We start from the raw sequence: 57,671 nt of genomic DNA on the forward strand, positions 1-57,671 counted from the left end.
AACTCCGGTATCTTTCAATCTATCGAGAGCCGAGAGATCGACAGCATTGCCCGCGACTTTCTTCACATCAGCAAGCTGACTCGAGAAGTTCTGCCCGCTATCGAGCGCACGCCGCAAATTCTGCAGTTCGAGTGCGAGCACGACGCGTTCGGCACTCTGCTTCCGCTCCGCATCTCCCTGGACGACACCCTGAACACTCTTTTCAAGAGCAGCCGTTCGGTCTGACAAAGGCTGAACCGCGGCCGCAATATCCGCCGGTTTGGCAGCAGCAGTTCTCAGGCCCTCGAAGGCGGTCTTGAGGCTCTGCGTCTCATCCTGAGCGACCTTCAGATCCGCCGCGACATGATCAGTCGCAGTTTTCACCGCCCCGATTTCCGTCTCGATGCGAACGTTGTCCGTCTTGAGCCCCGCGACGTCCTTGTCGATGCGTTGCGTCCCAGCGCGCGCCGCTTCGCTCGCTTCCGTCGCCGCCTGCACGCGACCCTCGACGTCCTTGGCGACGCTGACGCGCAAAGCGGTGAGTTGCGTCGAAAGGCTGGTTTCAAGATCGGAGATTTTGCCGGTCAACGCCGCGAGTTGCTCGATGCGATTGGCATTGGGATCATTGACGCCCGCGTCGGCAAGCGCCTTGAGCTTATCTTCGACTTTGGCGATCCGCTCGATGAGCTGCGTCGATCCAGCGTCCGAGGCCGCCGACGCGAGCGCCGCCTTCGTTTCCGCAACGAGGCGACTCTGGCTTTCCGTGATCGCGGGAATTTTCTTCGTCGTCGACTCGAGATCGGAGAGGCGGAATTCGATGTTGCTCAAGTCCGGCTGAGGCACGGGAGTGCTCTGCTTCTTCTCGACGTCGGCCAAGCGCTGCGAGAAAGCCGCAACCTCATCTTCCGAACGTATGATCCCGAGCTGCGGAAGCGCCCATTGATAGGCGAACAGCGCAAGAGCGCCACCGACGATGCCCGCCGCGAGATGACTGAAGAAACCGCCTCTCTTTCGGACGACGATATCATCATCGTCATCATCGTCGGGCGCGCTGCTAGCACCCGACGTGGAAGCAGAGGCGGCAGCCGACGATGCCGATGACGACTTCGCGTTATCGTTTTTCAGAAATCTCGGCGTCGAAGTGTCGGCCTTCGCTTGGGCGTCAGCAGGCTTCTCCGCATAGGATCGCGCCGCTGCGGGAAGAGGCACGTCGGCGCCGGGGGCCTTTGCACCCGCCTTCGATGAGTCACTTTTCGCCGTGGTTTCAACCTCGGTCGCCTTGAGGTCGAGCGTCGCGTACGGCCGTTTACCGGCGTTTGATCCTGCACTCGATTTGTCGTCTGCCATCGAAGCTTTAGCCTCCACACGGAACTCGCGTATGCCACCTGATCCCGGCCAATAGCCGGGCATTCAGCCAAAATTTTTATCTGTTGAGAGAGCTCTGAAGCCGGGCATCTAACCGGCCGATACGCGCCTTATTACTCCGCTTTCGAATTTGCCGCGAGACGTTTTACAAGAGCAATCATTTCTTCAAGATTAGGATATGAAGCCACTAGAACGTTACAGGCTTTTTCCGGTTGCCCCAAGGCCTCAGCCACCCGCTCGGAAAGACAGAGATGGGTTACGCCGGAAAGTTGTACCGGCGGCGATAGATTGGCGACGAGGCGTGCCCAGGTCTGAGCCGTGCGCGGCGACATCAGCGTGACGGCGTCGATATTGCCGTTTTGAAGCGCTTTGATGACCGCCGGATTTAAATGTTCAGCGGCGACAGACCGGTAGGCATTCGCTGCCCTGACGTGGATGCCCGCTTCCGCCAGCGCCCCTTCGATATCGAAGGCAACGACGTCGCCTCGAAGATAAACCGGACGTGCGCCGAGTTCCGCCCGCCGCGAAGCGAGAATGGGCACGAGCTCCGACCCCGTTCCCGGACCTTCGATGACTTTCGTGAAACCTATTTCCCGGGCCGCCGCAGCCGTTCCGGGCCCGACAACGAAAAGCGGCAGATCGGTTGCGGACTTCAGGGCCTCCGACAACGCGTTGCGGCTTGTCGCGATCAGCGCGGTCGCACCACGAAGAATGTCCTCTGGAATAGCCTCCGGCACGATCTCGATCAGCGGCGCGAGCGTTACACGCCAGCCCAGCGCTTCAATGCGCGACTTGAGCGGCTCGGCATCGCCAGCTGGCCGCGTGACGACGACATGCATCAGGCGTTCGTTCGAACAAGAATGGCAGGATCAGCCTCTGTAAGAATTTCATCCGCTGCGGCAAGGCCGAGATCGAAGGCATCCTCCGGCGAGCCGCTTCGCGTAACGTCGTAACTTCTGCTGCCGTCCACCGACAGAATTTGCCCGCGAAAGACCAGCTCGCCAGCGTTGATCACGGCGTGCCCGGCGATGGGTGTGCGGCACGAGCCCTCCATGCGGGCAAGGAACGTACGCTCGGCGGTAGCCGCGACAGCCGTTTCCGGGTCGTTCAACGGCGCGATCAGCCCCGCCGTCGCCTCATCCCCGTCGCGAATTTCGAGCGCGATCACACCCTGCGCCACCGCGGGCAGCATGTGCTCGATTGAAACCGGCGCCGTAATGCGATCCTGCATCCCGAGCCGCTTCAAACCCGCAACAGCGAGAAATGTCGCCTCGGCGACGCCTTCCTCGAGCTTGCGAAGCCGCGTCTGCACGTTGCCGCGAAATTCGACGACCCGAAGATCCGGCCGGGCATTCAGGACTTGCGCCTTCCGTCGCAGCGATGACGTGCCGACAACCGCATTCAACGGCAGCGAATTGAAATCCGCGTGCCGCAACGAAATGAAGGCATCGCGCGGGTCTTCGCGCGGCAGCACGGCGCCGACGACGAGCCCGTCGGGAAGAACCGTCTGCATGTCCTTCATCGAATGGACGCCGACATCGACCTCATTCGACAGCAGGGCATCTTCGATTTCTTTGGTAAAAAGCCCTTTGCCGCCAACATCGGCCAGCGGCCGATCGAGCACACGATCCCCCGTCGTCTTGATGACGTTGATGGTAATGGCGCTCTCCGGCAGTCCATGCGCGGCCATCAGGCGCGCCCTCACTTCGTGCGCCTGGGCAAGCGCCAAAGGCGAACCACGAGTTCCGATACGAATGCGCGTCGCTTGCAAAAAGGTCTCTCCGGATGCTAGGCGGGCGCTCATGTCCGTGTTTCCGGTAGGAGTGCCGTTATTCGGGCGATACTAATGCTCCAAAGGCGCGCGAATTCCAACCTCGCGCCGGCAAGTTCCTGAACATATGGCTGAGCTTACCGATTTTGCGCCCGCTCCCGTGCTCGTTCTGGGCATAGAGACGAGCTGCGACGAAACTGCCGCCGCCGTCGTGGCACGCGACGCCGCGGGCACCGGGCGCATCTTATCTAATGTGGTGCTTTCCCAATTCGAAAGTCACGCCCTCTATGGCGGTGTCGTCCCGGAAATCGCTGCCCGCGCCCACACCGAATGCCTCGACATTCTCATTCGGAAGGCTCTGGAAGAAGCAGGCGTTGCCTTAAGTGACCTCTCGGCCGTCGCGGCGTCGACCGGACCGGGCCTCATTGGCGGCCTGATCGTGGGCGCGACCAGCGGCAAGGCCCTGGCGCTCGCGACCGGCATTCCCTTCCTCGCCATCAACCATCTCGAAGCCCACGCCCTGACTGCCGGCCTGACCGAAGGCATGCGCCCTCCCTACCTCATGCTTCTGGTATCGGGCGGACATACCCAGTTGCTCTGGGTCGAAGGCGTCGGCCGTTACCGCCGGCTCGCGACGACGATCGACGATGCGATCGGCGAAGCCTTCGACAAAACGGCAAAGTTGCTGGGGCTGCCCATGCCCGGTGGCCCAGCGGTCGAACGCGCCGCCCTGCAAGGCAATCCGCGCCGGTTCAACCTGCCCCGGCCGATGATGGGACGCGAAGACCCCCATTTTTCGTTTGCTGGCCTGAAGACGGCGGTGCGCCACGCCGCCGCAAAGATCTCACCGCTTTCGGAGCAGGATATCGCCGACCTTTGCGCGTCGTTTCAGGCGGCCGTTTGTGACAGCGTCGCCGACCGGGTGCGATTGGCGATCCGCAGCATCCTTCCACTGTTGCCCGACGACGCACCCCGAAACTTCGTCGCCGCAGGCGGCGTCGCCGCCAATAAAGCCTTGCGAACGACGCTCGTCGGAATAGCAGCGGAGTTCGGCTTCGCTTTCCGTGCGCCACCGCTCGAACTCTGCACCGACAACGGCGCCATGATAGCCTGGGCTGGAGCAGAACGTTTGGCAGCAAGCCTCGTCGATGGCCTCGACGCACCCGTAAAACCGCGCTGGCCGCTTGATCCCGACGCGGCGAAGGCAGCTGGCGCGGGCGTCAAAGCCTAAGAGCAGCGCCAGTCAAAATGCCGTGCTAAACTAAAAAAATTGGATCCGGGGGCACGTGTGCAAATCAAGTCGGTGAGCATTGTGGGCGGCGGCGCGTGGGGCACGGCGCTCGCGCAGACGTTGGCGCATAGCCAGATGAAGGTCACGCTGTGGGCGCGCGAGACCGAGGTCGTCGAGGACATCAACGTGCGGCACGTAAACCGGACGTTCCTCCCCGGCGTCAGCCTCAATCCCGAGATCCGCGCCACACCCGACCTTCTCGCCGCGGCAGCTTCGGACGCCATCCTGGCCGTCGTCCCCGCACAGCATTTGCGCAGCGTCATCGGCAAGCTCGGAAAGCAACTGGCCCAAAACACGCCCGTCATCATCTGCGCGAAGGGCATCGAGGAAGCGTCGGGCCGCTTCATGGGCGATGTCCTGGAAGAAACGGCACCCCAAGTGCTGCGCGCAGTTCTCTCGGGGCCGAGTTTCGCAGCCGATGTCGCGCGCGGGCTGCCCTCGGCACTGACACTCGCCTGTCGCAACGAAACCGTCGGCCGCGCGCTGACCGCCGCACTCTCCTCTCGCCAGATGCGTCTCTATTGGTCGAACGATGTGCTCGGCGCGGAACTCGGGGGCGCCGTGAAGAATGTGCTCGCCATCGCAGCCGGCATCGTCGAAGGCCGCGGCCTCGGAGCGAGCGCCCATGCCGCAATCGTCACCCGCGGATTTGCCGAACTTCGCCGCTTCGGCGAGGCAATGGGCGCACGGCCCGAAACCCTGCTCGGCCTCTCCGGCCTCGGGGATCTCATCCTGACGTGCGGAAGCGCCCAGTCGCGCAACATGTCGCTCGGACGTGCCCTCGGAGAAGGCCGGAGCCTCAGCGAGTTCCTAGGTGCGCGCGTGACTGTTGCCGAAGGCGTTTATACCTGCGCCGCACTCGTTCGCCTCGCGCGCGAGAAAGGCGTCGAAATGCCGATCGCCGAAGCCGTGCATGGGATCATCCAAGGCCGGCTTCAAGTCGATGAAGCGATTACAGCGCTGATGCAACGGCCGCTGAAGGCCGAAGACTAAGCGCCTCGCAACGGCATCTTTAGCTGCGACCATTCAGCCTGAATGTCGGCGATAACCCAGCATCTGTCGATGAATCGGGCGCGAGCAATTCACTTTTTCCGATTTCGAGCGACGGCGAGCTTAACGCCTTTACCGAATATCAAGGCCTTGCTGAGATAACGGAGAAACAGGTCGCGGCCTCAAGGTTCGTTGACCACCAAAGTTTCGTGTCGCGTCTAAAACCCCATGCTTTTGCGAGCATGGGGTTTTTGTTTTTGTTGGCGCTGCTTGAGCAACCTGGTGTTTCGCGCTAGCACGAGCCTCTTACATAAAGGCTGAGCATGACCGCCTTCTGGCTCCTGAAATCCGAACCCGACGTCTTCTCCTGGAACGATCTCGTTTCCCGCGGCAAAAAGGGCGAAGCGTGGGACGGCGTCCGTAACTATCAGGCTCGCAACAACATGCGGGCGATGAAAGTCGGCGACCTCGGATTTTTCTATCACTCGAACGAAGGCAAAGAGATCGTCGGAATTCTCCGCATCATTGCGCTTGCTCATCCCGAGGCGAAAGACGAGACCGGCAAGTGGGAATGCGTCGACGTCGCAGCGGTCACACCCGTCCCGAAGCCCGTTGGCCTCGACGCCGTTAAGGCCAACCCCAAGCTTTCAAACATGGTACTCGCCAACAATTCACGTCTATCGGTCCAGCCCGTGTCCGCCGACGAATGGAAGGAAATCTGCAAAATGGGCGGTGTCGATCTGAAGACGCTCAAGGATCAATGATCACCCGGCTCGATCCCGCTGATCCTCAAAGCGCAAAACGGTTCATACTCGAAAACACGAAGCCCATCGTCCCGCCCCTGGTCCCCGAAATCACGTTGCGCCTCGCAGAAGAGTCGCTGCCGATTTGGCAAAAGACCGAGGACGAGCTTGGTGAGCTGAACGTGCCGCCGCCCTATTGGGCTTTTGCCTGGGCCGGAGGGCAGGCCGTCAGCCGCTACCTGCTCGATCATTCCGAGATTTGTCGCGGCCGGGCCGTTCTGGATATCGGTGCGGGCTCTGGAATTTCCGCCATTGCAGCCGCCATGTCAGGCGCCACATCCGTCCTCGCCGCAGATATCGACGGATTGGCGATCGCGGCCTCCGCCATTAACGCCGAGGCGAACGGGGTCGCCATCGAAACGACCGATGCCGATCTCCTGGGCGGCGAGCCCCCGCCCGAAAGCGTCATTATAGTGGGCGACCTCTTTTACGAGCGCCAGCTCGCAACCCGCGTCATTGAGTACATAGACCGGGCGAAGGAACGCGGATGCCTAATTTACATCGGTGATCCGCGCCGAAGCTATTTTCCCGAAAACCGATTTACACCGCTAGCAGAATATCAGGTGCCGGTAACGCGCGAACTCGAGGATTACGACATCAAGCGGACGACCGTCTGGGGTGCATAGCGGAACTTGCGGCAGTGCGATATTGAACCACAAACTTTTTGGGCGGGACGACAATAGGTCAACCATCGATCATGTTGTGAACCGGCGCTCGCCACAGCATAATAGGGAAAATGGCCGCGTCTCAGACGGCCAATCGGAGGAGCGCTTCTAATGTCGGACAAAGTCTACGCCGTGCCCCCCCAGTGGGCGGAGCGGGCTTATATTAACGCAGATTCCTATAGCACGATGTATGATCGGTCCGTAGCCGACCCTGAGGGATTCTGGTCGGACGCCGGCAAACGCATCGATTGGATCAAGCCCTATACGCGGGCGAAGAATACGAGCTTTGCGCCCGGCAACGTCGACATCCGATGGTACGAAGACGGTACGCTTAACGTATCGGCCAACTGCATCGACCGCCATTTGGAAAAGCGCGGCGACAAAGTTGCGATCATCTGGGAAGGCGACAATCCGAACGAGAGCGAACAAATCACGTATCGCCAGCTCCACGACCGCGTGCAGCGTTTCGCCAACGTGCTGAAGAAGCACGGCGTCCAAAAGGGCGACCGCGTCACGATCTATCTGCCGATGATTCCCGAAGCAGCCTACGCCATGCTCGCCTGCACGCGGATCGGCGCCATTCATTCGATCGTCTTCGGCGGGTTTTCACCTGACAGCCTTCAAAACCGCATCGAAGACGCGAACTCGAAGCTCATCATCACAGCCGATGAAGCTCTTCGCGCCGGTAAAACAGTTCCCTTGAAGAAGAACGCCGATGCGGCGCTCGCGAAATGCAGCGGCGACGAAAAGATGCTCGTCGTCCGCCGTACGGGCAATCCCGTTCCGTGGACAGAGGGCCGCGATTTCTGGCTGCATGAAGAGCTTGCGACCGTCCCCGCGGAATGCAAGCCGGTGGAAGTGCGTGCCGAAGACCCGCTGTTCATTCTCTACACGTCGGGTTCGACAGGAAAGCCGAAGGGCGTCGTGCATACGACGGGCGGATATCTCGTCTATGCCTCGATGACTCACCAATACGTTTTCGACTATCAGGAAGACGATATCTATTGGTGCACCGCGGACGTCGGCTGGGTAACCGGGCACAGCTACATCGTCTATGGGCCGCTTGCGAACGGCGCGACGACGCTGATGTTCGAAGGCGTGCCGACTTATCCAAATGCATCGCGGTTCTGGAACGTCGTCGACAAGTGGAAAGTCACGATTTTCTACACGGCGCCGACAGCAATTCGCTCGTTGATGGGTGCAGGCGACGCGCTCGTCAAATCGACGGACAGGTCCTCCTTGCGCCTTCTGGGTTCAGTGGGCGAACCGATCAATCCCGAAGCCTGGGAGTGGTATTATCACGTCGTCGGCGACAGCAGATGCCCGATCGTCGACACGTGGTGGCAAACCGAAACCGGCGGCATACTCATCACGCCGCTTCCCGGCGCCACGGATTTGAAACCCGGCTCCGCAACGAAGCCCTTCTTCGGCATTCGTCCCGCCCTCGTTGACGAAAAGGGTCATTTCCTCGGCGGCGAGGCGCAAGGCAATCTCGTTCTGCTCGACAGCTGGCCAGGTCAATCGCGCACGATCTACGGCGATCATGACCGCTTCGTGCAAACGTACTTCTCCGCCTATCCGGGAATGTACTTCACTGGCGACGGCTGCCGCCGCGACAATGACGGTTATTACTGGATCACCGGACGCGTGGACGACGTCATCAACGTCTCCGGCCACCGCATGGGCACGGCCGAAGTCGAAAGCGCGCTCGTCTCCCATCCGAAGGTCGCAGAAGCCGCCGTCGTCGGCTACCCGCACGACCTCAAGGGCCAGGGCATCTATTGCTACGTGACGCTCAACATGGGCGAAGATGGTGATGACGCCCTGAGACGAGATCTCGTTGCCCATGTCCGCAGGGAAATCGGTCCGATTGCCTCGCCTGATCTCATCCAGTTTTCACCGGGTCTGCCGAAGACGCGGTCAGGCAAGATCATGCGCCGCATCTTGAGAAAGATTGCGGAGGATGATTTCGGCAGCTTGGGAGATACCTCTACGCTGGCCGATCCGGCCGTCGTCGACGATCTGATCTCCAATCGCCAAAACCGGCGCGTCATCTAGCGCCAACGTCACCGGCGGCGGCATCAAAAATCAGATGTGATGCCGCCCTTCTCCCAGTCGCCAAAACGCGTGGGCTCAGGACCTTCTCTGCCGCCCAGCTCACGCGGCGCCTTGGGTTCGGCAGCGATTTTCTGACGCCGCTCTTCCGCCTCTGCGAGCGCACGGCGAGCTTCGGGCGTCAGCACGCGCGGAGTGGTCGAATGCGATTGAGCTTCGGCTGACCCTTTATCGCCAGACCCGTCGTCGCCTGTCCGATCTTCGGCTGTCATGTCGAGAAAACGTCCTTTTGGATCGGTTTCGCTGCCTTTTTCGGCGCTCGCCTTTATGGAATTCTTCAGACACCATATATACGCGACTGTAAGGTTGTAGACTAGCTTCAGGACCACGTGTCGCGAGTATGCTCAAATGCCTATGAACTATGCCAGAACCGCGCTGCTGCTGGCAGCAATGACGGCGATTTTCGTCGCGCTCGGCGCAGCCATCGGCGGCCATGCCGGCCTCGTCATCGCGTTCTTTTTCGCGCTCGTAATGAACGCGTTTAGCCTATGGAAATCGGATTCCATCGTCCTGCGCATGTTCAACGCCCAGGAAGTCAGCGAAGCGACGGCTCCGGAGTTCTATCGCATCGTGCGCGATTTGGCGCGCAACGCCGATCTTCCGATGCCGCGCGTCTACATCATGAACAATCCGCAGCCCAACGCCTTCGCGACAGGTCGCAGCCCGTCGCACGCGGCCGTCTGCGCTTCGACTGGCCTTCTTGAAACGCTTGACCGCAACGAACTCGCGGGCGTGATTGCGCACGAACTCGCGCACGTCAAAAATCGCGATACGTTGACGATGACCGTCGCCGCGACGATCGGCGGCGCGGTTTCCATGGTCGCGCAATACATGCAGTTCGGCATGTTGTTCGGCGGCGGCCGCGATAACGATCGTAGCGGGCTTGGCACGATCGGTACGCTCGCCGCCATCATCCTCGCGCCGATGGCTGCAGGCCTCGTGCAGATGGCGATCAGCCGTTCCCGCGAATATCAAGCCGATCGTCTCGGCGCGATGATCTGCGGTAAGCCGCTTTGGCTCGCCTCCGCACTCCGAAAAATCGATGGCGCGGCGCGCCGGATTCCTAACGAGCAAGCAGAAGCGATCCCGGCAGCAGCGCATATGTTCATCATCAATCCGCTGAACGGCCACGGCGTCGACAATCTCTTCTCAACACACCCGAATGTCGAAAATCGTATCGCCGCGCTCGAAGCGCTATCGCGCGAGATGGGCGGCGCCTCCGGCATAGAGACCGGCAGTCGCACCAGCAGTTCCGGCGAAGTCTGGATCGGCGGACAGAACTACACGAAACCGCCGAACCCTTGGGGCTGATGTGCCAAACAATATAAAACGAAACGGTCCGCGCTCCGCACCAGCTGGAGCGCGCCTCAAACGCGATCATAAACCGAAGGCCGCAGTCGCTAAACCTGCATCACCCGCGGGCGACGGACTGAAGACGCGCGACGTCGCGGTCTCGGCGCTCTTCTCCGTGTTGATCGAACATCGTCCGTTCGACGACGTGTTCGCGACCGTTTCCGCGGGACGCGATCTAGCGCCCCGCGACCGCGCCTTTGCCCGTCTCATCGCCACGACGGCTCTCCGCAATCGCGGCGCCCTGCAGGCAGTCCTCAGCACCTACATCGCCAAGCCGCTCCCCGAACACATCGGCCGTTTGGACGAAATCCTTCTCGCGGCCGCGGCCCAGCTTCTGCTGCTTCAAACGCCGCCGCACGCCGCGATCTCTCTTGCCGTCGATCAATGCCACGCCGACACCAACGGCAAACGCTTTGCAAATCTCGTCAACGCCGTTTTGCGGCGCTTGAGCGAGACCGGCCAGGGCCGTCTTGAATCTCTCGACAACGTCGCGCTAACGTTTCCCGACTGGCTGCTCTCGCGTTGGAGCAAAACATATGGCGCGGCAGAGGCTCGGCAAATCGCGCGTGCGTCGCTGGTCGAACCTGCTCTCGATTTGACCGTCAAATCCGATCCCGAATTGTGGGCCGAGCGCATTGGCGCCATCGTGCTGCCGACCGGTTCGCTCCGGTGCGCCCAGGCGGGACGCGTCGAGGAACTTCCTGGCTACAGCGTGGGCGCGTGGTGGGTGCAGGATGCCGCCGCAGCACTCCCTGTAAAGCTGTTGGGCGATGTCGCAGGCCTCTCGGTGCTCGACCTTTGCGCCGCTCCCGGAGGCAAGACCGCGCAGCTCGCGGCCGCCGGTGCAGAAGTGACGGCCGTCGACAAATCAGCCGGACGATTGTCGCGTCTCAGAGACAATCTCACGCGTCTCGGACTTTCCGCGAACACCGTCGTCTCCGACGCACTGACGTTCACGTCTGAGACGCAGTTCGACGCGATCCTTCTCGACAGCCCGTGTACATCGACCGGCACGATCCGCCGCCATCCCGATATTCTGTATCTGAAACGCCCGGAAGACGTCGCCGCCCTCGCAGCCCTGCAGTCCAAACTGCTCGACCGCGCCGCCGATCTTTTGAAGCCCGGTGGCACCCTGGTCTATTGCACGTGTTCACTGGAACCCGAGGAAGGCGAAGCCCAAGTCGATGCCTTCCTCGCCCGCCACACCAATTTCGCGCGCCGCCCCATCATGCTCGATGAAGCGACGATCCCGATGCCGTGGCGAACCCGGGACGGCGATCTCAGGACAGTGCCATCGCACTTCGCGGACTTGCCGGAAGGCTTGCGCGGCCTCGACGGCTTTTACGCGGCATCCCTGGTGAAGTCGTCCTGAGCTAACAGCCTATGCACCCGCGTGCCTTGTTTTGGCGCCGGTCCGGGGATACTCCAATCTTCGGATCGGGCCAGTTTGCGCGACGCAGGAGCAATTCCCCTTGAGCCTCAATGTTACGGAACGGCTGAAGATCCGCTCCCTTTCGGTTGAGCGCCTCCGCCGCCGGGCCGTGACGTTCACGCTCTCATCGCCGCTGATGCGATGGCGTTACGCAGGCAACGGCACCGATCAGATCCTGATCGTGCCGCAAGAACTCCGCGCCGCCGACCCGAGCTTCTGGACGGAAATCACACACGGCCACTTTGGCCTCGCGTCCGAGATCGCAGACCTGAAGGGCGCCTCGGCATTTCGCGTAACAGCGCCGAGCACAGCCTGGGAGCGCGAGCTCCACGGTTTCGGCTGGTTACGGCATTTGGCGGCGACGGAAGAAGAAGAGGCCGCCACCGCGGCGCGAGAGTTGGTCCTCGAATGGATCGCATTGAAGCGCATCTCGCAGGGCATCGCTTACGAGCCCGAGGTCATCGCGCGCCGGCTGATCTCGTGGATATCGCAAGCCAACATGTTGCTCGAAAATCTCGACGCCCGCTCCTACACGCAGATCATGTCGAGCATGGGCCAGCAGATCGTTGCGCTCAAAACCACATGGCGCAACGCCCCTGACGGCGTGCCACGCATGGTCTGCCTGATTGCACTCGTCCTGGCGGGGCTTTCCGTTTCAGGACACGATCGGCAATTGAAGGAAGCGGAAGCGGCGCTCATCGTCGAGTTGACGCGCCAGATTCTCGACGACGGCGGACACGTCAGCCGCAGTGCCAGCGTTCTGTCCGATCTCGTCCTCGACCTATTGCCGCTCGGCCAGTGTTTCAACTCGCGCGCATTACCGCCGCCTGACGAGATCAACGCGGCGATTAAAAAGTCGCTGAAGTTTCTGCGTTTCATGCGCCTTGGCGACGGCATGCTCGCGCGCTTCAATGGCGTCAGCACAGGTTCGCCCGCGGCGCTCGCAACGGTTCTTGGCTATTCCAGCGGCGAACTCGATCTCATGCCGGTCGCGCGTTCGTCAGGCTATGCCCGCCTTGAACGCGGCAAAACGATCGTCCTCACCGATGTCGGCTCTCCTCCGCCGCTCGAACTTTCGACGCAAGCAGAGGCGGGCGCGCTCTCCTTTGAAATGACGACACGACATCATCTGATTTTCGCGAACGGCGGATTTCCGGGCCCCGCCGATCACGACTGGGATTCCGTTGCGCGGGCCACAGCAAGCCACAACACGCTCTGCCTCGCCGAAACATCGTCCTCGCGTCTCATCCGGCATGAACAGCTCGAAACGATGGTCGACGGTCTGCCGATCCGCGGGCCGGACCAGGTCAACTTCGAATTCAACAACGGCCCGGCGGATGCCCAGCTCACGGCGAACCATGACGGTTATCTCAAACGCTTCGGCCTGATCCACGCGCGCCGCCTTACTCTTTCCGCCGACGGCGACCGATTGGAAGGCGTCGACATTCTCGAGCCGCCGAAAGGAACGCTCCGCCTCAAGCAGGACCTTCCTTACGCCATTCACTTTCATCTTCACCCGGATTGCCTCTGTCGGCCGGCCGGGCATGGCGCTTGCCGGATTACACTCCGCGATGGCGAAACTTGGCTATTCGCAACCGCCAGCGAGGCCGCTCAATTGTCGATCGAAGAAAGCCTGTTTTTTGTGGACAGCGCCGGCCCGCGCCCAAGCCTGCAAATCGTGCTCCGCGGCACGACCTTCGGCGAGACGGAGGTCCGTTGGTCGGTTCACGCGGAACGGCCAAACGGCCGCCAGATCTGATCGGCCAGAGGCTGGTTGCGACGCTTTGCGCGTCAGATCTACGCGCGGGATAGCCTTGCCAAACGCGTCGTGCTAACCGCCATTGCGAACACACTGGGATGCACATGGCCGATCAACAAATACGCCGGGCTCTTCTTTCAGTCTCCGACAAGACTGGGCTCATTTCTTTCGCCACAGCTTTGAAAAACCGCGGCATTGAGCTTGTCTCTACCGGCGGCACGGCAACCGCGCTCAAATCGGCGGGCCTGGCGGTTAAGGACGTCTCCGAGTTGACGGGCTTTCCCGAAATGATGGATGGCCGCGTCAAGACTCTGCATCCCAAAGTGCACGGCGGCCTTCTCGCCATTCGCGGCAACGCCGTTCACGACGAAGCCGCGCGCGAACATGACATTCTGCCGATCGATCTCCTTGTCGTGAACCTCTATCCATTCGAGGCCACGATCGCCAAGAACGCCCCTTACGACGATTGCGTCGAGAACATCGACGTCGGCGGCCCGGCGATGATCCGCGGCGCCGCGAAAAATCACGAGAGCGTCACCGTCATCGTCGAGCCGGCAGATTACGATCGCGTGCTCGAGGAAATCGCGGGCAACAACGGCGCGACGACGCTCGCACTCCGCAAGGCGCTCGCCGCCAAAGCCTTCGCACGAACCGCAGCCTATGACGCCGCGATCAGCAATTGGTTTGCGCGCGAGATCGGCACGGCAACACCCGAATTCCGCGCGTTTGGCGGCAAGCTCGGCCAAGCGCTGCGCTATGGCGAGAATGCACATCAATCGGCCGCCATTTATCTCTCGGCTGAAAGCCGCATCGGCGTCGCAACGGCCGAGCAGTTGCAGGGCAAGGAACTCTCCTACAACAACATCAACGATACCGATGCCGCGTTCGAACTCGTCTCCGAATTCGCGTCCGACGTGCCCGCCGTCGCTATCATCAAACATGCCAATCCGTGCGGCGTCGCCACGGGGACTTCGCTTGCAGATGCCTACCGCAAAGCGCTCGCCTGCGATCCGACGAGCGCATTCGGCGGCATCATCGCACTCAATCAGCCAATTGATGCCGAAGCAGCCGGTGAAATAACCAAGATTTTCACCGAAGTCGTCATCGCACCCGGCGCAACCGATGAAGCGAAAGCAATTTTCGCAGCGAAGAAAAATCTCCGCCTGCTGCTGACGAGCGGCCTTGCGGACTCGCGTGCTGAAGCCCTCAGCTTCAAATCAGTTGCGGGCGGCTTCCTCGTTCAGTCACGAGACGCGAGCAACGCCGACGATCTCGAATTGAAAGTCGTGACGAAACGCGCCCCGACCGAAGCTGAACTGCGAGACCTGCGGTTCGCGTTCAAGGTTGCAAAGCACGTGAAGTCGAACGCCATCGTCTATGCGAAAAATGGCGCGACCGTTGGCGTCGGCGCGGGTCAGATGAGCCGTGTCGACTCGGCCCGCATCGCCGCTTGGAAGGCCGGTGAAGCCGCAAAAGCCGAAGGCTTGGATGAGCCGCTGACCGTCGGATCAGTCGTCGCCTCGGATGCGTTTTTCCCGTTCGCCGATGGATTGATCACGGCAGCTGAGGCTGGCGTAACAGCCGTCATTCAGCCGGGTGGCTCGATGCGCGACGACGAAGTGATCAAGGCCGCCGACGAGCGCGGGCTCGCAATGGTCTTCACCGGGGTCCGGCACTTCCGGCACTAAGGCGGTCAACGCGCTGCGCGCATCCTGACGAACAGCATCAGCAGGACGCCGATTGCAAGGAACGCGAGCACGGCGGACATGCCAATCCGCTGGCTTCCCGTCTCGACCGTGACCAAAGCAACGAAGAACGGCGCGAGAAACGCCGTTACTTTTCCCGAGAACGCAAACAGTCCGAAAAACTGGGTGATCTTGTCCGGCGGCGCGATGCGCGCGAGCAGCGACCGGCTCGCCGCTTGCACCGGCGCCGAGACAATGCCGACGAGAATAGCGAACGCGAGAAACACGTGCTCGCCCGGCGACGAGAAAGGCTTCGACCCGGGGACCTTCTCCGCGACCTCCATCGCGAAAAGAATGTGATTTTTATCGACCGATAGAATGCCGACTGCGCCGACGATCAACGCTAGGAGCGCGACGATGATGACGGTCTTCGGCCCGACACTGTCGTCGAGCCAGCCGCCGAAGAGCGCGCCGAACGCTCCGACCAACGTCAGAATGATGCCGAAAATTCCAAGCTCCAGCGGTCCCCAGCCGAAGACCGAGGCACCGTAGATGCCGCCGAAAGCAAAGATGGCGGTCAGCCCGTCGGTATAGAGCATGCGTGCGATCAGAAAGATCAGAAGGCTTGGCATTGAGGGAAGCGATTTGATCGTGTCCCAAAGCTCGGCCAACGCCGAGCGCTCCGGATGCGCGCTGACCGCTTGTCGCCGATCCGGAACGAACAGGAAAAACGGAATGATAAAGATCGCGAACCAGATCGCCGCGAACGGCCCAGTTATGCGATCGCTCTCATGAGAGGTGCCGTCGAGCGTCAATAGCGGTTGGAGTCCGAGTAGAGTCTTTGCATCCCCCGGAATCGGGACCAGCAAGCCAGCGACAATCGCCAGACTGACGAGCCCGCCGAAATATCCGACTGCCCAGCCCGTGCCCGACAACCGGCCAAGCTCGCCGCGTGGCACGAGGCCCGTCATGATGGCGTTCGAAAAAACGCTCATCAGTTCGGCCGCAAGTGTCGCCATGACGAAGCCCGCGAGTACGATCAGGATGGTCGTCAGATTTGCATCGGGCACGCCGAGCCACAGTACGCTGAGACCCGCAAGGAAGACGAGCGACAGCCCGGCCATCCACGGCTTGCGCCGGCCACGCCCGTCGGCAGCCGCACCGAGCAGCGGACTGAGGATAGCGATCAGCAGTCCGGCGACAGACGCCCCATAGCCCCACAGCGCCTGACCGCACGCGGCATGCGCGCTGCCTTCCGCGATCAACGAGCCGCAAACGGAGTTCTGAACGACGGCGTTCGCAAAATACGGACCGAACAGAAATGTTTGAACGAGCGTGTAATGCGGTTGCACGGCCCAGTCGTAAAGCATCCACGAGACACGCGCGCGAAGGGGAGCGCGAACGTCATCGTCGGTCGCGACCGAGGGGACCTGCTCATGCGAGCCGCCGAGATCGAACGTCGCCATGGTCTTCCCCTCTTTATTCGCCCGGCGGACCCAGCCGCCGATCATCGAACCGTATCAGCCCCGCAAGACGATCAAATGATCGGGAAGCTCGTTCGGATCGGCATCTCCCGGCGGAAAGTGTGCGGCGAGCAGCTCGCCGATTTTCCTGATAGCCCGCTCGAACCCCTCGACCGCGCGCCCCGCGCCGATATCGGCCGTCAGCTCGTCCACGATTTTCTGCCATGTGCCGTTCGGCACCAGCGCATCGATGCCGCTATCGGCGATGATCTCGACCCGCTGCTCGGCAAGCGACACGAAAATGAGGACACCGGTCCGGCCCTCGGTCGTATGCAGGTTCTGCGCGAGAAACTGCTCGCTCGCGCGCCGGCGCGTGTTCGCATTCAAAATCGCCCTCGGCACGAGCGACATGCGCACACGCGGATGCCAAGCAAGCGTGAGCAGCCCAAGAAAGACGAGCAGCTGAATGAGAAAGATCCACTGCACGGGCATCCACGTGAAATGGATCAGAGGCCACGGAATAACGAGGGCCAACAGCGCAGCCCACATGTACGGAATATGCTGATAGTGGCTGCTCTGATCGGCGACGACCGCAACGATCTCTCCGGACGTATTGCGCTCGGCGTCCGTAATGGCCGCGGAAATGCGATCTGCGTCTTTGGCGCTGATTAAGTTCATCGTGCGCGACCGCCTTTTTGCATCGACTCGATCATTGCTACCAGCTTCCCGAAGCGCCGCCGCCGCCAAAGTCGCCGCCGCCGCCCGACCAGCCGCCACCGCCGCTATCGCCGCCGGACCACCCACCACCCCAGTTCCCTGAGCCGCCCGGGATGACGACGATGCCGCCGCGGCGACGCTGAGAGCCGGGCACACCCGATTGCACCGCCTGGGCCTGCCGGTAATTGACCCAGATGACGAAGGCGACGATGAGCAAAAAGAGGACGAGGTGGATCATTTCCATCGGATCGTCCTGCGGTGTGCGCCCACCGGCGGCGCGCCGCTTCACTTCTTCCGCGTCGCCAAGCAGAACCGATTTGATATCGCGGACGCCGTCTTTGATTCCGCCGCTGAAGTCACCTCTCCGGAACTTCGGAAGAATGGCATTCTCGATAATCAGAGCCGACATCGTGTCGGTCATGAAAGGCTCAAGCCGCCGCCCGACCTCGATGCGAACCTTGCGATCGTTCGGCGCAACGATGAGCAGAGCGCCGTTGTCCTTGCCCTTCTGACCGATGCCCCATTTCCGGCCGAGGCCGACGCCGTAGTCCTCGATCGGATACCCCTGCAACGATTTGACCGTGACGACCGCAAGCTGATCGGTCGAGGTTTGTTCGAGATCTGCGAGAGTCTTTTCGATCTCGGCCTTTTCTTCGGGTGTGAGCAGTCCGGCTTCGTCCGTCACACGCCCGGTGAGTTGCGGATAGACCGGTTCGGCGAAAGCCGGCGCGAAGAGCACGGGCAGGACCGCAAACAAAAGCATAAGCATCGCGCGAGCCAACGCGCGACGCTCATTGTACAACGTGAAAGACCGAGCGGCGTTCGGAGCGCCAGCCATCGGACGAGACCCTCACAAAGTTGCGGGCTTTAAATGCTACGGCTTGCTGAAATCGACCTTCGGAACCTTCTGTTCTTCCGGCGAGATATCGAACGTCGCCATTTCCTTCGCCTGCGGATAAAGCGCCATCTTCCACAGCCGTCCGGGGAACGTCGTGATCTCGGTGTTATAGCTTCTTACCGCTTCGATGTAATCGCGGCGCGCGATGGCGATACGGTTTTCCGTGCCGGCAAGTTCGCTTTGCAGAGCAAGGAAGTTCTGACCCGACTTGATATCGGGATAGCGTTCGACGACCGCCATGAGCCGCCCGAGCGCGCCGCTGAGCGTCGCCTGCGCATCCTGGAATTTCTTCATTGCTTCCGGATTGGTGATAATATCGGGAGGCAGCTGAATATTCGTCGTCTGCTCGCGCGCTTTCGTGACCTCAGTCAGAACGCTCTTCTCCTGATCAGCAAAGCCCTTCACCGATGAGACGAGATTTGGAATAAGGTCCGAGCGGCGCTTGTACTGGTTCTGAACTTCGCTCCAAGCGGCCTTTGCCCGTTGCTCTTCAGTTGGGATGGTATTGATACCGCATCCCGCCATAGAGAGGCCCGCCATGATGATCGCCAGGAGCGCGATCGGACGAGCAATGAAAGTTCTTGTCACTGCGTTCATGATTTGACGGACCCCATCGTTGAACCGAATCCCATTCGGCTGCGGGTAATGGACGTTGTAGGACGGATTTTGCAAGCCGGTTGTTGGTCTGGCCATCCCCAATGGGCCCTCAAATTCTGCGCCGAATCCTTGGCGCAGAGGCAAACGGCTAAAAACTTTAATAAGTTCACCACAAAACTGATTGGCATGTAGCCTTTCCGGTAACCCGAATGCTTCGAGCACCGAGGCTGCCATTCGCGGCGTCCAGTGCAGCTATCCAGAATGGGTTGAATACCCCTACCGCGTCGCCGAAACAGAACCTCAAGTTCACCTTCCCCGTTGCACAGATGACACCCGCGGTGGGCTGGAATGGCACGCAGGAAACCAGCTGAATTCCAATAATGGCTAAGCTGTACTGCCATAAATGCATGACAACTCTGAGCACGCTTCTCCGTTTAACACGAGGGCGATCAGTGGATCGCTTTTCGGATGCAATGGAGCTCAATATGGACGGTTGGAAAAAAGCTCTTGGCGGCGCATTAGCGGCCATTGCCGTCGCTGGCTTCTCGGCGGGTGCCGAGGCGCGCGGCGGACACGGTGGTGGTGGTCATTGGGGGGGCCACGGCGGCTTCGGTCATGGTGGCTTCGGCCATGGCGGCTTCGCCCGCGGACACGGTGGTGGCCATTGGGAAGGGCGTCGCGGATTTGGTGGCGGCGGTTGGTGGGGTCCGGGGATCGGATTCTACGGCCCCTATTGGGATGATGCGTATTACGACGACTACTACTACCCGTACGATGATTACTACTATTATCGCCGGCACCATCGCCGCTATTACAGGTGATCCATCGATCCCGGCCCCGATTGGGGCCGGTTTCGTATCTCGCATGTTTTGAGATATGGTAGGCGGCTAGAGACGCGCAGGCCGCACGAACGAGATGTCGAAGTGTATGGGAGTTGCGGCGGCCAATAGCGGAATACTGAAAATGATAATGACCATGATTCCGCAGGCCAAAGCCGCTTGAAGAAACTGCACAGAGCGTTTCAACACGTTTGCACCCTTTCCTATCAAGGCGGATGCATTTTCCTCCGGATGTATGGCCCCAGCGAGTCTGACGAACGGCGCCGCCGCGATAGAAATACGGCGCCGCGTGGGCGCCGTATTTGAGATGATTACCACCAGCGGCAGTGACGGTGCCCATGTCTCCACCAGCAACGGCGGTGGTGCCGCCAATAGACGTTTTCGCTAACCGACGATTGACCAGAAATCTGCTTGAGCGCCTGCACATCGCTGCTGACCGTAGCAGCGCTGGCAAATCCGGCTCCAAGAACCATCGCGGCAGCCGCGAAGGCGACACCCAACGTAGTCTTCATGAGGCTTCTCTCCTTGGTTGCGAGCGTCGTTTTGACGCCAAGTGAGGAGCTACCTATAGCGACGGGGATGGGCAGGCCTTCCATACGGTTTCGTAAAGCGAGCAATAGCCCGCTTATATCGAATCGGAGTGTTGCTTGGACACGTCAAAATGATTCGCCGATACGGCGTTGCACAATCAGTGCGGATTTCAGGAGGTATTCTGAAATCTTGATGTTACTGGAGCGGGCGAAGGGATTCGAACCCTCGACCCCGACCTTGGCAAGGTCGTGCTCTACCCCTGAGCTACACCCGCATGTCCAGCAGCATCAGCGCCTTGCGGCGTTTGAAGACCCGCCTTATGGCGCAAGTGACAATCCAATGCAAGGCCTCTTCGCAACGATAATTGAGCGGCCCAATGAGACAAAATGTAAGCCCCTCCTCCAGACCCTGTATCTATTCGAATAATAACGTCCCCCATCCCAGGGTGAGCCCCCATCAAATGCCCCATACACGCGAGCAGCTGTTGTCCGTTTTGGACGAACTTAAAATTTCGACGAAGACCGTCGAGCACGCACCCGCCTTTACCGTCGCCGACACGGGTTCGATCGAGATCGATCTCCCCGGCGCCCACACCAAGAACCTTTTCCTCAAGGACGATAAAGGTGCGCTGTTCCTCGTCATCGCCAATGCCGAAACACGCGTCGACCTCAAGGCCCTCTCCAAACGGCTACCTGCCGGACGCTTTTCCTTCGGCAAGCCGGAGTTGCTTTTGGAAGCCCTTGGCGTGCCCCCTGGCGCCGTGACGGCTTTTGCTGCAATTAACGACACAGCAAAGCGCGTGAAGATCGTGTTCGATCAGGCGTTGATGACCGAAGACAGCATCAACTGTCATCCGCTCGAAAACACCGCCACGACGAACATTGCACGGGAAGACCTTTTGCGGTTCATTCGATCAACCGGCCATGAACCCCATGTCATGGTATTGACCGCATCTTGAAGATCTGACCGGCGGCGAGGAGATTGGGTCAATGGAATTCGGTGATAAGGATTTCGCCGGCGCGTCAGGCGCCGCGAACATCGTCAAGGACGCGACGACCGCGTCTTTCAAAGCAGACGTTATCGATGCGTCGAAAACAGTTCCGGTTGTCGTCGACTTCTGGGCGCCGTGGTGCGGCCCCTGCAAGCAGCTGACCCCGCTGATCGAGAAAATCGTCCGCAGCTACAGTGGCAAAGTTCGCCTCGTGAAGGTCAACGTCGACGAAAACCAGGCGATTGCCGCGCAGCTCCGGATTCAGTCGCTGCCGACGATCTACGCCTTTCGCGACGGCCAGCCGGTCGACGGATTCGTCGGCGCGCAGCCCGAAAGCGCCATCAAGACATTCATCAACCGTCTTGTCGCCGACGATGCCGAACTCGGCATTACCGAGATCTTGAAGGCGGGAGAAGAATCGCTCGAGCAGGGTGACCTTCAGGGCGCGGCCGAAGCCTTCGCCTCCGTCCTCCAGGAAGATCGTACCAATGCCGAAGCCCTGGCAGGTCTTGCAACCTGCTACATGAAAAGCGGCGACGTCGAGCGCGCAAAGCAAACGCTCGCGCTCGTGCCCCCCGACAAACGCGAGCTGGCCGTCGTCAAAAGCATCGAAGCCGCGATTTTGCTTGCGGAAAAGGGTGCTGACACGACCGACCTCTCAGCTCTGACGGCCCGCGTAAGCCAAAATCCGACCGATCATCAGGCCCGCCTTGATCTGGCGGTCGCTTTAGGCGCCAGAGGCGATCGGGAAGAGGCCCTTGAACTTCTCCTCGATCTCGTCAGGATGGACCGCAACTGGAACGATGAAGCGGCCCGCAAGCAACTCCTGCAGTTTTTCGACGCGTGGGGCCCAAAAGACCCGTTGGTCGGAGAAGGCCGTCGGAAGCTCGCATCGATCCTGTTCAGTTAGGTTTTCAGAAAAAAGCGGAGACATGCGAACTTGACGCTCACGGAACGCTACCGGCGTCCAGCCGACCTGCCCCCGAGGATTCCGGTCTTCCCGCTTCGTGGAGCGATCCTGCTGCCACGCGCAACGTTGCCGCTGAACATTTTCGAGCCGCGCTATCTCGAAATGGTCGACAACGTGATGTCGGGAGCCAGGATCATTGGAATCGTTCAGCCGATCGTATCGAGCGACGACGATCAGGAAAGCCCGATCGAAAAGACGGCGGGACTGCGGTCCGTCGGGTGCGTCGGCCGCGTGACCTCCTATCAGGAACTCGATGACGGACGTCTGATCATCACGCTCACCGGCATAATGCGCTTCCAGACCGTCGGCGAGGCCGAGACCGAGAAGCCCTACCGCATCATGAGCGTCAGCTACGATCGCTTTGCGAGCGATTTGACGGAAGGCCTTGGCGAAGAACTTGTCGACCGGCAAAATCTTTTGCGCGTCTTGAAGACGTATCTCGAAGCCAACCGCCTGAAAACCGATTGGGCAACGATCCAGCGCGCGTCCAACGAGTTCCTCATTAACGCTCTTTCGGTCATGTGCCCGTATGGCCCGGAAGAGAAGCAAGCTCTTCTCGAAGCGAAAGATCTGCGATCGCGCGCCGAGGTGCTCGTTGCTCTCGCAGAAATCGATTTGGCCTCGAACGGCAGCAGCGGCACGACGCTGCAGTAAAATCGGAAAGTAGTCGATGAGCGAAAGCGAAGAAGCGGCAGACGACGCCGCGAATGCTGTCGATCCAAAGCTTTTGGAGCTTCTCGTCTGCCCACTGACGAAGACGCGACTTGTCTACGACCCGAAAACGCACGAGCTGATCAGCAAGGCCGCCGGATTGGCTTTTCCGATCCGAAACGGCGTTCCGCTGATGATCGAAGAAGCAGCACGCAAATTGAACGATGACGATTTTCGTCGGCTTTAAGGCAAGGATGCGAAGTGACATCGAAATAAGAAAAATTTTTTAGCCGCCGCCGAGCCGGCTTAACCACGTCTCTTTAGATTCCGTAAAATACCCTGAGCTGACTGTCGCCCCGCATTTAGGGGCAAAAGCGTTGTTGCAAAAACCGATGTACGCACAGCCCGCCAAGGTGGGCAAAGGCGCCGAACCGTCATCCCGTCGGAGGCGGCAGGCGGTCAGAGCATCGCGCATATGTGCTGCGCTCGCGCTTTTCACCGGCCTCTTGATGCTTGCCGGTGGCCTCGCTGCAAGCGGGGCGAAGATCGACTTCGCGCTCGCGGTCGCGTTCTTGGGAACTGCACTGCTCGGCGGCGGCGCTCTCTCCAGCATTGTGATGTCGCATGAATGGGCCACAGCGATTGCCCGCGCCATCCGGCTGCGCAAACGCGACGACATGCGCAAACTCGAAGAGATGAAGGATGCACATTGGCAGTTGTCCGACAGCGCCGTTCGTTACCGCCAATTCCTCGATGCTCAGCGTGACTTTGTCGTTCGTCACTCTCTCGATGGCCGTCTGAGGTTCGCTAATCGCGCATTCATCAGCGCTTTCGATCTCCGCAGCGAAGACGTCATCGGCTCGATCTATCGTCCTCCCATCATCAGAACGGAGCCGATCGCCGGATCATCGTCCTCCGGCCGGCGCACACTCGAACTCCTGCGAACACGCCACGGCAAGAGGTGGATCGCGTGGAACACAAGTGAAGTCATCGGCGAGACCGGCGAAATCGAAATTCAAGGCGTCGGCCACGACGTCACCGTCGAACGTGAAATCGCGGAAAAACTCAAAGACGCCCGCGACCGCGCCGAAGCCGCCAACAAAGAAAAGTCGCGTTTCCTCGCGGCGATGAGTCACGAAATCAGAACGCCGATGAACGGCATCCTCGGCATGATCAGCCTCATGCTCGAAACACAGCTCGATGGCGAGCAAGCGATGCACGCCCGCATCGTCGAAGAGTCCGCCCGCGCCCTGCTGGTCCTGCTCGACGACATCCTCGATTTCTCGAAAATCGAAGCCGGAAAACTCGATCTCACAACCGACGTCTTTTCGCTACAGGGTTGTATCGAGCACGCCATGCAGCTCATGAGGCCCGAAGCCGCCGCCAAGAAGCTTTCCCTCACGTCTGCGATGTCCAGCGCCGTACCCGAGTGGGTGCGCGGCGACGAAATGCGTGTCCGCCAGATTGTTCTCAATCTCCTTTCGAATGCGGTGAAATTCACAAATGCCGGTACCGTCGCCGTGCGGACCGAGCTGGACTCGAATAAACCGAGCTTCCCGAATGCAGTCCGCATCGCGATCGAAGTCGCCGATTCCGGCATTGGCTTTGCGCCCGGTGCCGCCTGCCAGCTCTTCGACGAGTTCGAGCGAGGCGGAACCGTTATGAGCCATCCGGGCGGCACTGGCCTCGGATTGGCGATTTCGAAACGCCTTGCACAAGCCATGTCCGGCGAGATCGTGGCTAGCGGAGACCCTGCGAATGGGGCCGTTTTCACGGCCATTCTAGAACTTCAACGCGCCGAAGCCCCGCGCCAGTCAGCCATCGAAAATACCGGCTCGACCTCAAGCTCCGTCGGGGGGCACCCTTTCAGCGTCCTGGTCGCCGAGGATAACCAGATCAACGCCCTCCTCGCATGCAAAGTCATCGAGCGCGCGGGTGGCAAAGCAACGGTCGTCGAGGACGGGCGATGCGCGATAAAAGCCGTATGGGAGACGCTCGAAGGTAAACGGCCAGCGTTCGATCTGGTTCTGATGGACCTGCTGATGCCCGGCATCGATGGGCTGACCGCGACGAAGTCCATCAAGGCGCTCTATTCGGAGCGAAAGCCCGCTGGCCCGTCTTGTCCGCCGATCATCGCCCTCACAGCCAATGCCTTCCCGGAGGACCAGGTCCGCTGCCGGGCGGCCGGAATGAACGACTATCTTGCGAAGCCCTTCGACGCCGGTGATCTCCACGATCTGCTGATCAAATGGACCACGCCAAAGCTTGGCGAAGCGACGCCGGCGGCCTAAAGGGCAACATCGAATCTAAAAACTGTCACGGAATCGTGCTAGCCGCATCTGAGGAACTGAGTAAGGAAGCTCACTCTATGTGGCAGTCGATCGCAGACCGGGGTAGATGGCGGCCGGGTATGCCGAGTAAGTTTCCGGCCGGGCTTGCCGCGCTGAACGCCTTGAAAGCGCCCGCACGCCGCTTCACCGGATTAACCCGCGAGATCGAGCCCAAAATTTACGGCCGCGTCGGTAATCTCGAAGTTCGCTTGGCCCGCACGTGGGCGGAGATCAAGCTCGCGCAGCGCCTTCGTTATCAGGTCTTCTACGAGGAAATGTCAGCCGTCCCAACGCGCCTCGCGCAGTTTCGCCGCCGCGATGAGGATGCCTACGACGCCCTCTGCGATCATCTTCTCGTCGTCGATGTCGATCAGACGAAACCTGGACGCGCCGGACGGCCCGAGAAACCGAAAGTTGTCGGCACTTATCGCATTCTTCGCCAGGAAGTCGCCGAACGCGGCCCCGGATTCTATTCAGCGAGCGAATACGATATTTCGCCCCTCCTCCGCCGCATGGGCTCGACGCACCGGTTCATGGAACTCGGACGCTCGTGTGTTCTCGCGCCCTACCGCAGCAAGCGGTCTGTCGAGCTTTTGTGGCACGGCCTCTGGACATACGTCCGCGAAAATCGCGTCGACGTTATGATCGGCTGCGCGAGCTTTGAAGGCATCGATCTCCAAGAACACGAAATGGCGCTGAGCTTTCTTCATCATCGGGCCAGGGCTCCCGAAGAGTGGCGATGCCGGGCGCGCGATCGGCTCTATATCCCGATGGACCGCATGCCGTTCTCCGACATCGACCAGAAGGCTGCGCTGAAGGCGATGCCGCCGCTCATCAAGGCCTACCTGCGGCTCGGCGCATATTTCGGCGACGGCGCCGTTCTCGATAAGCAATTCGGCACGACCGACGTTCTCGTCATCATGCCGGTCGCGAATATCGATCCCCGCTATTTCGAACATTACGGCACGCCGACCGAAACGAAGAGCCGGATCGCGGTCGACGCCTAAACAGCCTGACGCCGCCAGCGCCGCCCGCCTACTTGCGGCCGGCGCCGTAAGCTGCAAGCGCCGCCATATTGACGATATCGGCGTCGGTCGATCCGAACGTGCAGATCTGCACCGGATGCGAAAGTCCGACGACGATCGGCCCGATGAGCGTCGCGCCGCCCAGCTCTTTCATCATCTTCGTCGAAATCGACGCGGCGTGAAACGCCGGCATGACGAGAACGTTCGCCGTGTCCGACAACCGGCAGAACGGATAGTGATCCATCAGCGAGCGATTGAGCGCCACATCGGCAGCCATATCGCCATCGTATTCGAAATCCACCATCCGCTCGTCGAGAATGCGCACTGCCTGCCGAACCTGCTCCGTGCGTTCGCTCTTCGGCTGTCCGAAATTCGAATAGGCGAGCAACGCCACTCGCGGCTCGATACCGAAGGCGCGTGCGGTACGCGCGGCTTCGACGGCAATATTCGCGAGCTGTTCTGCATTCGGCAAGTCATGAATGCTGGTGTCGGCGACGAGAACGGCGCGGCCCCGGCTCAACACCAATGAGACGCCAATGACGTGCCGTCCCGGCTTCGGGTCCATCACACGATGAACGTCGGCATAAACGCTGGTCCAATTGCGCGTAACGCCGGAAACCATCGCATCGGCATGACCGTGAGCGACCATCAAGGCGCCAAACACGTTGCGCTCGTTGGTGACGAGGCGTTCGCAGTCTCGCTTCAAATACCCGCGCCTCTGCAGACGTGAATAAAGCAATTCCGTGAATTCCTCGATGAACGGCGAGGCCGAAGTGTCAACCAACAGGAATTCGCTTCTGAGCGGTATGCCGAGTTCACGGAACCGCTCGGTGACGACTTTCTTCGATCCGATCAAAATCGGCTGACCGAACCCCTGCTGCAGATACGTATTGGCTGCGCGAATGACGGCATGATCTTCACCCTCGGCGAACACGACGCGCTTGGGATCATTGCGGACCGCATCGAACGTCGACTGCAGCCAACCGGCGACGGGATCGAGACGAGCTTTCAGCCTCGCCACGTAGCCTTCCATATCGACGATCGGATTGCGCGCGACGCCGGAATCCATCGCGGCTTTCGCGACGGCAGCCGAAACGTGCGGCAACAGCCGGGGATCGAACGGCGCAGGAATGATGTATCCCGGACCAAACGTCGGACGTTCGCCCATGAATGCCGCCGCGACCTTGTCAGGAACTTCCGCGCGTGCCAGCGCCGCGATTGCCTCTGCTGCGGCGATCTTCATGGCGTCGTTGATCGTCGTTGCATGAACGTCGAGCGCGCCGCGAAAGATGAAGGGGAAGCAGAGAACGTTGTTGACCTGGTTCGGATAGTCCGAGCGGCCAGTCGCGATCACCGCGTCGGACCGGACGGCTTTCACCTCTTCCGGGGTGATCTCGGGATCGGGATTTGCCATCGCGAAAATGATGGGCTTCGGTCCCATCTGCGCAACCATCTCCTGCGAAAGCACTCCGCCAGCCGAAAGCCCGAGGAAGATGTCGGCACCCTGAATGACATCCGCGAGCACGCGCGCGTTCGTCTTCTGGGCGAACGGCGCCTTGTAGACGTCCATCAGTTCCTTGCGGCCCTCATAGACGACGCCTTTGATATCGCAGACGGTGATGTTCTCGCGCTTGACGCCGATCATCACCAGCAGATTGAGACAGGCGAGCGCCGCAGCACCCGCGCCCGCGCAGACGAGCTTTACGTCACCGATGTCTTTTTCGACGACTCGAAGTCCATTCAGAATGCCCGCTGCAACGACAATCGCCGTTCCATGCTGATCGTCGTGAAAGACGGGAATATCAAGCAGCTCTTTCAGCTTCTCTTCGATGATGAAGCAGTCCGGAGACTTGATGTCCTCAAGATTGATGCCGCCAAACGACGGTCCGAGATACCGCACACAGTTGACGAAAGCATCGGGGTCCGGCGTATCGACGAGCAGATCGATCGCATCGATATCGGCAAAGCGCTTGAAGAGCGCCGCTTTGCCTTCCATCACCGGTTTTGAAGCGAGCGCCCCGAGATTGCCCAATCCGAGAATAGCGGTGCCGTTCGACACGACCGCCACGAAATTCCCCTTACTCGTGTAGGCGTAAGCGTCCCGTGGGTTTTCCGCGATCGCTAGCACCGGAATTGCAACGCCGGGCGAGTACGCCAGTGATAGATCGCGTTGCGTCGCCAACGGTTTGGTCGGCGTAATTTCGAGTTTTCCCGGTTTGCCGCCCGCGTGGAATGCGAGCGCTTCCTGAGCCGTGACTTGGGCTGCGCGATGAAGGGAGGCCATGCTGTTGGACCGTTCGTGGATTTTGTGCACACGGGGCTTCCGAGGCACACTTCAGGGGAAAAGAGCCGGCACGATAGGTTGCAGCAGACGATACGGCAACCTATGCATATCCGACACTGAGATCGGGGCGGTTGAGCGTTTCATGCTGCGCCATCGATCAAGGCCAATGGGGCAATTTGAAACGTAGTCACTTGATGTCCAGAACCGACACGCAGCGCAAGAGCAGGCCAACCGAATCAGAGCCGCCTGTGGCAGCCGAAGTGTCGCACAGCGATGGCGAACCGGCCGTCTCCTATGAGGCGACTCCGTCGATGGCGCAATACCTCGAAATCAAGGCAGCAAATCCAGACAGTCTGCTCTGGTATCGCATGGGCGATTTCTACGAGCTATTTTTTGAAGATGCGGTTACCGCGTCCGAAGCACTGTCGATCGTACTGACAAAGCGCGGCAAACACCGGGGCCAGGATATCCCGATGTGCGGCGTCCCGGTGCATCGGGCTGACGAATATTTGCAGCGATTGATCAAGAAGGGCTATCGCGTCGCGGTCTGCGAGCAGCTTGAAGATCCGGCTGAAGCGCGAAAGCGCGGCGCCAAAGCCGTCGTCAAACGCGATGTCGTCCGTCTCGTCACACCCGGAACGCTGACGGAAGAAGCGCTCCTCGACGCCAAAACCAGCAATTATCTGACCGCAGTCTTCGTGCCGAAGCCGTCCTCACAAGGATCGGAGGGCGCGGAATCGCGTGTCGCGCTGGCGTCCCTCGATATCTCGACGGGTGAGTTCGAGGTCGCGGAAATATCCGCGCTCGATCTCGCGGGCGAGCTGATACGCTTGGCACCCAGCGAAGTCCTCGCTGGCGACAACCTCCTCTCTGATCAAACCTTCACGAGAGCGATCGAATATTCGGGCGGCAAGACAACGCCGATCCCGTCGGCCTATTTCGACAGCGCGGCCGGCGCGCGCGATCTCAAAGCCTGCCTGGGCGTCACAGATCTGGCCGGCTTCGGCACATTTTCGCGTCATGAACTGGCGAGCATCGGCGCGGTTCTGAAATACGTCGACTTGACCCAGATGGGCCAGAAGCCGTTGATCCGCGCCCCGCGCCGGGCCGGCAGCGCTTCGCTCTTCATCGATGCCGCAAGCCGCGCGAGCCTTGAACTCGTGAAGTCGTCCTCGGGCGATAAATCCTCATCCCTACTCGGCGCTATCGACCGAACGATAACGGGAGCAGGAGCCCGCGAATTGCTCGCGCGAATTTCGAGCCCGTTAACCGACCCCGCCGCCATCGAAGCGCGGCTCGACGCCGTCGGATGCTTGCTCGCCAACCGTATCCTGCTGGACGACATCCGCTTTCGTCTGCGCGGAACGCCGGACCTCGCGCGCGCTCTGCCGAGGCTGAGCTTCGGACGTGGTGGTCCGCGTGATCTCGCTGCCGTGCGCGACGCCATCGAAGCGGCCTCAGAATGTGCCGAACTGCTCTCCGAGACGAAGGGTTCGCTGTCTCTGGCGCCGGAGCTTCAATCGATCCGCACGCGTCTGACCGGCGTTCCGGCATCGCTCAACACCGCGCTTCGGAACGCACTGGTCGATGATCCGCCGCTTTTGAAACGCGACGGCGGCTTCGTGAAAGACGGCTACAATCGCGATCTCGATACCGCGCGCGAGCTGAGAAATGACAGCCGCCGTGTCATGGCGGAACTCGAGACGCGCTACATTGAAGAAACGGGCATCAAAACCCTTCGCGTTCGCCACAATAATATTCTCGGCTTTTATATCGAGGCGACCCAGCTCAACGCCAAGCCGCTACTCTCGCCGCCGCTCTCGGAACGCTTCAAGCATCGGCAGACGATGGCAAATGCGGTACGATTTTCGACCGCAGAACTGCTCGAAACGGAAGGCCAGATTGCGTCAGCAAGCGAACGCGCGCTGAGCCTGGAGCAGGAAATCTTTGCGACCCTCGCACAAGACATCGGAGCCGCAAGCGAGACGCTCGGGCGGGCGGCCGCCGCCCTCGCTGAACTCGACGTCTATGCGGCGCTCGCTTCCCTGGCGCTCGAACAGGGCTACGTGCGGCCGGTCACCGACCAAAGCCCGGCATTCGAAATCCGTGGCGGCCGCCACCCCGTCGTCCAGCAGGCACTGGCGAAGAGCGACGGCCCGGCATTTATCGAAAACGACTGCGTCCTCGGAAAAGGCGGAGCGGATGCGCCACCGGGCTCCGACGAACTTCCCGACGCTCGCATATGGCTTGTGACCGGACCGAACATGGCCGGCAAATCGACGTTCCTCCGCCAGAACGCCCTTATCACGGTCATGGCGCAAATGGGCTCATACGTGCCCGCACGCTCCGCACACATCGGCATCGTCGACCGGCTGTTCTCGCGCGTCGGCGCCTCTGACGATCTGGCGCGCGGCCGCTCGACCTTCATGGTCGAAATGGTGGAAACGGCCGCGATCCTCAATCAGGCGACGGAACGCTCCCTCGTCATCCTGGACGAGATCGGCCGCGGCACCGCGACGTTCGACGGCTTGTCGATCGCCTGGGCAACGGTCGAATATCTGCACGGGGTGACCAAGGCGCGGGCGCTTTTCGCGACCCACTATCACGAGCTGACCGCTCTCGCGCGACGTCTCCACGGGATCGCGAACGTCACGATGGACGTTACCGAATGGCACGATACCATCGTTTTTCTACACAAGGTTAAGCCCGGCGCCGCCGACCGCTCATATGGTATTCAGGTCGCGAAGCTCGCGGGCCTGCCTGATACGGTCGTCACCCGGGCGCGGCAGGTCTTGGAGCGACTGGAGAAAGCCGATCGCCGTCCCCGCGTCGACAATGAAGGCATCGACGATCTGCCGCTGTTCTCCGCGGCGCGGCCGACGGGCGCAGCTGCTGCCAAGGAGCCTTCAGCCGTTGAAAAGCTGCTCATCGGCATGCATCCTGATGAACTGTCGCCCAAAGCGGCGCTTGAAAAGATTTATGAACTCAAGGCTCTTGCCGAAGCTCAGAAGAAGACAAAGCCTTGACCGATGAAACGCTCAATGTCCTGATCCCTCCGCCTTACTTCGATAAGGTCGCGGCGCGTCGCGAGCTGACCGGGCATTTCAATGCGAGCACGGGGACGGCTGAGGCGCGTCCCAAGGTGCTCGACAGCCTGAAAACGATCCTCAAAAATGCCCGGGAATCGGCGCGTATAGCCCTCGAAGCCGACGGCAACGGCAGACGCTGCGCGGCTGGCCTCAGCCTGTTTCAAGACGAGATGATCAGGCTGATCTACGATTACACGGTCACCCACGTCTATCGCGCCACCAATCCGTCCGACGCCGAGCGCATGGCCATTGTGGCGACGGGCGGCTACGGACGCGGACTGCTCGCGCCGGGTTCCGACATCGATCTTCTATTTCTGCTTCCCTATAAGCAGACGCCCTGGGGCGAGAGCGTCGCCGAATACATGCTCTATCTACTTTGGGACTTGGGCTTCAAGGTCGGGCACGCGACCCGCACCGTCGAACAGTGCCTGAAGCTCGGCCTCGCCGACATCACGATCCGCACCGCGCTTCTCGATTCCCGGCTCATCCTCGGCGACAAGCAACTCTTTGCCGAATTCGAGGATCGCTTCCGCTCGGAAGTCGTTGCCGGCACCGCGCGCCAATTCATCGACGCCAAGATGGCAGAGCGCGACGAGCGTACGCGCCGCGCGGGAGAAAGCCGCTACAAGGTCGAACCAAACATAAAGGACGGAAAGGGCGGCCTCAGAGATCTCCATACGTTGCAGTGGCTATCGAAATACATCTTCAATCAGGATGTCGGCGCCGCGGCCGTCGAAGCTGGGATCTTTACGCCCGAAGAAGTGCAAACTTTCCGCCGATGCGAGGATTTCCTCTGGCGCGTACGCTGCTTCCTGCACTTCCTGACGGGACGCGCCGAAGAAGTTCTCTCGTTCGAAGTTCAGCCCGCAATGGCGCAAAGCCTCGGCTACACGTCGCGCGATGGATTGCGCGCCGTCGAGCGCTTCATGAAGCATTACTTCCTCATCGCCAAAGACGTCGGCGACCTCACGACGATCCTCTGCGGCGCGCTGGAAATGCAGCAGCTGAAGACGTCGCCCGGCTTCAAGCGGCTCCTGAATCCGCTCAGCTGGAAGATGCGCCGCGAGGTCCGTCAGAAAACCGATTTCCGCATCGATAATGACCGCCTGAACGTCGCCGACGCCAATGTCTTTGCGCGCGATCCGGTCAATCTCATTCGCTTCTTCGCGCAAGCCGCGAATACCGGCGCCTATCTCCATCCCGATGCGATCCGCCTGCTTCGCGGCTCGCTTCGTTTGATCGACGACAAGCTTCGCCATGACCCCGAAGCCAACAGCATCTTCCTTTCGCTGTTGACCGCCCACGGGAACCCGGAAGCATCCCTCCGCCATATGAACGAAGCCGGCGTACTGGGCCGCTTCCTGCCCGAGTTCGGCCGCATCGTCGCGATGATGCAGTTCAACATGTATCATCATTACACGGTCGATGAGCACCTGTTGCGAACACTCGGCAACATCGTTGCCATTGAGCGCGGCGATCTTGCTGCCGAGCTGCCGCTCTCCACATCCGTCTTCTCATCGCTTCAAAGCCGGCGCGCCCTGCTCGTTGCAGCTTTTCTTCACGATATCGGCAAGGGCCGGAAGGAAAACCACTCGACCGTCGGCGCCCGCATCGCGCGCAAGGTCTGTCCCCGGCTCGGCATGACGGCTGGCGAAACCGAACTCGTCGCCTGGCTCATCCAAGAGCACCTGACGATGAGCAACTTCGCTCATTCACGCGACATCTCGGACCCCGATACGATCCGCGCCTTCGCCAACATCGTGCAAAGTCCGGAGCGCCTGAAGCTGCTCCTCCTGTTGACCTGCGCGGATATCATGGCCGTGGGCCCCGGCGTTTGGAACGGCTGGAAAGGCCAGCTCCTGCGCACGCTTTATCATGAGACGGAACCCCTCGTCGCAGGCGGCCATACGCAAATTCCGCGCGGCGAACGGATCGAGCAGGCGCAGGCGGCATTGCGCAACGCGCTCTCCGATTGGCCGGCGAGCAGCGTCGACGACTTTATCGCCCGCCACTATCAGAACTATTGGCTCCGCACCGAACTCGCGACGCAAATCGAGCACGCGAACGTGGTGCGCGACGCCATGCGCTCGCAGACGAAGTTCGCAACCGCCATCAAAACCGATTCCTTTACGGCGATAACGGAACTCACAGTCTTCGCGCCGAACCACGCGAGGCTTCTCTCGCTCTTTGCCGGTGCTTGCGCCGCGGCAGGCGCCAACATCGCAGGCGCGCACATCACGACAACACGCGACGGCTACGCGCTTGATACCTTTTTGCTCAATCGCGAATTCCGCGACGACGAAGACGAACTCCGTCGCGCACGTCGCATCATCGACACCATCAAGCGCTTGCTGACCGGCAAGGAGCAGCTTCCGGTACTTCTGCAGAAGCGGCGTCATGGATCGCGAGGAGTCGAGGCCTTTACCGTCGAACCGGAGATCGTCATCAACAATGCGCTTTCGGATCGCTTGACGGTTTTGGAAGTTTCCGGCCGCGACCGCCCCGGTCTCCTTTATGAATTGACGTCCGTTCTCTCGGATCTGTCGCTCGACATCGCATCAGCACACGTAACGACCTTCGGCGAGAAGGCTGTCGACGTCTTTTACGTGACCGACTTAGTCGGCAAGCAGATCGTCAACGAAACCCGCCAAAGCGCGCTTCGAGCCCGGTTGCAATCCGTTCTCGATCCAGCAACCGAAACCGTGAACAATACGTCCGAGCCTGCCCGCACCTGACGAAAGCCGCGAATGTCCTCAGGAAGCCGAAATGCAGCAAACCGAGCGAGACCTCGCCGTGACTTGACGGCCACGGCCCACAAGTGAGGCGGTTTGACCATCAAAATGCCCGATGTCTCCGGCCTTAAGCCGGTCTAAGAGGGCGAATCTTTCCGCCTGAGCCAAAAAGCGAACAGTAAGCCCCCAATCGATGAAACTTTATAAATCGTTCGCAACCGTCGGCGGCCTGACCCTCCTGAGCCGAGTCTTCGGCTTCATGCGCGATATCCTGATCGCCGCGACGCTGGGATCGGGATGGGTGGCCGACGCCTTCGTCGTCGCCTTCCGGTTTCCCAACCTCTTTCGTCGTCTCTTTGGTGAGGGTGCGTTCAACTCCGCCTTCGTGCCGATCTTTGCCAAGAAGCTCGAAGGCGACGGCAAGGAAGCCGCCCGCAAGTTCGCCGAAGACGCGATGGCAGGGCTTCTCTTCATACTGCTGATCGTCACGATCGTCTTCGAACTCGCCATGCCCGTGTTGATGTACGGATTGGCGCCGGGCTTCGATGTCACGCCTGAGAAGTTCGATCTCTCCGTGCTGCTGACACGGATCACGATGCCGTATCTTTTGTGCATGTCGATCGTCGCCCTCATGTCGGGCGCACTGAATTCGGTCGGCCGCTTTGCCGAAAGTGCGTCCGTCTCGATCGTCCTCAACGGCGTGATGATGATCGCAACGCTGATCTCGTTGTGGCTGGGCTACCGGGCAGGACCCGAAGCCGGCGTCATCCAGGCGTGGGGTGTGTTCGCTGCGGGCTTCCTGCAGCTGTTGCTTCTGATGTGGGGCATGCACAATGCCGGAATGAAGCTGGCGATCCGGCGCCCAAGCCTGACACCGGATGTCCGCAAGCTCGTACGGCTCGGCATCCCCGGCATCATTTCCGGCGGCGTGACGCAGCTCAATATCGCCATCGGCACCGTCATCGCATCGCTTCAGCCGGGCGCCGTTTCCCACCTCTATTATGCGGACCGGGTTTATGAGCTACCGCTCGCGATCGTTGGTATCGCGATCGGCATCGTGCTCTTGCCCGACGTCGCGCGGCAGCTGCGAAGCGGTAATACGGCGGGCGTCATGGACAGCCAAAATCGTTCGCTCGAGTTCGCACTCCTGCTGACGATACCGGCGGCGCTGGCTCTCGCGACCATCCCGATGGATATCACCCGCGTTCTCTTCGAGCGCGGCGCGTTCAGCGCCGAGGACACCAAAGTCACCGCATCGGTGCTGGCGGTGTTTGCCCTAGGTCTCCCCGCATTCGTGATGATTAAAGTCTTCTCGCCTGCCTACTACGCGCGCGAGGATACCAAGACGCCGATGCGCTACGCAACGATCAGCCTTACCGCCAACACGGTCGGCTCGATCGCATTGTTCTTCCTGTTGCGCCATTTGGGCATGCTGCCCCAGCTCGGCATCGCCATCGCAACGGCCCTCGGCGGCTGGCTCAACGCCTATCTGCTCTGGTCAACCTTGGCGCGCCGGGGCGATTTCGTCATCGATGGGCGGCTCAAGAGGAACGTGCCATTGATCATGTTCTCCAGCATCGCGATGGTCGTCGCCCTTCTGGGTGCAAGTCATATGCTCGCACCGCACCTCGATCACAGCGGCGGCTTCTTCGTAAAAGCCTCGTTCCTGGCCCTCGAGATCGGCATTGGACTGGTCGTCTTCGCCTTCCTGGTTTTCGCGACGGGCGTCATGTCCATCGGCCAGCTCGGCCGCCTGACGCGCCGCCAGAACTAGCAAAAGCCTTGGGCCCTTGCGCTGCGGCCGCCCGCACGCGATAAGGCCGCCGACTTTCCTTCGAACACGGTACGCACACCCATGAAAATCACGCCGCGCGTTTTCTCCGGCATGCAGCCGACCGGCAGCTTGCATCTCGGCAACTATCTCGGCGCGATGGTCAATTGGATCAAGATGCAGGAGACGCATGAATGCATCTACTGCGTCGTCGATCTGCACGCGATCACCGTGTGGCAGGACCCCGCCGAGCTTAGAAACGCGATCCGTCAAGTGACGGCGGCCTATATCGCCGCCGGTCTCGACCCGAAGAAGAGCATCCTCTTCAATCAATCGCAGGTCAGCGCCCACGCTGAGCTCGCCTGGGTCTTCAATTGCGTCGCTCGCCTCGGCTGGCTGAACCGCATGACCCAGTTCAAGGAAAAAGCCGGCAAGGACCGCGAACAGGCATCGGTCGGGCTCTACGCCTATCCGAACCTGATGGCAGCCGACATCCTCGCCTACCGCGCAACGCATGTGCCGGTCGGCGAAGACCAGAAGCAGCATCTGGAACTCGCGCGAGACATCGCACAGAAGTTCAACAATGATTTCTCCGCCTCGATCATCGCCGAAGGCTTCGCCGACGGCGTTTTCTTCCCTCAGCCCGAGCCTGTCATCACGGGCGCCTCGACGCGGGTCATGAGCCTGCGCGACGGCTCGAAGAAGATGTCGAAATCCGATCCGTCCGATCTTTCGCGCATCAATATGACGGACGACGCCGACACGATCGCCAAGAAAGTCCAGAAAGCAAAGACCGATACTGAGCCGCTGCCGAGCGAGGAAGCGGGCTTTGCCGGCCGTCCCGAAGCCGAAAATCTGATCGGAATTTATGCGACCATCGTCGACAAGCCGGTCGACGCTGTGCTCGCCGAATTCGGCGGTCAGCAATTCTCCGCCTTCAAGAAGGTGCTGGCCGACGCGCTGGTCGCCAAGATCGAGCCCATCGCCAACGAAATAAAGCGGCTGACCGGCGATCCCGCCGAGATCGATCGCATTCTGGCCGACGGTTCAGCGCGAGCGCGCGAAATCGCAACGCCGATTATGGGCAAGGTCAAGGACATCGTCGGCTTCATCAGAAGCTGACGGATCATCTATGCTGACCGTTGCGGCGGTTGCCGATGAATGGCAGCATCGTATCCATGAAACCTCGCCGTTCATTCGAAGAAGGCCATCGCCGCAAGTTCCTGATCGTCGTTGACGAGAGCCAGGAAGTCGAAAGCGCGCTCTATTACGCGGCAAGCCGTGTGCAGCGCTCTTCGGGGCTGCTCGTCATGCTTTACGTCATCGAGCCAAGCGAGTTGCAGCATTGGGCGGGCGCGCACCAGGTGCAGCTGGACGAAGAGACGACGAAGGCCAAGGCGCTGTTCCGGCTCTTTCGGCGCAAGCTCGCCCTCGCGGGCTTCGAGAACGTCGAGACCGAAGACGTCGTTCGCGAGGGCCGCTCCGCCGAAGAGATTAACCGCCTCATCGCCGAGGACGAAGACATCGCGATCCTGGTCCTCGGCGCCTCGATCGACGCCAAAGGCCCAGGTCCCCTCGTGGCATCTTTGGCGACGGCGCGAGCCACAGGCGGCTTCGCCGTGCCTGTGACGGTCGTCCCCGGGCAACTTTCCCTCGCGGAAATCAAGGCTTTGGCCTAATTGCCCCACCCCGAAGGCCAGGGGCGATATCTCGACACAGGCGGAGGCGCTACCTATATTTGAGACCTATCCCGCGCAGGACGGCGCGCGTGGAACTCCGACCACGAAGTGAGGCACCATGTTTATCCAGACGGAAGCCACGCCAAATCCGGCGACGCTGAAGTTCATCCCAGGGCGGGATGTTCTCGCTGACGGCACCGCCGATTTCCGCTCGAAGACCGATGCGGCGGCTTCCCCCCTCGCGACCCGCCTCTTCGCGATCGACGGCGTTGACGGCGTGTTTCTTGGGTCCGACTTCATTTCGGTCACCAAGGGCGACATCGAATGGCAGCACCTGAAGCCGATGGTGCTGGGCGCCATCATGGAGCACTACATGTCGGGCGCCCCCGTCTCCGAAGGCGAAGACGCCAACGACAATGCCGCGGAAAGCTATGCTCCCGAGGACGAAGAGACCGTCGCGACGATCAAGGAATTGCTTGAGACGCGCGTGCGGCCGGCTGTCGCACAGGATGGCGGCGATATCACGTTTTCGGGCTTCCGCGACGGCGTCGTCTATCTTCACATGCGCGGCGCCTGCTCGGGTTGCCCGAGCTCGACAGCTACCCTCCGGCACGGCATCGAAAACCTGCTGAAGCATTTCTGCCCGGACGTGCAGGCAGTCCAGCCGGTCTGAATCTAAAAATCTCCTCCAGAACCCCGCCTCGGCGGGGTTCTTCGTATTTGGGCCCCAAAGGGATGAGGAAAAATGGCTGAGCCGCTCGATAGTGCTGCAATCGACCAATTGTTCGATAAAGCCCGAACCAACAACAAGTGGCAGCCTCGCGAGGTGCCCGATGCGCTGCTGCGCCAGCTCGTCGACCACATGAAATGGGCTCCGACGAGCGCCAACTGTTCGCCTGCGCGCTTCGTCTTCGTCAAATCGCCGGAAGCGAAAGCCCGGCTGAAGCCGCATCTCAGCGCCGGAAATGTGGATAAGACGATGGCCGCACCGGTAACGGCCATCATTGGATACGACCTAAACTTCTACGAAGCGCTGCCGAAGCTCTATCCGCCGGCTGACGCTAAAAGCTGGTTCACTGGCAAAAAGCAGCACGCTGATACAACCGCCTTTCGCAACGGGTCACTTCAAGGCGGGTACTTCATTCTGGCGGCACGGGCCCTGGGGCTCGACTGCGGCCCGATGTCCGGCTTCCAAAATGCGGGGGTAGACGCCGAGTTCTTTACCGGAACTGAAATTAAGTCGAATTTCCTCTGTAATCTGGGGTACGGGGATCCGGCGGGGGTCTATCCCCGCTCACCACGATTTAGCTTCGACGAAATCGCCACGATCATATAAAAGCTCCGCCTGGAATGAATATTCTATCTCTCGACACGTGTTTCGATGCCTGCTCGGCTGCGGCGGGCCGGGGGCTTCGTTCCCTGACACCCGGCATCTCATTTGCCTACGAGGCCATGCAAACGGGGCACGCTGAGCGTTTGCTGCCGATGGTCGAAACGGTCATGGCGGAAGCCGGGCTCGATTTCAAATCTCTCGATCGTATCGCGGTGACGTATGGACCGGGAACGTTTACCGGCACGCGCATTTGCGTCTCCGCAGCCCGCGCTCTCGCCCTCGCAACCGGCGCGCAGTTCGTCGCGCTTTCAAGCTTGAGATTGATGGCAATGAGCGCGCGCATTCCAGCGGCTCCGACGAAACGCATCGCCATCGCAACCGACGCACGGCGAGGCGAGGTCTATTTCGAAATTTTTGATCGGCACTCGATGCAAACTGTCGTCGAAGCACAGTGTGCGGCAATTCCGGCCGCCGCCAAATTGCTGGGACTTGGGCCCATTGTCATCGCAGGCTCCGGCGCCGAGCAACTGGCAGTCGAAGCCGGTCGCCAAGGCATCGAGGCAACGGCGATCCTGCCCGATCTCCTGCCTGACGCGCTCGACATGCTGTTCCCCGCCTGCGAACTCCCGCTGACTGAAACGGTTAAACCGCTTTATCTGCGGGCGCCCGATGCCAAGCCCCCAGCGCCGAGCCCATTTATCGGAGCCGGCGTATGACGAATGTCACGCCGTTCCGGAATTTGAGGCATGCGAGCATGCTTTGGGCGGCGCCTGATCGAGCCGAAGAAATCGCGGCTCTGCACACCAAACTTTTCGACCCGCCCTGGGATACGGCCGCGATCAAATCGCTTCTGGAGCATCCGGCCGCGACCTCACTGATCGCCGTCGCCGGGGGACAGAAGAAAGCGGTCATCGCCTTCGTGATCGGCCAGCTCGCCGCCGACGAAGCCGAGATCCTGTCGATCGGCGTCTCACCGGACTGGCAGCGTGTAGGACTAGCGACCGGACTTCTCGAAGGTCTGTCGCGCGCCGCACGCCGCGGCGGTGCCAAGCGCATTTTCCTCGAAGTTGCAGAGGACAACGCGGCAGGCCTAGCCCTTTATCGCAAGCTGGGATTTGTCGAAGCCGGGCGGCGAAAGCGCTATTATCAGCGCCCTGGCAGTGCGCCTGTCGATGCCTTGACGCTCGTCTTGGCACTCGAAGAGCCGGGACAACCGAGCTGATATAGACGTTCAGCCTTGCCACTGCCTATAAGGCGCCCATACTCCGGCGACGGGGAATAGTCGTCCTTAAGCCAAAAGCCTAACACCGCCATGACCCTGCCGTCCGCGAAATCCGAGTCATCAATCGAATCGCGATGCGCGGAATGCGGACTGCGAATGACGGGCCAAAGGCGCGTCATCGCTCAGGTGCTCTCCTCTGCCACCGACCATCCCGATGTCGAAGAGGTGCATCGGCGCGCCCACACGATCGATTCCAGGATTTCGCTCTCGACGGTCTACCGCACGCTTAAGCTTTTCTCCGCGAAGGGCATTCTCGAGAGGCACGATTTCGGCCACGGCCGCGGGCGCTACGAGGCGGCGCCGCGCGAGCATCACGATCATCTCGTCGACATCGAAAGCGGCCGCGTCATCGAATTCTCGAACTCCGACATCGAGGCCTTGCAGGACCGCATCGCGCGCGAACTCGGTTTCGAGCTTGTCGGCCATCGGTTGGAACTCTATGGCGTACCGCTGGCAAAGAAAAAGTCTTCCAGCCGGAGAGGCTAGCGAACGCTATGGCAAACGGCTCACTTCGCGCCTCAGCCGTGCTCGCAGCATTTCTTGGCTTCACGCTGCCGTTGATGCCGGTGCAGGCGCTCCTGCTGAAAGCGTCGCCTAAGGCGGCGAGGCGCTTTCCCAATTGGTACCATCGTCAGGTCTGCCGCATCCTCGGCATTTCGCTCGAGATTGATGGCGCGGTCGTTGAAAACGCGCCTGTTCTGCTGGTTTGCAATCACACGTCCTGGCTCGACATTCCCGTCCTCTCGGCTCTGGCGCCGGTTTCATTCGTCGCAAAGCTCGAAGTCGGCGGCTGGCCCTTCGTCTCCGCCTTGGCGCGGCTCCAGCGCTCGGTCTTCGTCGATCGGACCCGGCGGCAGGCGACCGGCGATGCCGCAGCCGAGATCATGGGGCGGCTGAAACAGGGCGACACGATCGTGCTCTTTGCCGAAGGCACGTCGAGCGATGGCAATCGCGTGTTGCCGTTCAAGACTTCCCTGTTCGGTGCGGTCTCCGGCGAAAGCGCACCGGAGCCGCAGGTCGTCGTCCAGACCGCCGCCGTGGTCTATACGCACGTCCGCGGTATTCCATTGACTCGAGCCGACCGCCCGCGCATCGGCTGGTATGGTGACATGGAAATGACGTCGCATGCCTGGGGCGTGCTCCGATCCGGCCCGATTACCGTCACGATCAAGGTCAGCCCACCCGTTCCCCTGAGCGAATTCAAGGACCGCAAGGATCTGGCGTTGAAGACCGAGCGCGCCATCCGGACCGCCGTTCTTGGCATCCTCCGCGGCCGCCCCGAGGACCCGGGCCTCATCCCGGTCGAACCGACCCAGGAAAACCGCCGCAAGAAGCTCGCTTTGCCGCAGGTCCGCAGCGAGAAATGGACATAACCGCGGCTTTCTATGCTATGCGCTTCCCCCAAGCCCATTAGCAAAAAGACCCGTTTCGGCCAGTCAATCACGTGCAGCGCGCAAACCCTAAATCATACTTTCTGAAGACGTTCGGCTGTCAGATGAACGTCTACGACAGCGAGCGTATGGCGGAGGCCTTGGCGCGCGACGGCTATAGCGAGACCGACGACGTCGCCAAAGCCGATCTGGTGATCCTGAATACGTGTCACATCCGCGAGAAGGCAGCCGAGAAAGTCTATTCGGACCTCGGACGAATCCGCGTCATCAAAGACGCACGCAAGCGCGACGGTAAGGAAACGGTGATCGCGGTCGCCGGATGCGTTGCACAAGCCGAAGGGCCCGAGATTACGGCGCGCCAGCCAGCCGTCGATCTCGTCATCGGACCGCAGAGCTATCATCGCCTGCCAGAACTCATCGCGCGCGCCGAAACCAACAGCGAGAGCATCGTCGAAACGGAGTTTCCGGGCGACGAAAAATTCGCTGCGATGAAGGCGCCGCGCCGGGTCTCATCACCTTCGGCGTTTCTCACCGTCCAGGAAGGTTGCGACAAGTTCTGCACGTTCTGCGTCGTGCCTTATACGCGTGGCGCTGAGTTTTCGCGGCCTGTCTCGAAACTCGAAGCCGAAGCCCGCGAACTCGCCGCTGCCGGCGCCAAGGAACTCGTTCTCCTCGGCCAGAACGTCAACGCCTATCACGGCGAAGGCCCAGTGGGCCGCACCGTCGGGCTCGCGGAATTGATCCGCCGCTTAGCGGAGATCGATGGCATCGAACGCATCCGCTACATGACGAGCCACCCGCGTGACATGAGCGACGACCTGATCGCCGCGCACGCCGAGGTGCCGCAGCTGATGCCTTTTCTGCACTTGCCCATCCAGTCGGGCTCCGACCGGATGCTCGCCGCCATGAACCGCAAGCATCGAGCGGCGGAATATGTCGATCTGATCGCCCGCGTCCGCGAAGCACGCCCCGATATCGCCCTTTCGAGCGATTTCATCGTCGGCTTCCCCGGCGAAACGGATGAGGACGCTGAAGAAACGATCGCGCTCGTAAAGGCGGTCGGTTTCGCTCAGGCGTTTTCGTTCAAATACAGCCCCCGCCCCGGAACGCCCGCCGCCGGGATCGAAGTCCAAGTCCCCGAGGACGTGAAGGCCGAGAGGTTGCAGCGGCTGCAGGCACTGCTGGAAGAACAGCAGCTGGCCTTCAACTCACAGGTGCTGGGAAACACCATCCCGGTGCTGTTTGAACGTCGCGGGCGCGAGCCAGGTGAATTCGTCGGCAGGACACCCTATCTACAGCTCATATATGCGGCGGGAGACGGAGATCTCACGGGCCAAACGGCGGACGTCAAGGTTACGGAAACCCGGCGCGTCAGCCTGTCAGGTGTCATTTCCGCAGCATAAACGAGTTATAATGCTTGAGGACGGCTGTGCGTTAACCACACCTGCGCGTGCCGAACCTGTTTGTCGCATGCTAACGTGGATCATCGATTCGATTTGAGAGATACGGGAAGAAGAGCAACCAGCAAGGGAGTGTCAGGATTGGCAGCATTCCGCGGGTCCTCCGCGTCGGCATCGAGACGGCCCAACAAGCCGGAGCTTGAAGATGCTCGCGTCGTTGTACCCTTTGAAGACAATCGGCTGCTGACGCAGCTGCTTGGGGAATACGATAGCCACCTGGCTCTTATAGAAGATCGATTGGGCATCGACGCGCATGCCCACGGCAACGTCGTCATTCTGACGGGAACCGCCAATTCCTGCGCTAATGCTCGCAGCGTCTTGGAGCGCCTCTATCACAGAATTACCAAAGGCGAAACGATCGGACCCGGCGATATCGACGGGCTGATCCGTCACGCACGCGCCGAAGGAACGTCTTCCGACGGCCAAGCCCAGATCGCCACGCGCCGTCGCGTGGTCAAGGCCCGCACGCCGACGCAAAGCACCTATATGCGCGCCATCGAAAAGCATGACCTCGTGTTTGGTCTCGGTCCGGCCGGCACCGGCAAAACCTACATTGCCGTTGCGTTCGCAGCCCACTGCCTCGAGCGCGGAATGGTCGAGCGCATCATTCTTTCGCGTCCAGCTGTCGAAGCTGGTGAGCGCCTCGGCTTTCTGCCGGGCGACATGCGCGACAAGGTCGATCCCTATCTCCGGCCGCTTTATGATGCGCTTTATGATGTTCTGCCGCCTGAAAAGGTCGAGCGCGATATCGAAACAGGCGTCATCGAAGTCGCGCCGTTGGCCTTCATGCGCGGCCGCACGCTCGCCAATGCCTTCGTCATTCTCGACGAAGCGCAGAATACGACGAGCATGCAGATGAAGATGTTTTTGACGCGTATCGGCGAAGGTTCGAAAATGGTGGTGACGGGTGATCCGTCTCAGATCGATCTGCCGCCGGGTACGAAGTCTGGCCTCGTCGAAGCCGTCGATATACTCGACAAGGTCGATGACATTTCGATCGTGAGGTTCGAGGCCAGCGATATCGTGCGCCGTGATCTCGTCGCCAAAATCGTCGATGCCTACGAGCGACCCAAATAAGCCCATGCCCGCTTCACAACAGGCCCCAGAGAACGTCTTCGAGGTGGAGATCGTCGAAGACGACGGAGACTGGTCGCGCATCAGCAATCTCGACAGTCTCATCGACGACGCTGCCCGCGCGGCCTTCGAGCGAGCGGGCGACGGCCTTCAACCGGCAGTCGTATCCGTTGCCCTATCCTCTGACGCCAACGTCGCCGCTCTGAATGAACAATTCCGCGGCAAGGCTAAGCCAACGAATGTGCTGTCTTTTCCGGCGGGGAACGGTGCGTCCGATGGCCAGCTCGGCGATATCATCATCGCGTTGGAAACCGTCGAACGCGAAGCAGACGAACAGGGCGTCCCCTTCGAACATCACCTGCAGCATCTGGTTGTGCATGGCGTGCTGCATCTTTTAGGCTATGATCACGAAACGACGGCTGACGCCGAACGCATGGAAGCCATTGAAATTGAAATACTTTCGAAATTGGGCGTTGCAAATCCCTACACGGGCGCTCTGGAAACCGGTACAAGTGACTGACCGGGTTCCCACCCATGGCCATGACCGACAACACACATCGTAAGACAGTGTCCGACACCCTAGACGACGATAGTCAGCCTTTGGGCGCACACGGATGGCTGCAAGCGCTTCGCGCCAAGCTCGGCCTCGTAGTGCCCCAGAACGTCCGCGACGCGCTGGAAGGCGCGCTCAAAACCGGCACCTCCGAGAACTTCACCGACGCCGAACGCAAGATGCTCGAGCGGCTTCTCCGCTTCGGCTCGAGCCGCGTCGCGTCGCTGATGATCCCGCGCGCCGATATCACGGCGCTCGACGAAGACGAGCCGATCTCGGAGCTTCTTGCAACCTTCAACGAGGCAGGCGTCTCCCGCATTCCACTCTTCCGCGAAACGCTCGATGATCCGCGCGGCATGATTCTCATCAAGGATGTGCTTCGCTGGTTGATGGCGGAAGCAACGGGACAACCCGTCAAAGGCACCAAGGCCGATCAGGAAGCCGAGAAACCTTCGCTCAACCAGTTCGATCTCAGAAGCGTCGATTTGAGCCGCCCCATCACGTCGGTGAAAATCCGCCGGCAGATTCTCTATGTGCCTCCGTCAATGCCCGCAGTCGATTTGCTGATCCGCATGCAGTCGACGCGCATTCACATGGCGCTTGTCGTTGACGAATACGGCGGCACCGACGGCCTCGTCACCATTGAGGATCTGATCGAACAGGTCGTCGGCAACATCGAAGACGAGCACGACGACGATGAAGAAACCAATATCGTCGTCGATCCGAAGCTCGGCATCGTCGCCGTCGCCCGCACCCCGATCGAAGAACTCGAAAAGCATCTGGGCGTGAAACTCGTGCCCGACGACGAAGAAACCGAAGTCGATACCATCGGCGGTCTGATCTTCTCGATGCTCGGGCGCGTACCGGCGCGCGGCGAACTGATCCGGCATCCGACTGGCGTCGAGTTCGAGGTTCTCGATGCCGATCCGCGCCGCGTGAAGAAGCTCAAAATTCACCCACCGCGCCCGCCCGCCACCAACGCGAAGTCATTGCCTGAAACGCCGAAGGCGTGATGGAGGCAAGAACCGCACATCCGCCGCTGATCGCAAGCGCGCGCGCTTGGATCAAGGGCGTTCGCGGCTGGAAACGAGCGCTTATCGCCCTGGCCGCTGGCGGTCTTTCCGCGCTGGCATTCGCCCCGATCTTCGCCTTTCCGATCCTCTTTCTGACGCTGCCGGTTTTCGTCTGGCTGATCGACGGCAGTCCCGACTGGCGTCGTGCCTTTAGCGCCGGGTGGCTCTTCGGCTTCGGCTATTTCTTCTTCAATCTGTTCTGGATCGGCGAAGCCTTCCTCGTCGAAGCCGACAAGTTTGCGTGGCTTCTCCCCTTCGCGGTGACTTTGCTCCCCGCGGGACTGGCGCTGTTCTGGGCAATAGCCGCCGCCGGAGCGCGTCTCTTCTGGAGCGAAGGCCTTGGCCGCCTCTTCGTCTTCGCCATAGCGCTCAGCCTCACCGAATGGCTGCGCGGCCATATCCTGACAGGCTTTCCCTGGAACCTCGTCGGTTATGCTCTGACCTACCCTCTGCCATTGATGCAGAGCGCGGCTCTCTTCGGCGCCTACGGCCTGACCGCGATCGCGCTTTTTATCTTCCCGGCGCCTCTCGTCGTTCTCGGCGACGGCCACAAACCGCTTTCGATCAGAAGGATCGTTGAAGCCTCGGCCCTTGCCGCAGTCCCTCTCGCTCTTCTCCTGGCCCACGGCGCATGGCGTTTAGCGACGCCACAAACCTTCGTCCCGGACGTCAAGCTCAGGATCGTTCAACCAAGCGTCCCCCAGCGCGAAAAGTGGATGGCGGAATACCAGCGCCGGATCTTCGATGATCACGTCGCGCTCTCGCTCGCCAATCCAGCCGGTGACAAGGATTCTCTTGCCGGCATCACGCACCTCGTCTGGCCGGAAGCGGCAATGCCCTTCTTCCCGCTCGAGGCCCCGGTGGCGCTCGACATCCTCGCCAATATCCTGCCGCCGGGAACGACCCTCATCACCGGCGCACTGCGCCATGACCCGGCCCCCGCCGCTGGAACGCCGCCCAGGGCCGATACGCGCACGCTCAACAGCATCCTCGTGCTGAACGAACGGGCCGAGCCGGTGGCGACCTATGACAAGATCAATCTCGTCCCCTTCGGCGAATACGTACCCTGGGAAGCAACGCTCGCCACCATCGGCATCCAGAAGCTCACCCATGGACGAGGCTCGTTTGCCGTCGGCAGCGTACCGCGCCCGCTGATGACGATCCCCGGCCTGCCGCCGGCATTAGGGCTAGTTTGCTACGAGGCCCTATTTCCCGGGAATATCGTCCAGGGAACCGCGCGCCCCGGCGTTTTGATAAACGTCACGAACGACGGCTGGTTTGGTGAATCGACCGGCCCCTACCAGCATTTCCATCAGTCGCGCATCCGCGCCGTGGAAGAAGGCGCTCCCCTCGTAAGGGCCGCAAATAACGGCATTTCCGCCGTGGTCGACCCCTACGGTCGCGCGCTCCAGTCTCTGGGTTTGAATGTGCGCGGAACGATCGACAGCGCCCTGCCTGAGGCCGTAACACCGCCGCTCTATGCGAGGCTCGGCGACTGGACCTTGGCGATCATTCTCGCAATTTACGCGGGGCTTGCTGTCCGGCTCGGGAAAAATGGCCGTTAATCAAAGTGTTGAAGTCAACTTGTCGCGGCACTGCTCAAACATTGACGCCCGTCACCTACGCACCTAGGAAGTGCATAGCCTTTCTCAATGGGAACTGGTGGCTGTACGCGTGATGGTGAACGAAATATCGATAGAAGACGACACAAGCGAAGAATCGCCGAAAGGTTCTCGTCGCGCAAACCCCATGGATGTCCATGTCGGCTCGCGCGTCAGGCTCCGGCGCATGCTCCTGGGAATGAGCCAGGAAAAGCTTGGCGAGCATTTGGGTCTCACCTTCCAGCAGGTCCAAAAATACGAGAAGGGCGTTAACCGCATCGGCGCGAGCCGGCTGTTCGATCTCGCTCGTGTTCTTGGCGTGCCTGTGCAGTTTTTCTACGACGAAGCGCCATCCGGCGCGCAGGCGGCAAGCGTAGCGATGCCGGGCTTTGCGGAAACGCAGCCCGACGAAAGTTACGTTGTCGATTTCCTCGGAACGCGCGAAGGGTTGGAATTGAATAAAGCCTTCGCCCGGATCACCGAACCGAAGGTGCGCCGGTCCATCGTGGATCTTGTTCGCGCGCTGGCGGGCGACGAAGGCTGAAGCCAGGCGCTTTGCGATATTCGCTATTGCCTCTGATTTGGCAGAAGGGTCGCTAGGTCGCGGCCCGTTTAGCGAACATCCGCACGCTCTGGCTTGACCGAATCCACCAACATTGCGACAAACCGGCGCTTTTCATCGGGCCGGGATCGCCGACATCAACAGTCAATTGGCGACGATCGCCGACACCTAATTTATCAACACGGGGGCCACAGTGGCGCGCAAGTCCTTCTTATTCACGAGTGAGTCCGTCTCCGAAGGTCACCCGGACAAAGTCTGCGATCGGATCTCCGACGAAGTCGTCGACGCGTTCTATCGCGAAGGCGCCAAGGAAGGCCTCGATCCCTGGGGCATTCGCGCAGCATGCGAAACGATGGCGACGACCAATCGCGTCATCATCGCCGGAGAATCGCGCGGACCCAAGACCGTCACCGTCGCCGCCATTGAGGAACTGACGCGCGCCGCCATCAAAGACATCGGCTACGAGCAGGAAGGCTTCCACTGGGCGAACTGCAACATCGAAGTTCTGTTGCACTCGCAGTCGGCCGACATCGCTGCGGGTGTCGACGCCAAGCAGCCGACGAACCAGGAAGAAGGCGCGGGCGACCAGGGCATCATGTTCGGCTATGCCTGCAACGAAACGCCGGAACTGATGCCGGCGCCGATCTACTACGCACACAAAATTCTGCGCGACCTCGCAGTCGCCCGCAAAGCCAAGCAGGGTGACGCCGCCAAGCTCGGCCCCGACGCCAAGAGCCAGGTGACCGTCCGCTACGAGAACGGCAAACCCGTTGGCGTTACGCAGATCGTCGTCTCTCACCAGCACATCGTCGAAGACCTGAGCTCGCGCCAGGTTCGCGACATCATCGAGCCCTACGTGCGCGCCGCACTTCCCGAGGGCTGGATCAGCAAAGATACCGTTTGGCACATCAACCCGACCGGAAAATTCTTCATCGGCGGTCCCGATGGTGACACCGGACTGACCGGCCGCAAGATCATTGTCGATACCTACGGTGGCGCAGCGCCCCACGGCGGCGGAGCGTTCTCCGGCAAGGATCCGACGAAGGTTGACCGCTCGGCCGCCTACGCTGCGCGTTACCTCGCAAAGAACGTCGTCGCAGCCAGCATCGCTGACCGCTGCACGATCCAGCTTTCGTATGCGATCGGCGTCGCCAAGCCCTTGTCGATCTACGTCGACACCCACGGCACCAGCAAAGTCGACGAAGCCGCAATCGAAAAAGCCTTGGGCGAAGTCATGGATCTGACGCCGCGCGGCATCCGCAGCCACTTCGACCTCAACAAGCCGATCTATTCCCGTACGTCCGCTTATGGACATTTCGGCCGTCCAGCCGACAAGGATGGCGGCTTCTCCTGGGAGAAGACGGACCTTGCAGCCAAGATCGCCAAGGCCGTTTCCTGACGATTACGAGCCGGGCCTCTGAGATACAAAGGCGGCTGATGAAACGGCCGCCTTTCTTTTTTTGATGTGATGTAGCGCGCGAATGTCGGGCGACGACGACCACGAACTCAGATCCTTCGGGCGCAGACGCGGGCGAAAGCCGAGCGCGCGCCAAGCCGCATTGTTGCGCGAAGATCTGCCCCGCCTCGCCTTCGATCCGGCAAATCCTCCAACCGGCTTCGAACAGACGTGGCTCGAAATCGGCTTCGGAGGGGGCGAGCATCTTCTGTGGCAGGCGCGCCAGAACCCGGGCGTTGCACTGATCGGCTGCGAACCGTTCGAGGACGGCGTGATCAAGGTCCTGACCGCCGTCACCGAAGAGAAGCTGCGGAACATCCGCATTCACATGGATGACGTGCGCGAAATTCTGAAATCGATGGCCCCGAACTCCATCGATCGCGCTTTCGTCCTCTTTCCCGACCCCTGGCCGAAGCGAAAGCACCGAAAGCGCCGGCTGGTTAATTCTTCCCTGCTGAAGCTGCTGGCCCACGTGATGCGGCCGGGCGCAGAGCTGCGGATCGGCACAGACATCGGCGATTATGCTCGCACAATGCTTGAAGCTTTTGGCGTAGAACCGGCCTTTTCCTGGCAAGCATCGAGCCCCGCCGACTGGCGCGAGCGCCCGCTCGACTGGCCGGAAACGCGCTACGAGGCGAAAGCCGTCCGCGAGGGCCGGCGGCGCTATTATTTCCGGTTTCTGCGCCAATAGCCGCTGCCGAGCCTTGCGCGAAAGCCAAATCTCGCCTATTTAGCGTCTATTCCAATAAAACGACGATCCGATAGAGAGTGGACCGCAAGGCCCGCTCCGGACGAACTTTAAACACAGGAACGCCCTTGCAGGACACCATCGCCCACGACGCTGGCTCGCCATCGGAACAGGGTTCCGACACCGGCCGCTTTTTGCGCGAGACCGGTCTTGCGGCCGACGTTGCAGCTGTCGTCGAGCCGGTGCTCGAAGACCTGGGCTTCCGCCTGGTGCGCGTAAAGATCCAGGGCGACGGCCGCGATCGCACCGTCCAGCTCATGACCGAACGCCCCGACGGCTCGATCAACGTCGATGACTGCGAAGCGATCTCGAAAGCCCTTTCGCCCGTGCTCGATGTCAACGATCCGGTTTCGGGTGCCTATCGCCTTGAAGTTTCTTCTCCCGGCATCGACCGCCCACTCGTTCGCCCGAGCGATTTCGAGGATTGGTCTGGACACGAAGCGAGAATAGAGCTCAACGAACCGATCGACGGTCGTAAAAGGTTCAAGGGCGTGCTCGAAGGTTTCGAGGACGGAGAAGTAAGAATCAAAACCGATACCGGCGAGCATGGTGTTCAGCACCTCGGCCTGCCCGTCCATCTGATCGCGGACGCCAAGCTCGTGCTGACCGACGAACTCATTCGCGAAGCACTGCAACGCGCCAAAGAACGCCATTCCACGCGGCCCGGTGACGGTGCCGAACTCGACGAAGACGACCTGGAGGATTGAACCTATGGCCATGGCAGGCATCAGTGCCAACCGGCTCGAGCTTCTGCAAATTGCAGACGCCGTCGCGCGCGAAAAGACGATCGACAAGAAGATTGTCATCGAAGCGATGGAAGACGCCATCCAGAAGGCTGCGAAGTCGCGCTATGGAGCCGAGAATGACATCCGCTGCGAGATCGATCCGAAGACGGGCGAAGCGAAGCTGACGCGCGTCCTCGCCGTCGTCGATGAAGTCGAAAACGACGCAACGCAGATCACCGTCGAAGACGCCAAGAAGCGCAATCCGGACGCCAAAGCCGGCGACATGATCGCCGAAACGCTTCCGCCCTTGGAATTCGGCCGCGTCGCCGCTCAGAATGCCAAGCAGGTCATCGTCCAGAAGGTCCGCGAGGCCGAACGCGACCGCCAGTTCTCCGAATTCAAGGACCGCACCGGCGACGTCATCAACGGCACCGTGAAGCGCGTCGAATACGGCAACGTCATCGTCGATCTCGGCCGCGCTGAAGGCATCATCCGTCGTGATGAGATGATCCCGCGTGAAAACGTCCGTCTCGGCGATCGCATCCGCGCTTACATCTACGAAGTCCGCCGCGAGCAGCGCGGCCCGCAAATCTTTCTGACGCGCGCCCGGCCCGAATTCATGTCGATGCTGTTCCGCGCCGAAGTTCCTGAAATCTACGACGGTGTCGTCGAGATCAAGTCGGTGGCCCGTGATCCGGGAAGCCGCGCAAAAATCGCGGTGATTTCGAAGGATTCTTCCATCGATCCGGTCGGCGCCTGCGTCGGTATGCGCGGCGCGCGCGTGCAGGCCGTCGTCAACGAGCTCCAGGGCGAGAAGGTCGACATCATTCAGTGGAACCCCGACGCGGCGAGCTTCATCGTCAACGCGTTGGCGCCCGCTGAAGTCACCAAGGTCGTGCTCGACGAAGATTCAAACCGCATCGAAGTCGTCGTTCCCGAAGCGCAGTTGTCGCTCGCGATCGGCCGCCGTGGCCAGAACGTGCGCCTTGCCTCACAGTTGACCGGCTGGGACATCGACATTCTGACCGAACAGGAAGAGAGCGAGCGCCGCCAGAAGGAATTCGCCGAGCGCACGCAGCTCCTCATGGATTCGCTCGATGTGGACGAGGTCATCGCCCAGCTTCTCGTCACCGAAGGCTTCGCGACGATCGAGGAAGTCGCATACGTCGATATTGCTGAAATCGCCCATATCGAAGGCTTTGACGAGAACACGGCCGAGCAGATCCAGAGCCGCGCCCGTGAATATCTCGAGCAGCAGGAAGCCGAGCGCGATGCGAAGCGCCGCGAGCTTGGCGTTGCCGACGAGTTGGCCGAAATCCCGGGCATCACCACCGCAATGATGGTCGCACTCGGTGAAAACGGCATCAAAACCGTCGAAGATTTCGCCGACTGCGCGACCGATGAACTTGTCGGTTGGACCGAGCGCAAGAAAGACAAAGAAAAAGACAGCGACGCGCAGCGTCACAAGGGTTTCCTCGATGGCTTCGAGCTTTCGAGAACCGACGTCGAAAACATGATCATGGCCGCGCGCGTTCACGCCGGCTGGATCAAAGCTGAAGATATTGCAAAGCCTGCAGGCGACGACGAAACCGAAGCTGCCGAGACCGGTAGCGTCGGCGTCGAAGGCTGACGGGAATGACCGGAGAGGCGACAAACGCGCGTGATGGTGAAGCGGCAAAATCGGCCTACGCGGGATCGGACGGAGCATGGCTCCGTCTCGGGCTCCGAACGGCTGTGCGCCGTCACGCGGCAAGCGCTTGATCCGGAAAACCTGATCCGCTTCGCTTTGTCGCCGGACGGAATAATCGTCCCGGATCTCGACCGGCGCTTGCCGGGTCGCGGGGTCTGGGTCGGTTGCGACAGGCGTCTCGTCGAAAAGGCGGTTGCGACACACGCCTTTGCAAAAAGCCTTAAAATTAAGGCCGAAGCCCCTGCAGATCTTGCAGAACGGGTAGATGATCTTATCGTTAAGCGCGTGGCCGGAACGCTGTCTCTCGCCAACAAGGCGGGCCGCGTCATTGCCGGATTCGAGAAAATTAACGCGGCTCTTGAGAAGGGGCCGGTAAGAGCAGTACTTCATGGCTCCGATGCGGCCCAGGACGGCCGCTCGAAAATTGATCGAAAATACAAGGCAATTCAGGCCAGCCGGGGTGCTCCTGCGGCAATCGTCGATGTTCTGACCATTGCGCAAATGAGCTTGGCCATTGGGCGTGAAAGTGTGGTACATGCTGCCCTCACACCCGGAGGACTGTCGGATCGGTTTCTGGAGGAAGCGGAGCGGCTTCTGCGCTACCGGTCTTCTGCGATTGGGGCCACCCCAGTGGCCAACGACGAATTTTCTGAACTATCTAGCTGAAGGCTGAACGGATAACGCATGACGGATTCGAACGACCAGACCGATAAGACCATCCGGGTCGGAGCGCGCAAGCCGCTGTCGCTGCAGCGAACGGTCGAGTCTGGCCATGTGCGGCAGAACTTCAGCCACGGGCGCTCCAAATCCGTGGTGGTCGAAAAGAAGAAAACGAGGAAGCTCGGCGGCGAAGGCGAGCAGCCGATCAACGCACCGGCCGCGACGGTTACGATCGAGAAGCCCGCACCGTCGCGCATCTCACCGCAGCCGACACATCCTCAGCCGAGTGCAAGCGAGCGATCCGCTGGCCGCGTCCTCTCGAACGAGGAACGCGCAGCACGCGAGCGAGCGCTGGCCGCCGCACGCGCCGATGACGCGAGCCGTCCGGTAGAAGTTGAGCCTGTTCGCTTCGAGCCGGTTCCACGTCCGCCTGAGCCGCAGCCGCGCGCCGAGGCTCAACCGCAGCCGGCGCCGAGCGAGCCCATTGCCGCCGCAGCGCCTCCCGCTGCCGCTGCTACCGCAGCAGCAGCAGCACCTGCACCGGCACCTGCGCCGCAAGCTTCTCCGGCGCCATCCGCGCCCGTCGCACGCGACAATCGCGTACAGCCTCGCGACCATAACGCTCCGCAGCGAGATCATCGTCGCGACTCCGGTCCCGCACCTTCGCCGCGCGGAGACGGCGGCCGCCCGCAATTCCAAAGAACGGCCAATCGTCCGACGAACACCGCTTTCATGCCTCGTGGCGAAGCCGGTCGTCCGCGCGAGATCGAGTTGCCGGTGCCCGCACGCCGTGGCGCTCCCGCTGCCGATTCAACGACGATCGAGAAGCCGACGCGTCCCGTCAGGCCGCCCGTCGTGGCGCGCGAGCAGGTCGAAGAGGACGATCGCGTCAAGCGCGGCCCGGGCGGCGTCAAGATTCCCCGTCCCGCCGTCAAGGTTCAGGACGACGGCCGTCAGCGCCAGAAGCTGACGATCACGAACTTCGACCGCGAAGCTCAGGTTCGCTCGCTCGCCTCTCTCAAGCGCAAGCGCGAGAAAGAAAAGCTCAAGGCGATGGGCATTCAGCAGACCCGCGAAAAAATCTCGCGCGAGGTCACCATTCCTGAAGCCATCACCATCCAGGAATTGTCCAACCGTATGGCGGAGCGCGCCGTCGACCTCATCAAGTATCTGATGCAGCAAGGCGCGATGCATAAGATCACCGACGTCTTGGACGCGGATACGGCAGAGCTCATCGTTCAAGAGTTCGGCCATACGCCCAAGCGCGTCTCGGAAGCCGACGTTGAAATCGGTTTCGTCGGCGACAAGGATGTCGACGACACGGCGCTCGAACATCGCGCACCCGTCGTCACGATCATGGGTCACGTCGACCACGGCAAAACGTCGTTGCTCGACGCAATCCGCTCGACGAACGTCGTGTCGGGTGAGGCCGGCGGCATCACCCAGCACATCGGCGCTTATCAGGTAACGGCGCCGAACGGCGACAAGATCACGTTCATCGACACACCGGGCCATGAAGCCTTTACGGCCATGCGTGCGCGCGGCGCGAAGGTCACGGACATCGTCGTGCTCGTCGTCGCCGCTGATGACGGTGTCATGCCGCAGACGGTCGAGGCGATCAATCACGCCAAGGCCGCCAAGGTGCCGATCATCGTCGCGATCAATAAGATCGACAAACCGCAGGCGGACCCGAACCGTGTCCGCACCGAACTGCTTTCACACGAGATCGTCGTTGAAAGCATGGGCGGCGATACGCTCGAAATTCCAGTTTCGGCATTGAAGCGCACCAACCTCGACAAGCTGTTGGAAGCGATCCATCTGCAGGCGGAAATCCTCGACCTTCGCGCCAACCCGGCGCGTACGGCTGAAGGCGTCGTCATCGAAGCAAAGCTCGAACGCGGTCGTGGCCCTGTCGGCACCGTTCTCGTTCAGCGTGGCTCGCTGCACGTCGGCGACATCATCGTGGCCGGCATGGCATGGGGACGCGTTCGCGCGCTCCTCAATGACCACGGCGCGAACATTCAATCGGCCGGACCTTCGGTTCCTGTCGAGGTGCTGGGCTTCGACTCCGCTCCTGAAGCAGGCGATCAGTTCGCCGTCGTCGAGAACGAGGCGCGCGCCCGCGAGCTGACCGATTATCGCGTCAGAAAGCGTCGCGAGACGTTGGGCTCGGCCGGTACGAAGAGCTCGCTCGAGCAGATGATGCAGCAGCTCAAGGACGCTGGCCGGAAGGAATTCCCGCTTGTCGTCAAGGGCGACGTGCAGGGCTCACTCGAAGCCATCGTTGGCGCACTGAAGAAAGTCGGCAACGACGAAGTCGAAGCGCGCCTCGTGCATTCGGGCGTCGGTGGCATCACCGAATCCGATATCGCGCTCGCAGCTGCGGCAAAGGCCGTCGTCATCGGCTTCAACGTCCGCGCCAATGCGCAGGCGAAACAGGCAGCTGACGCTCAAGGCGTCGAGATCCGCTACTACAATATCATCTACGATCTCGTGGATGAGGTGAAGGCGGCGATGTCGGGTCTTCTGGCTCCGACGAAGCGCGAAATCTTCCTCGGCTACGCCACGATCAAGCAGGTCTTCACCATCACGAAGGCTGGCAAGGTTGCAGGTTGCGTCGTCACCGAAGGCAAGGTCGAGCGCGGCGCCAAGGTTCGCCTGCTGCGCGACAACGTCGTCATCCACGAAGGCACACTGTCGATCCTCAAGCGCTTCAAGGACGACGTCAAAGAAGTCACGGCCGGCCAGGAATGCGGCATGTCCTTCGCGAACTACCAGGACATCCGCGAAGGCGACCAGATCGAGTGCTTCCAGGTCGAGACGATCGCGAGATCGCTCTAATCGCCAAAGAAGTCGCCCGCGCGGGGTACGTCCCCCCGCGCGGCGTAGCTCCGTTGACACCAAGTCTGCTTCGCTCTTCGAGCTGAAGTGTTTGTTCAATTCGAATGAAAGAGGCCGCGCGCGGTCCAATCCTGCGGCGGTCGGCACATGACAGATCAGACGATCAAGCTGCCGCTGCGGCTAAGCTTTCGCCTCACGCGCGACGACATCGGAGCGTACGAGCGTTTGCCGCGCGAACTTACGCGATCCGGAACGCTTGCATTTTTCGCAACAGTCTTCGCTTGCGGCGTGGCGCTGGCGCTTTTCGAAGAGCAACTCGATGGCCTCGTGCCGGAAAAGCTCGCAGGCTATCGCCAAATCATTTTTGCAATCATCGCTGGGGCGATAGGCTTTACAGCCTTCAGTCTCGCCTTGACGCTGCTCACCTATTGGCGCATTGCGCGGACCGAGCTTCCTCACGGTGATACTGAAATCGACGTTTACGAAGATCATCTGAAAATCAGCGCCGACAAACCGGCGCAAACTCTCGGATGGAATGCCGTCGCCCGCGTAATCGATACGCCCGCGCACGTATTTCTATGCCTGACGCCGCGAAACGCGGTCATTGTGCCGCTGCGCGCCTTTCATTCGGTTGCTGACATGCGCGCATTCGCCGATTTATCAGAAACGCTATCGCGCAGAGCCGACAGCGATGCCTGAGCGAGGAATTTAGCAATGCGATCCAAAACCAAATCGAGCCCCGCGAAGGCGCCGTCGCAACGCATGTTGCGCATTGGCGAACTCGTCAGACACAAGCTCGCCGAAATGCTCTCCCGCGGAGACATTCACGATGACGTGCTCGCATCGCACGTCATCACCATTCCGGAAGTTCGTCTGACACCGGATCTGAAACTCGCAACCGTCTACGTCATGCCGCTCGGCGGCAACGACATCAGACCGGTCATCGAAGCATTGACGCGGAATAAAAAGTACATCCGCGCCGAAGTCGCGAAAACGCTCAATCTCCGTTACGCGCCCGATCTTCGCTTCCGCGAAGATGAAACATTCGAAGAAGCGACGCGCATCGATCGTCTTCTCGACAGCGACAGAGTTCGTCAGGATACCCAGAAGAAATAACATGGCACGACGCAAAAAAGGCAACGCCGTTCACGGCTGGCTCATCCTCGACAAGCCGATCAACATGACATCGACGCAAGCCGTCGCCGCGGTGCGCCGCGCGTTTAACGCGCAGAAGGCCGGGCATTCGGGTACGTTAGATCCGCTCGCAACCGGCATTCTTCCGATCGCGCTCGGCGAAGGAACGAAAACCGTCTCCTTCGCGGTCGACGGGGAAAAAGCCTACCGCTTCACGGTCCGCTGGGGCGCGGAGACCGATACCGACGACACCGAAGGCGCCGTCGCGAAAACCAGCGACAATCGCCCAGCGCGCGCCGACATCGAAGCACTG

At 60.8% G+C, this 57,671-nt stretch carries 52 protein-coding genes and 1 tRNA gene (2 of these 53 running past the window's edge); 42 read left to right on the top strand and 11 right to left on the bottom strand.

Going from position 1 to position 57,671, the window contains the following annotated elements; all coding sequences use genetic code 11:
• The 3 genes from G359_RS00815 to hemC all read right to left on the bottom strand — a co-directional run.
• Window positions 1-1,326 carry the 5' portion of a COG4223 family protein gene (locus G359_RS00815; protein WP_045837490.1) on the bottom strand. Its footprint begins 390 nt before the window's first position, so the window shows 1,326 of its 1,716 coding nt (coding positions 1-1,326); it begins with the start codon at window positions 1,324-1,326; the stop codon falls past the left edge of the window.
• A 131-nt stretch (window positions 1,327-1,457) separates the two neighbouring features.
• Window positions 1,458-2,183 (bottom strand): uroporphyrinogen-III synthase, encoded by a 726-nt coding sequence (locus G359_RS00820; RefSeq protein WP_045834583.1) that lies wholly within the window; start codon window positions 2,181-2,183, stop codon window positions 1,458-1,460.
• Window positions 2,183-3,115 carry a hydroxymethylbilane synthase gene (gene hemC, locus G359_RS00825; RefSeq protein WP_045837491.1) on the bottom strand — a complete coding sequence of 311 codons (933 nt, stop codon included), beginning with the start codon at window positions 3,113-3,115 and terminating at the stop codon, window positions 2,183-2,185. Before hemC ends, G359_RS00820 begins: the two co-directional genes overlap by 1 nt.
• Window positions 3,116-3,275: 160 nt before the next feature.
• On the opposite strand from hemC, the gene tsaD reads away from it, so the two are divergent.
• The 5 genes from tsaD to acs all read left to right on the top strand — a co-directional run bounded on the left by tsaD (window position 3,276) and on the right by acs (window position 8,922).
• Window positions 3,276-4,346 (top strand): tRNA (adenosine(37)-N6)-threonylcarbamoyltransferase complex transferase subunit TsaD, encoded by a 1,071-nt coding sequence (tsaD, locus tag G359_RS00830; RefSeq protein ID WP_045837492.1) that lies wholly within the window; start codon window positions 3,276-3,278, stop codon window positions 4,344-4,346.
• Window positions 4,347-4,403: 57 nt separating this feature from the next.
• Window positions 4,404-5,399: an NAD(P)H-dependent glycerol-3-phosphate dehydrogenase gene (locus G359_RS00835; RefSeq protein ID WP_045834584.1), complete on the top strand. Its 996-nt coding sequence runs from the start codon at window positions 4,404-4,406 to the stop codon at window positions 5,397-5,399.
• Window positions 5,400-5,719: 320 nt separating this feature from the next.
• Window positions 5,720-6,160: an EVE domain-containing protein gene (locus tag G359_RS00840; protein ID WP_045834585.1), complete on the top strand. Its 441-nt coding sequence runs from the start codon at window positions 5,720-5,722 to the stop codon at window positions 6,158-6,160.
• On the top strand, window positions 6,157-6,825 hold the full coding sequence (locus G359_RS00845; RefSeq protein WP_045834586.1) for a class I SAM-dependent methyltransferase: 669 nt from the start codon (window positions 6,157-6,159) through the stop codon (window positions 6,823-6,825). Before G359_RS00840 ends, G359_RS00845 begins: the two co-directional genes overlap by 4 nt.
• Window positions 6,826-6,975: 150 nt before the next feature.
• Window positions 6,976-8,922 (top strand): acetate--CoA ligase, encoded by a 1,947-nt coding sequence (acs, locus tag G359_RS00850; protein WP_045834587.1) that lies wholly within the window; start codon window positions 6,976-6,978, stop codon window positions 8,920-8,922.
• Window positions 8,923-8,945: 23 nt separating this feature from the next.
• Here the strand turns inward: acs and G359_RS00855 are convergent, their stop codons facing one another.
• The gene (locus G359_RS00855; protein ID WP_045837493.1) at window positions 8,946-9,191 is read right to left on the bottom strand and encodes a DUF1674 domain-containing protein; all 246 of its coding nucleotides are present in this window, start codon (window positions 9,189-9,191) and stop codon (window positions 8,946-8,948) included.
• A 142-nt stretch (window positions 9,192-9,333) separates the two neighbouring features.
• Here G359_RS00855 and htpX point away from each other — a divergent pair, with 142 nt between their 5' ends.
• The 4 genes from htpX to purH all read left to right on the top strand — a co-directional run bounded on the left by htpX (window position 9,334) and on the right by purH (window position 15,211).
• Window positions 9,334-10,290 carry a zinc metalloprotease HtpX gene (gene htpX / locus G359_RS00860; RefSeq protein ID WP_045834588.1) on the top strand — a complete coding sequence of 319 codons (957 nt, stop codon included), beginning with the start codon at window positions 9,334-9,336 and terminating at the stop codon, window positions 10,288-10,290.
• A gap of 1 nt (window position 10,291) precedes the next feature.
• On the top strand, window positions 10,292-11,704 hold the full coding sequence (locus G359_RS00865) for an RsmB/NOP family class I SAM-dependent RNA methyltransferase (RefSeq protein ID WP_371198982.1): 1,413 nt from the start codon (window positions 10,292-10,294) through the stop codon (window positions 11,702-11,704).
• Between the two features lie 100 nt (window positions 11,705-11,804).
• A complete protein-coding gene (locus tag G359_RS00870) occupies window positions 11,805-13,523 on the top strand; it encodes a heparinase II/III family protein (RefSeq protein WP_045834589.1) in 1,719 nt (572 codons plus the stop codon).
• 104 nt (window positions 13,524-13,627) lie between these two features.
• On the top strand, window positions 13,628-15,211 hold the full coding sequence (purH, locus tag G359_RS00875) for a bifunctional phosphoribosylaminoimidazolecarboxamide formyltransferase/IMP cyclohydrolase (RefSeq protein WP_045834590.1): 1,584 nt from the start codon (window positions 13,628-13,630) through the stop codon (window positions 15,209-15,211).
• 5 nt (window positions 15,212-15,216) lie between these two features.
• On the opposite strand, the gene G359_RS00880 is transcribed toward purH, so the two are convergent.
• From G359_RS00880 to G359_RS00895, 4 genes are all read right to left on the bottom strand, one after another.
• On the bottom strand, window positions 15,217-16,674 hold the full coding sequence (locus tag G359_RS00880; RefSeq protein WP_045837495.1) for an MFS transporter: 1,458 nt from the start codon (window positions 16,672-16,674) through the stop codon (window positions 15,217-15,219).
• Between the two features lie 54 nt (window positions 16,675-16,728).
• The gene (locus G359_RS00885; RefSeq protein ID WP_045834591.1) at window positions 16,729-17,349 is read right to left on the bottom strand and encodes a TPM domain-containing protein; all 621 of its coding nucleotides are present in this window, start codon (window positions 17,347-17,349) and stop codon (window positions 16,729-16,731) included.
• A gap of 37 nt (window positions 17,350-17,386) precedes the next feature.
• Complete coding sequence (locus G359_RS00890; RefSeq protein ID WP_371198983.1) at window positions 17,387-18,151, bottom strand: TPM domain-containing protein; 765 nt, start codon at window positions 18,149-18,151, stop codon at window positions 17,387-17,389.
• Window positions 18,152-18,262: 111 nt separating this feature from the next.
• Window positions 18,263-18,883, bottom strand: a complete 621-nt coding sequence (locus tag G359_RS00895; RefSeq protein ID WP_045837496.1) for a LemA family protein — start codon at window positions 18,881-18,883, stop codon at window positions 18,263-18,265.
• Window positions 18,884-19,368: 485 nt separating this feature from the next.
• Here G359_RS00895 and G359_RS00900 point away from each other — a divergent pair, with 485 nt between their 5' ends.
• Window positions 19,369-19,704 (top strand): hypothetical protein, encoded by a 336-nt coding sequence (locus G359_RS00900; protein ID WP_082073032.1) that lies wholly within the window; start codon window positions 19,369-19,371, stop codon window positions 19,702-19,704.
• Window positions 19,705-20,033: 329 nt separating this feature from the next.
• Here the strand turns inward: G359_RS00900 and G359_RS00910 are convergent, their stop codons facing one another.
• Both G359_RS00910 and G359_RS00915 read right to left on the bottom strand, forming a co-directional pair.
• A complete protein-coding gene (locus tag G359_RS00910) occupies window positions 20,034-20,234 on the bottom strand; it encodes a hypothetical protein (RefSeq protein WP_045837497.1) in 201 nt (66 codons plus the stop codon).
• Window positions 20,235-20,452: 218 nt separating this feature from the next.
• Window positions 20,453-20,527 (bottom strand) — tRNA-Gly (locus G359_RS00915).
• Window positions 20,528-20,713: 186 nt separating this feature from the next.
• On the opposite strand from G359_RS00915, the gene G359_RS00920 reads away from it, so the two are divergent.
• The 6 genes from G359_RS00920 (at window position 20,714) to G359_RS00945 (ending at window position 26,202) form a co-directional block, all read left to right on the top strand.
• Window positions 20,714-21,211 (top strand): prolyl-tRNA synthetase associated domain-containing protein, encoded by a 498-nt coding sequence (locus G359_RS00920; RefSeq protein ID WP_045834595.1) that lies wholly within the window; start codon window positions 20,714-20,716, stop codon window positions 21,209-21,211.
• A 31-nt stretch (window positions 21,212-21,242) separates the two neighbouring features.
• A complete protein-coding gene (trxA, locus tag G359_RS00925; RefSeq protein WP_045834596.1) occupies window positions 21,243-22,154 on the top strand; it encodes a thioredoxin in 912 nt (303 codons plus the stop codon).
• Window positions 22,155-22,184: 30 nt separating this feature from the next.
• Entirely contained in the window at window positions 22,185-22,868 is a 684-nt protein-coding gene (locus G359_RS00930; protein WP_045834597.1) for an LON peptidase substrate-binding domain-containing protein, read from the top strand.
• 16 nt (window positions 22,869-22,884) lie between these two features.
• Entirely contained in the window at window positions 22,885-23,112 is a 228-nt protein-coding gene (locus G359_RS00935) for a Trm112 family protein (protein WP_045834598.1), read from the top strand.
• A gap of 145 nt (window positions 23,113-23,257) precedes the next feature.
• Window positions 23,258-25,156 (top strand): ATP-binding protein, encoded by a 1,899-nt coding sequence (locus G359_RS00940; RefSeq protein WP_045834599.1) that lies wholly within the window; start codon window positions 23,258-23,260, stop codon window positions 25,154-25,156.
• Window positions 25,157-25,233: 77 nt separating this feature from the next.
• Window positions 25,234-26,202, top strand: coding sequence for a l-ornithine N(alpha)-acyltransferase (locus G359_RS00945; RefSeq protein ID WP_045837498.1), 969 nt, complete (start codon window positions 25,234-25,236; stop codon window positions 26,200-26,202).
• 28 nt (window positions 26,203-26,230) lie between these two features.
• Here G359_RS00945 and G359_RS00950 read toward each other — a convergent pair whose 3' ends face one another.
• Entirely contained in the window at window positions 26,231-28,504 is a 2,274-nt protein-coding gene (locus G359_RS00950) for an NADP-dependent malic enzyme (protein ID WP_045837499.1), read from the bottom strand.
• A 194-nt stretch (window positions 28,505-28,698) separates the two neighbouring features.
• On the opposite strand from G359_RS00950, the gene mutS reads away from it, so the two are divergent.
• The 26 genes from mutS to truB all read left to right on the top strand — a co-directional run.
• Window positions 28,699-31,530 (top strand): DNA mismatch repair protein MutS, encoded by a 2,832-nt coding sequence (mutS, locus tag G359_RS00955; RefSeq protein ID WP_052699133.1) that lies wholly within the window; start codon window positions 28,699-28,701, stop codon window positions 31,528-31,530.
• The gene (locus tag G359_RS00960; RefSeq protein WP_082072751.1) at window positions 31,527-34,328 is read left to right on the top strand and encodes a [protein-PII] uridylyltransferase; all 2,802 of its coding nucleotides are present in this window, start codon (window positions 31,527-31,529) and stop codon (window positions 34,326-34,328) included. Before mutS ends, G359_RS00960 begins: the two co-directional genes overlap by 4 nt.
• A gap of 190 nt (window positions 34,329-34,518) precedes the next feature.
• Window positions 34,519-36,099 (top strand): murein biosynthesis integral membrane protein MurJ, encoded by a 1,581-nt coding sequence (gene murJ, locus G359_RS00965; protein ID WP_045834600.1) that lies wholly within the window; start codon window positions 34,519-34,521, stop codon window positions 36,097-36,099.
• An 81-nt stretch (window positions 36,100-36,180) separates the two neighbouring features.
• Window positions 36,181-37,218, top strand: coding sequence for a tryptophan--tRNA ligase (gene trpS / locus G359_RS00970; protein WP_045834601.1), 1,038 nt, complete (start codon window positions 36,181-36,183; stop codon window positions 37,216-37,218).
• A 35-nt stretch (window positions 37,219-37,253) separates the two neighbouring features.
• Window positions 37,254-37,775 (top strand): universal stress protein, encoded by a 522-nt coding sequence (locus G359_RS00975; RefSeq protein ID WP_245279887.1) that lies wholly within the window; start codon window positions 37,254-37,256, stop codon window positions 37,773-37,775.
• A gap of 118 nt (window positions 37,776-37,893) precedes the next feature.
• Window positions 37,894-38,448, top strand: coding sequence for a NifU family protein (locus G359_RS00980; RefSeq protein ID WP_045834602.1), 555 nt, complete (start codon window positions 37,894-37,896; stop codon window positions 38,446-38,448).
• A gap of 72 nt (window positions 38,449-38,520) precedes the next feature.
• The gene (locus G359_RS00985; RefSeq protein WP_045834603.1) at window positions 38,521-39,111 is read left to right on the top strand and encodes a malonic semialdehyde reductase; all 591 of its coding nucleotides are present in this window, start codon (window positions 38,521-38,523) and stop codon (window positions 39,109-39,111) included.
• Between the two features lie 14 nt (window positions 39,112-39,125).
• On the top strand, window positions 39,126-39,824 hold the full coding sequence (gene tsaB, locus G359_RS00990) for a tRNA (adenosine(37)-N6)-threonylcarbamoyltransferase complex dimerization subunit type 1 TsaB (protein WP_045834604.1): 699 nt from the start codon (window positions 39,126-39,128) through the stop codon (window positions 39,822-39,824).
• Complete coding sequence (rimI, locus tag G359_RS00995) at window positions 39,821-40,330, top strand: ribosomal protein S18-alanine N-acetyltransferase (protein ID WP_052699134.1); 510 nt, start codon at window positions 39,821-39,823, stop codon at window positions 40,328-40,330. The genes tsaB and rimI overlap by 4 nt, the downstream gene beginning before the upstream one ends.
• Window positions 40,331-40,420: 90 nt before the next feature.
• Window positions 40,421-40,876, top strand: a complete 456-nt coding sequence (locus G359_RS01000) for a Fur family transcriptional regulator (RefSeq protein WP_045834605.1) — start codon at window positions 40,421-40,423, stop codon at window positions 40,874-40,876.
• Window positions 40,877-40,884: 8 nt separating this feature from the next.
• Entirely contained in the window at window positions 40,885-41,763 is an 879-nt protein-coding gene (locus G359_RS01005; protein WP_045834606.1) for a lysophospholipid acyltransferase family protein, read from the top strand.
• Between the two features lie 71 nt (window positions 41,764-41,834).
• Window positions 41,835-43,184, top strand: coding sequence for a tRNA (N6-isopentenyl adenosine(37)-C2)-methylthiotransferase MiaB (miaB, locus tag G359_RS01010; protein ID WP_045834607.1), 1,350 nt, complete (start codon window positions 41,835-41,837; stop codon window positions 43,182-43,184).
• A 138-nt stretch (window positions 43,185-43,322) separates the two neighbouring features.
• A complete protein-coding gene (locus tag G359_RS01015) occupies window positions 43,323-44,318 on the top strand; it encodes a PhoH family protein (RefSeq protein ID WP_045837504.1) in 996 nt (331 codons plus the stop codon).
• Between the two features lie 4 nt (window positions 44,319-44,322).
• A complete protein-coding gene (gene ybeY, locus G359_RS01020) occupies window positions 44,323-44,835 on the top strand; it encodes an rRNA maturation RNase YbeY (RefSeq protein WP_045834608.1) in 513 nt (170 codons plus the stop codon).
• A gap of 20 nt (window positions 44,836-44,855) precedes the next feature.
• Window positions 44,856-45,881: a hemolysin family protein gene (locus G359_RS01025; RefSeq protein WP_245279889.1), complete on the top strand. Its 1,026-nt coding sequence runs from the start codon at window positions 44,856-44,858 to the stop codon at window positions 45,879-45,881.
• Complete coding sequence (lnt, locus tag G359_RS01030) at window positions 45,881-47,506, top strand: apolipoprotein N-acyltransferase (RefSeq protein WP_052699135.1); 1,626 nt, start codon at window positions 45,881-45,883, stop codon at window positions 47,504-47,506. The genes G359_RS01025 and lnt overlap by 1 nt, the downstream gene beginning before the upstream one ends.
• Window positions 47,507-47,618: 112 nt before the next feature.
• The gene (locus G359_RS01035; protein ID WP_045834610.1) at window positions 47,619-48,086 is read left to right on the top strand and encodes a helix-turn-helix domain-containing protein; all 468 of its coding nucleotides are present in this window, start codon (window positions 47,619-47,621) and stop codon (window positions 48,084-48,086) included.
• A 211-nt stretch (window positions 48,087-48,297) separates the two neighbouring features.
• A complete protein-coding gene (metK, locus tag G359_RS01040; protein ID WP_045834611.1) occupies window positions 48,298-49,503 on the top strand; it encodes a methionine adenosyltransferase in 1,206 nt (401 codons plus the stop codon).
• A gap of 82 nt (window positions 49,504-49,585) precedes the next feature.
• Window positions 49,586-50,251, top strand: coding sequence for a tRNA (guanosine(46)-N7)-methyltransferase TrmB (trmB, locus tag G359_RS01045; protein ID WP_045834612.1), 666 nt, complete (start codon window positions 49,586-49,588; stop codon window positions 50,249-50,251).
• Window positions 50,252-50,376: 125 nt separating this feature from the next.
• Complete coding sequence (gene rimP / locus G359_RS01050; RefSeq protein WP_045834613.1) at window positions 50,377-51,015, top strand: ribosome maturation factor RimP; 639 nt, start codon at window positions 50,377-50,379, stop codon at window positions 51,013-51,015.
• A 4-nt stretch (window positions 51,016-51,019) separates the two neighbouring features.
• Complete coding sequence (gene nusA, locus G359_RS01055) at window positions 51,020-52,663, top strand: transcription termination factor NusA (protein ID WP_045834614.1); 1,644 nt, start codon at window positions 51,020-51,022, stop codon at window positions 52,661-52,663.
• A gap of 33 nt (window positions 52,664-52,696) precedes the next feature.
• Window positions 52,697-53,389 carry an RNA-binding protein gene (locus G359_RS01060; RefSeq protein ID WP_045834615.1) on the top strand — a complete coding sequence of 231 codons (693 nt, stop codon included), beginning with the start codon at window positions 52,697-52,699 and terminating at the stop codon, window positions 53,387-53,389.
• A gap of 18 nt (window positions 53,390-53,407) precedes the next feature.
• The gene (gene infB / locus G359_RS01065; RefSeq protein ID WP_045834616.1) at window positions 53,408-56,224 is read left to right on the top strand and encodes a translation initiation factor IF-2; all 2,817 of its coding nucleotides are present in this window, start codon (window positions 53,408-53,410) and stop codon (window positions 56,222-56,224) included.
• Between the two features lie 147 nt (window positions 56,225-56,371).
• Complete coding sequence (locus tag G359_RS01070; protein ID WP_045834617.1) at window positions 56,372-56,923, top strand: YcxB family protein; 552 nt, start codon at window positions 56,372-56,374, stop codon at window positions 56,921-56,923.
• Window positions 56,924-56,938: 15 nt separating this feature from the next.
• Window positions 56,939-57,340, top strand: coding sequence for a 30S ribosome-binding factor RbfA (rbfA, locus tag G359_RS01075; protein ID WP_045834618.1), 402 nt, complete (start codon window positions 56,939-56,941; stop codon window positions 57,338-57,340).
• 1 nt (window position 57,341) lies between these two features.
• Window positions 57,342-57,671 carry the 5' portion of a tRNA pseudouridine(55) synthase TruB gene (truB, locus tag G359_RS01080; RefSeq protein WP_045834619.1) on the top strand. The gene runs 594 nt beyond the window's last position, so only the first 330 of its 924 coding nucleotides appear in the window; its start codon is at window positions 57,342-57,344; its stop codon lies off the right edge, out of view.

It is taken from the genome of Hyphomicrobium sp. 99 (assembly GCF_000384335.2).
Lineage (GTDB): Bacteria > Pseudomonadota > Alphaproteobacteria > Rhizobiales > Hyphomicrobiaceae > Hyphomicrobium_B.

Excerpts from the sequence above, each read along its gene's own strand:
- G359_RS01035 (WP_045834610.1), top strand. The coding sequence starts at position 47,619 with ATGGTGAACGAAATATCGATAGAAGACGACACAAGCGAAGAATCGCCG.
- rbfA (WP_045834618.1), top strand. The coding sequence starts at position 56,939 with ATGCGATCCAAAACCAAATCGAGCCCCGCGAAGGCGCCGTCGCAACGC.
- mutS (WP_052699133.1), top strand. The coding sequence starts at position 28,699 with ATGTCCAGAACCGACACGCAGCGCAAGAGCAGGCCAACCGAATCAGAG.
- nusA (WP_045834614.1), top strand. The coding sequence starts at position 51,020 with ATGGCCATGGCAGGCATCAGTGCCAACCGGCTCGAGCTTCTGCAAATT.
- G359_RS00945 (WP_045837498.1), top strand. The coding sequence starts at position 25,234 with ATGTGGCAGTCGATCGCAGACCGGGGTAGATGGCGGCCGGGTATGCCG.
- infB (WP_045834616.1), top strand. The coding sequence starts at position 53,408 with ATGACGGATTCGAACGACCAGACCGATAAGACCATCCGGGTCGGAGCG.
- tsaB (WP_045834604.1), top strand. The coding sequence starts at position 39,126 with ATGAATATTCTATCTCTCGACACGTGTTTCGATGCCTGCTCGGCTGCG.
- G359_RS00885 (WP_045834591.1), bottom strand. The coding sequence starts at position 17,349 with ATGAACTTAATCAGCGCCAAAGACGCAGATCGCATTTCCGCGGCCATT.
- trpS (WP_045834601.1), top strand. The coding sequence starts at position 36,181 with ATGAAAATCACGCCGCGCGTTTTCTCCGGCATGCAGCCGACCGGCAGC.
- trxA (WP_045834596.1), top strand. The coding sequence starts at position 21,243 with ATGGAATTCGGTGATAAGGATTTCGCCGGCGCGTCAGGCGCCGCGAAC.
- G359_RS00895 (WP_045837496.1), bottom strand. The coding sequence starts at position 18,883 with ATGAACGCAGTGACAAGAACTTTCATTGCTCGTCCGATCGCGCTCCTG.
- trmB (WP_045834612.1), top strand. The coding sequence starts at position 49,586 with ATGTCGGGCGACGACGACCACGAACTCAGATCCTTCGGGCGCAGACGC.
- G359_RS01070 (WP_045834617.1), top strand. The coding sequence starts at position 56,372 with ATGACAGATCAGACGATCAAGCTGCCGCTGCGGCTAAGCTTTCGCCTC.
- G359_RS00900 (WP_082073032.1), top strand. The coding sequence starts at position 19,369 with ATGGACGGTTGGAAAAAAGCTCTTGGCGGCGCATTAGCGGCCATTGCC.
- G359_RS00845 (WP_045834586.1), top strand. The coding sequence starts at position 6,157 with ATGATCACCCGGCTCGATCCCGCTGATCCTCAAAGCGCAAAACGGTTC.
- ybeY (WP_045834608.1), top strand. The coding sequence starts at position 44,323 with ATGCCCGCTTCACAACAGGCCCCAGAGAACGTCTTCGAGGTGGAGATC.
- rimI (WP_052699134.1), top strand. The coding sequence starts at position 39,821 with ATGACGAATGTCACGCCGTTCCGGAATTTGAGGCATGCGAGCATGCTT.
- G359_RS01005 (WP_045834606.1), top strand. The coding sequence starts at position 40,885 with ATGGCAAACGGCTCACTTCGCGCCTCAGCCGTGCTCGCAGCATTTCTT.
- G359_RS01000 (WP_045834605.1), top strand. The coding sequence starts at position 40,421 with ATGACCCTGCCGTCCGCGAAATCCGAGTCATCAATCGAATCGCGATGC.
- G359_RS00975 (WP_245279887.1), top strand. The coding sequence starts at position 37,254 with ATGAATGGCAGCATCGTATCCATGAAACCTCGCCGTTCATTCGAAGAA.
- G359_RS00855 (WP_045837493.1), bottom strand. The coding sequence starts at position 9,191 with ATGACAGCCGAAGATCGGACAGGCGACGACGGGTCTGGCGATAAAGGG.
- G359_RS00935 (WP_045834598.1), top strand. The coding sequence starts at position 22,885 with ATGAGCGAAAGCGAAGAAGCGGCAGACGACGCCGCGAATGCTGTCGAT.
- purH (WP_045834590.1), top strand. The coding sequence starts at position 13,628 with ATGGCCGATCAACAAATACGCCGGGCTCTTCTTTCAGTCTCCGACAAG.
- G359_RS00920 (WP_045834595.1), top strand. The coding sequence starts at position 20,714 with ATGCCCCATACACGCGAGCAGCTGTTGTCCGTTTTGGACGAACTTAAA.
- G359_RS01025 (WP_245279889.1), top strand. The coding sequence starts at position 44,856 with ATGACCGACAACACACATCGTAAGACAGTGTCCGACACCCTAGACGAC.
- G359_RS00980 (WP_045834602.1), top strand. The coding sequence starts at position 37,894 with ATGTTTATCCAGACGGAAGCCACGCCAAATCCGGCGACGCTGAAGTTC.
- G359_RS00910 (WP_045837497.1), bottom strand. The coding sequence starts at position 20,234 with ATGAAGACTACGTTGGGTGTCGCCTTCGCGGCTGCCGCGATGGTTCTT.
- htpX (WP_045834588.1), top strand. The coding sequence starts at position 9,334 with ATGAACTATGCCAGAACCGCGCTGCTGCTGGCAGCAATGACGGCGATT.
- G359_RS00950 (WP_045837499.1), bottom strand. The coding sequence starts at position 28,504 with ATGGCCTCCCTTCATCGCGCAGCCCAAGTCACGGCTCAGGAAGCGCTC.
- murJ (WP_045834600.1), top strand. The coding sequence starts at position 34,519 with ATGAAACTTTATAAATCGTTCGCAACCGTCGGCGGCCTGACCCTCCTG.
- G359_RS00840 (WP_045834585.1), top strand. The coding sequence starts at position 5,720 with ATGACCGCCTTCTGGCTCCTGAAATCCGAACCCGACGTCTTCTCCTGG.
- G359_RS00940 (WP_045834599.1), top strand. The coding sequence starts at position 23,258 with ATGTACGCACAGCCCGCCAAGGTGGGCAAAGGCGCCGAACCGTCATCC.
- G359_RS00880 (WP_045837495.1), bottom strand. The coding sequence starts at position 16,674 with ATGGCGACGTTCGATCTCGGCGGCTCGCATGAGCAGGTCCCCTCGGTC.
- lnt (WP_052699135.1), top strand. The coding sequence starts at position 45,881 with ATGGAGGCAAGAACCGCACATCCGCCGCTGATCGCAAGCGCGCGCGCT.
- G359_RS01060 (WP_045834615.1), top strand. The coding sequence starts at position 52,697 with ATGGTGAAGCGGCAAAATCGGCCTACGCGGGATCGGACGGAGCATGGC.
- G359_RS00985 (WP_045834603.1), top strand. The coding sequence starts at position 38,521 with ATGGCTGAGCCGCTCGATAGTGCTGCAATCGACCAATTGTTCGATAAA.
- G359_RS00820 (WP_045834583.1), bottom strand. The coding sequence starts at position 2,183 with ATGCATGTCGTCGTCACGCGGCCAGCTGGCGATGCCGAGCCGCTCAAG.
- acs (WP_045834587.1), top strand. The coding sequence starts at position 6,976 with ATGTCGGACAAAGTCTACGCCGTGCCCCCCCAGTGGGCGGAGCGGGCT.
- G359_RS00890 (WP_371198983.1), bottom strand. The coding sequence starts at position 18,151 with ATGCTTTTGTTTGCGGTCCTGCCCGTGCTCTTCGCGCCGGCTTTCGCC.